52 protein-coding genes, 1 tRNA gene and 1 pseudogene are annotated in these 57671 nt (G+C 40.7%); 21 read left to right on the top strand and 33 right to left on the bottom strand.

All coding sequences use genetic code 11. The annotated features are described in order from the left end of the window. Window positions 1-126 precede the first annotated feature (126 nt). Both Q0Y52_RS09555 and fabB read right to left on the bottom strand, forming a co-directional pair. Window positions 127-203 (bottom strand) — tRNA-Met (locus tag Q0Y52_RS09555). Between the two features lie 208 nt (window positions 204-411). Beyond that, window positions 412-1626, bottom strand: a complete 1215-nt coding sequence (fabB, locus tag Q0Y52_RS09550) for a beta-ketoacyl-ACP synthase I (RefSeq protein ID WP_297820958.1) — start codon at window positions 1624-1626, stop codon at window positions 412-414. Between the two features lie 201 nt (window positions 1627-1827). Here fabB and mnmC point away from each other — a divergent pair, with 201 nt between their 5' ends. Further along, on the top strand, window positions 1828-3834 hold the full coding sequence (gene mnmC, locus Q0Y52_RS09545) for a bifunctional tRNA (5-methylaminomethyl-2-thiouridine)(34)-methyltransferase MnmD/FAD-dependent 5-carboxymethylaminomethyl-2-thiouridine(34) oxidoreductase MnmC (protein ID WP_297820956.1): 2007 nt from the start codon (window positions 1828-1830) through the stop codon (window positions 3832-3834). A gap of 46 nt (window positions 3835-3880) precedes the next feature. Here the strand turns inward: mnmC and Q0Y52_RS09540 are convergent, their stop codons facing one another. From Q0Y52_RS09540 to Q0Y52_RS09530, 3 genes are read right to left on the bottom strand one after another with little or no spacing between them, the layout of a single operon-like run. Next, window positions 3881-4174: a YfcL family protein gene (locus Q0Y52_RS09540; protein ID WP_297820954.1), complete on the bottom strand. Its 294-nt coding sequence runs from the start codon at window positions 4172-4174 to the stop codon at window positions 3881-3883. Next, on the bottom strand, window positions 4171-5346 hold the full coding sequence (locus Q0Y52_RS09535; protein WP_297820952.1) for an ATP-NAD kinase family protein: 1176 nt from the start codon (window positions 5344-5346) through the stop codon (window positions 4171-4173). Before Q0Y52_RS09535 ends, Q0Y52_RS09540 begins: the two co-directional genes overlap by 4 nt. Continuing rightward, a complete protein-coding gene (locus tag Q0Y52_RS09530; protein ID WP_297820950.1) occupies window positions 5330-5923 on the bottom strand; it encodes an elongation factor P hydroxylase in 594 nt (197 codons plus the stop codon). The genes Q0Y52_RS09535 and Q0Y52_RS09530 overlap by 17 nt, the downstream gene beginning before the upstream one ends. A 161-nt stretch (window positions 5924-6084) precedes the next feature. Here Q0Y52_RS09530 and Q0Y52_RS09525 point away from each other — a divergent pair, with 161 nt between their 5' ends. The 4 genes from Q0Y52_RS09525 to Q0Y52_RS09510 are packed head-to-tail and all read left to right on the top strand — an operon-like array spanning window position 6085 to window position 9172. After that, the gene (locus Q0Y52_RS09525; RefSeq protein WP_297820948.1) at window positions 6085-6804 is read left to right on the top strand and encodes a CBM9 family sugar-binding protein; all 720 of its coding nucleotides are present in this window, start codon (window positions 6085-6087) and stop codon (window positions 6802-6804) included. 40 nt (window positions 6805-6844) lie between these two features. After that, window positions 6845-7540, top strand: a complete 696-nt coding sequence (locus Q0Y52_RS09520) for a hypothetical protein (protein WP_297820946.1) — start codon at window positions 6845-6847, stop codon at window positions 7538-7540. A gap of 7 nt (window positions 7541-7547) precedes the next feature. Next, complete coding sequence (locus Q0Y52_RS09515; protein WP_297820943.1) at window positions 7548-8003, top strand: thioesterase family protein; 456 nt, start codon at window positions 7548-7550, stop codon at window positions 8001-8003. Beyond that, on the top strand, window positions 8000-9172 hold the full coding sequence (locus Q0Y52_RS09510) for a TIGR02281 family clan AA aspartic protease (protein ID WP_297820942.1): 1173 nt from the start codon (window positions 8000-8002) through the stop codon (window positions 9170-9172). The genes Q0Y52_RS09515 and Q0Y52_RS09510 overlap by 4 nt, the downstream gene beginning before the upstream one ends. A 379-nt stretch (window positions 9173-9551) precedes the next feature. Here the strand turns inward: Q0Y52_RS09510 and Q0Y52_RS09505 are convergent, their stop codons facing one another. Further along, window positions 9552-10409: a PA4780 family RIO1-like protein kinase gene (locus tag Q0Y52_RS09505; protein ID WP_297820940.1), complete on the bottom strand. Its 858-nt coding sequence runs from the start codon at window positions 10407-10409 to the stop codon at window positions 9552-9554. A gap of 476 nt (window positions 10410-10885) precedes the next feature. Further along, window positions 10886-12370, bottom strand: a complete 1485-nt coding sequence (locus Q0Y52_RS09500; protein ID WP_297820938.1) for a VCBS repeat-containing protein — start codon at window positions 12368-12370, stop codon at window positions 10886-10888. 263 nt (window positions 12371-12633) lie between these two features. Between Q0Y52_RS09500 and Q0Y52_RS09495 the strand changes: the two genes are divergently transcribed. Continuing rightward, window positions 12634-13476, top strand: coding sequence for a hypothetical protein (locus tag Q0Y52_RS09495; RefSeq protein WP_297820936.1), 843 nt, complete (start codon window positions 12634-12636; stop codon window positions 13474-13476). A gap of 113 nt (window positions 13477-13589) precedes the next feature. Next, window positions 13590-14486: a tetrahydrodipicolinate N-succinyltransferase N-terminal domain-containing protein gene (locus Q0Y52_RS09490; RefSeq protein WP_297820934.1), complete on the top strand. Its 897-nt coding sequence runs from the start codon at window positions 13590-13592 to the stop codon at window positions 14484-14486. A gap of 791 nt (window positions 14487-15277) precedes the next feature. Here the strand turns inward: Q0Y52_RS09490 and Q0Y52_RS09485 are convergent. The 13 genes from Q0Y52_RS09485 to Q0Y52_RS09425 all read right to left on the bottom strand — a co-directional run bounded on the left by Q0Y52_RS09485 (window position 15278) and on the right by Q0Y52_RS09425 (window position 25519). After that, window positions 15278-16531, bottom strand: coding sequence for a cation:dicarboxylase symporter family transporter (locus Q0Y52_RS09485; protein ID WP_297820932.1), 1254 nt, complete (start codon window positions 16529-16531; stop codon window positions 15278-15280). 2 nt (window positions 16532-16533) lie between these two features. Next, on the bottom strand, window positions 16534-17412 hold the full coding sequence (locus Q0Y52_RS09480; RefSeq protein WP_297820930.1) for an ABC transporter substrate-binding protein: 879 nt from the start codon (window positions 17410-17412) through the stop codon (window positions 16534-16536). 198 nt (window positions 17413-17610) lie between these two features. Beyond that, window positions 17611-18767 (bottom strand): IS3 family transposase gene (locus Q0Y52_RS09475; RefSeq protein WP_297817445.1). Its coding sequence is split into 2 segments (ribosomal slippage): window positions 17611-18521 and window positions 18521-18767, totalling 1158 coding nucleotides; the frame shifts between segments, so codons are not numbered across the junction. Between the two features lie 116 nt (window positions 18768-18883). After that, entirely contained in the window at window positions 18884-19075 is a 192-nt protein-coding gene (locus tag Q0Y52_RS09470) for a hypothetical protein (protein ID WP_297820928.1), read from the bottom strand. 248 nt (window positions 19076-19323) lie between these two features. Next, window positions 19324-19764: a hypothetical protein gene (locus tag Q0Y52_RS09465; protein ID WP_297820926.1), complete on the bottom strand. Its 441-nt coding sequence runs from the start codon at window positions 19762-19764 to the stop codon at window positions 19324-19326. A gap of 308 nt (window positions 19765-20072) precedes the next feature. Next, window positions 20073-20720, bottom strand: coding sequence for a Fe2+-dependent dioxygenase (locus tag Q0Y52_RS09460; RefSeq protein WP_297820924.1), 648 nt, complete (start codon window positions 20718-20720; stop codon window positions 20073-20075). Between the two features lie 72 nt (window positions 20721-20792). Continuing rightward, window positions 20793-21005 carry a hypothetical protein gene (locus Q0Y52_RS09455; protein WP_297820922.1) on the bottom strand — a complete coding sequence of 71 codons (213 nt, stop codon included), beginning with the start codon at window positions 21003-21005 and terminating at the stop codon, window positions 20793-20795. Between the two features lie 286 nt (window positions 21006-21291). Continuing rightward, window positions 21292-21516 carry a hypothetical protein gene (locus Q0Y52_RS09450; protein WP_297820920.1) on the bottom strand — a complete coding sequence of 75 codons (225 nt, stop codon included), beginning with the start codon at window positions 21514-21516 and terminating at the stop codon, window positions 21292-21294. Next, window positions 21494-21685 carry a hypothetical protein gene (locus Q0Y52_RS09445; RefSeq protein WP_297820918.1) on the bottom strand — a complete coding sequence of 64 codons (192 nt, stop codon included), beginning with the start codon at window positions 21683-21685 and terminating at the stop codon, window positions 21494-21496. Before Q0Y52_RS09445 ends, Q0Y52_RS09450 begins: the two co-directional genes overlap by 23 nt. 54 nt (window positions 21686-21739) lie before the next feature. Further along, a protein-coding gene (locus tag Q0Y52_RS09440; RefSeq protein ID WP_297817896.1) for an IS3 family transposase occupies window positions 21740-22929 on the bottom strand; the annotation gives its coding sequence in 2 pieces (ribosomal slippage) (window positions 21740-22671 and window positions 22671-22929; 1191 coding nt in all). A 597-nt stretch (window positions 22930-23526) separates the two neighbouring features. Continuing rightward, window positions 23527-23742, bottom strand: a complete 216-nt coding sequence (locus Q0Y52_RS09435) for a hypothetical protein (protein WP_297821503.1) — start codon at window positions 23740-23742, stop codon at window positions 23527-23529. A 266-nt stretch (window positions 23743-24008) separates the two neighbouring features. Then, entirely contained in the window at window positions 24009-24539 is a 531-nt protein-coding gene (locus tag Q0Y52_RS09430; protein WP_297820916.1) for a hypothetical protein, read from the bottom strand. A 62-nt stretch (window positions 24540-24601) separates the two neighbouring features. Beyond that, window positions 24602-25519, bottom strand: a complete 918-nt coding sequence (locus tag Q0Y52_RS09425; protein ID WP_297820914.1) for a M14 family metallocarboxypeptidase — start codon at window positions 25517-25519, stop codon at window positions 24602-24604. 285 nt (window positions 25520-25804) lie between these two features. On the opposite strand from Q0Y52_RS09425, the gene Q0Y52_RS09420 reads away from it, so the two are divergent. Then, complete coding sequence (locus tag Q0Y52_RS09420) at window positions 25805-27541, top strand: gamma-glutamyltransferase family protein (RefSeq protein ID WP_297820912.1); 1737 nt, start codon at window positions 25805-25807, stop codon at window positions 27539-27541. Between the two features lie 35 nt (window positions 27542-27576). Here Q0Y52_RS09420 and Q0Y52_RS09415 read toward each other — a convergent pair whose 3' ends face one another. Further along, entirely contained in the window at window positions 27577-27987 is a 411-nt protein-coding gene (locus Q0Y52_RS09415) for an ACT domain-containing protein (RefSeq protein WP_297820910.1), read from the bottom strand. A gap of 77 nt (window positions 27988-28064) precedes the next feature. Between Q0Y52_RS09415 and Q0Y52_RS09410 the strand changes: the two genes are divergently transcribed. Both Q0Y52_RS09410 and Q0Y52_RS09405 read left to right on the top strand, forming a co-directional pair. After that, window positions 28065-28355, top strand: a complete 291-nt coding sequence (locus Q0Y52_RS09410; protein ID WP_297820908.1) for a hypothetical protein — start codon at window positions 28065-28067, stop codon at window positions 28353-28355. Window positions 28356-28486: 131 nt separating this feature from the next. Next, a complete protein-coding gene (locus Q0Y52_RS09405; RefSeq protein WP_297820906.1) occupies window positions 28487-28735 on the top strand; it encodes a DUF6482 family protein in 249 nt (82 codons plus the stop codon). A 71-nt stretch (window positions 28736-28806) separates the two neighbouring features. On the opposite strand, the gene katG is transcribed toward Q0Y52_RS09405, so the two are convergent. After that, window positions 28807-31074: a catalase/peroxidase HPI gene (gene katG / locus Q0Y52_RS09400; RefSeq protein ID WP_297820904.1), complete on the bottom strand. Its 2268-nt coding sequence runs from the start codon at window positions 31072-31074 to the stop codon at window positions 28807-28809. A 731-nt stretch (window positions 31075-31805) separates the two neighbouring features. Here katG and Q0Y52_RS09395 point away from each other — a divergent pair. Next, window positions 31806-32609, top strand: coding sequence for an alpha/beta hydrolase (locus tag Q0Y52_RS09395; RefSeq protein ID WP_297820902.1), 804 nt, complete (start codon window positions 31806-31808; stop codon window positions 32607-32609). 323 nt (window positions 32610-32932) lie between these two features. Here Q0Y52_RS09395 and Q0Y52_RS09390 read toward each other — a convergent pair whose 3' ends face one another. The 3 genes from Q0Y52_RS09390 to Q0Y52_RS09380 all read right to left on the bottom strand — a co-directional run bounded on the left by Q0Y52_RS09390 (window position 32933) and on the right by Q0Y52_RS09380 (window position 36439). Next, entirely contained in the window at window positions 32933-33838 is a 906-nt protein-coding gene (locus tag Q0Y52_RS09390; protein WP_297820900.1) for an oxidoreductase, read from the bottom strand. Between the two features lie 67 nt (window positions 33839-33905). Next, the gene (locus Q0Y52_RS09385; protein WP_297820898.1) at window positions 33906-34841 is read right to left on the bottom strand and encodes a glutathione S-transferase family protein; all 936 of its coding nucleotides are present in this window, start codon (window positions 34839-34841) and stop codon (window positions 33906-33908) included. Between the two features lie 218 nt (window positions 34842-35059). Continuing rightward, window positions 35060-36439, bottom strand: a complete 1380-nt coding sequence (locus Q0Y52_RS09380; RefSeq protein ID WP_297820896.1) for an MATE family efflux transporter — start codon at window positions 36437-36439, stop codon at window positions 35060-35062. A gap of 113 nt (window positions 36440-36552) precedes the next feature. Here Q0Y52_RS09380 and Q0Y52_RS09375 point away from each other — a divergent pair, with 113 nt between their 5' ends. Then, window positions 36553-37425 carry an AraC family transcriptional regulator gene (locus Q0Y52_RS09375; protein WP_297820894.1) on the top strand — a complete coding sequence of 291 codons (873 nt, stop codon included), beginning with the start codon at window positions 36553-36555 and terminating at the stop codon, window positions 37423-37425. Window positions 37426-37479: 54 nt separating this feature from the next. On the opposite strand, the gene Q0Y52_RS09370 is transcribed toward Q0Y52_RS09375, so the two are convergent. The 5 genes from Q0Y52_RS09370 to Q0Y52_RS09350 form a co-directional block, all read right to left on the bottom strand. Beyond that, entirely contained in the window at window positions 37480-37839 is a 360-nt protein-coding gene (locus Q0Y52_RS09370; RefSeq protein WP_297820892.1) for a DUF2750 domain-containing protein, read from the bottom strand. 362 nt (window positions 37840-38201) lie between these two features. Further along, window positions 38202-39365 (bottom strand): histidinol-phosphate transaminase, encoded by a 1164-nt coding sequence (locus tag Q0Y52_RS09365; protein ID WP_297820890.1) that lies wholly within the window; start codon window positions 39363-39365, stop codon window positions 38202-38204. Window positions 39366-39854: 489 nt separating this feature from the next. After that, window positions 39855-41369 carry an Hsp70 family protein gene (locus Q0Y52_RS09360; protein ID WP_297821501.1) on the bottom strand — a complete coding sequence of 505 codons (1515 nt, stop codon included), beginning with the start codon at window positions 41367-41369 and terminating at the stop codon, window positions 39855-39857. Between the two features lie 376 nt (window positions 41370-41745). Continuing rightward, window positions 41746-42864 (bottom strand): aminotransferase class V-fold PLP-dependent enzyme, encoded by a 1119-nt coding sequence (locus tag Q0Y52_RS09355; RefSeq protein ID WP_297820888.1) that lies wholly within the window; start codon window positions 42862-42864, stop codon window positions 41746-41748. Window positions 42865-42866: 2 nt separating this feature from the next. After that, entirely contained in the window at window positions 42867-44057 is a 1191-nt protein-coding gene (locus tag Q0Y52_RS09350; protein WP_297820887.1) for a monodechloroaminopyrrolnitrin synthase PrnB family protein, read from the bottom strand. 173 nt (window positions 44058-44230) lie between these two features. Between Q0Y52_RS09350 and Q0Y52_RS09345 the strand changes: the two genes are divergently transcribed. Next, window positions 44231-44695: an Lrp/AsnC family transcriptional regulator gene (locus Q0Y52_RS09345; protein WP_297821499.1), complete on the top strand. Its 465-nt coding sequence runs from the start codon at window positions 44231-44233 to the stop codon at window positions 44693-44695. A gap of 373 nt (window positions 44696-45068) precedes the next feature. Here Q0Y52_RS09345 and Q0Y52_RS09340 read toward each other — a convergent pair whose 3' ends face one another. Next, window positions 45069-45380 (bottom strand): DUF2956 domain-containing protein, encoded by a 312-nt coding sequence (locus tag Q0Y52_RS09340; protein WP_297820885.1) that lies wholly within the window; start codon window positions 45378-45380, stop codon window positions 45069-45071. 158 nt (window positions 45381-45538) lie between these two features. Then, window positions 45539-46897, bottom strand: a complete 1359-nt coding sequence (locus tag Q0Y52_RS09335; protein ID WP_297820883.1) for a hypothetical protein — start codon at window positions 46895-46897, stop codon at window positions 45539-45541. A gap of 188 nt (window positions 46898-47085) precedes the next feature. Here Q0Y52_RS09335 and Q0Y52_RS09330 point away from each other — a divergent pair, with 188 nt between their 5' ends. Further along, window positions 47086-47538 carry a cytochrome C gene (locus Q0Y52_RS09330; RefSeq protein WP_297820881.1) on the top strand — a complete coding sequence of 151 codons (453 nt, stop codon included), beginning with the start codon at window positions 47086-47088 and terminating at the stop codon, window positions 47536-47538. A 12-nt stretch (window positions 47539-47550) separates the two neighbouring features. On the opposite strand, the gene Q0Y52_RS09325 is transcribed toward Q0Y52_RS09330, so the two are convergent. Continuing rightward, window positions 47551-48597 (bottom strand): metal-dependent hydrolase, encoded by a 1047-nt coding sequence (locus Q0Y52_RS09325; RefSeq protein ID WP_297820879.1) that lies wholly within the window; start codon window positions 48595-48597, stop codon window positions 47551-47553. Between the two features lie 1081 nt (window positions 48598-49678). On the opposite strand from Q0Y52_RS09325, the gene Q0Y52_RS09320 reads away from it, so the two are divergent. The 7 genes and pseudogenes from Q0Y52_RS09320 (at window position 49679) to Q0Y52_RS09290 (ending at window position 57669) form a co-directional block, all read left to right on the top strand. Further along, window positions 49679-50149 (top strand): FKBP-type peptidyl-prolyl cis-trans isomerase, encoded by a 471-nt coding sequence (locus tag Q0Y52_RS09320; protein ID WP_297820877.1) that lies wholly within the window; start codon window positions 49679-49681, stop codon window positions 50147-50149. 464 nt (window positions 50150-50613) lie between these two features. Continuing rightward, window positions 50614-51618: a YhdH/YhfP family quinone oxidoreductase gene (locus Q0Y52_RS09315; protein ID WP_297820875.1), complete on the top strand. Its 1005-nt coding sequence runs from the start codon at window positions 50614-50616 to the stop codon at window positions 51616-51618. Between the two features lie 201 nt (window positions 51619-51819). Further along, window positions 51820-52977: pseudogene (locus tag Q0Y52_RS09310) on the top strand (IS3 family transposase). Between the two features lie 81 nt (window positions 52978-53058). Continuing rightward, window positions 53059-54345 (top strand): hypothetical protein, encoded by a 1287-nt coding sequence (locus tag Q0Y52_RS09305; protein ID WP_297820873.1) that lies wholly within the window; start codon window positions 53059-53061, stop codon window positions 54343-54345. After that, window positions 54345-55508, top strand: a complete 1164-nt coding sequence (locus Q0Y52_RS09300) for a glycosyltransferase (RefSeq protein ID WP_297820871.1) — start codon at window positions 54345-54347, stop codon at window positions 55506-55508. The genes Q0Y52_RS09305 and Q0Y52_RS09300 overlap by 1 nt, the downstream gene beginning before the upstream one ends. 98 nt (window positions 55509-55606) lie before the next feature. Then, window positions 55607-56689, top strand: a complete 1083-nt coding sequence (locus Q0Y52_RS09295) for a hypothetical protein (protein WP_297820869.1) — start codon at window positions 55607-55609, stop codon at window positions 56687-56689. 140 nt (window positions 56690-56829) lie between these two features. Next, complete coding sequence (locus Q0Y52_RS09290; RefSeq protein WP_297820867.1) at window positions 56830-57669, top strand: methyltransferase domain-containing protein; 840 nt, start codon at window positions 56830-56832, stop codon at window positions 57667-57669. Window positions 57670-57671 lie beyond the last annotated feature (2 nt).

The following is a 57671-nucleotide window of genomic DNA, read 5'->3' as shown; positions in this document are numbered from 1 at the left end:
GCGGGAGCAGGATGTGAACCTTCGACCTTTCGTGGATACAAAAGAGCGAGCTTGTGGGCGATTGTGTTTTGAGTAGTCTTTGAAATATTAGAATACTATTGAAGAGAATACTCTTGAATAATCGGTTGGTTGCGGGAGCAGGATTTGAACCTACGACCTTCGGGTTATGAGCCCGACGAGCTACCAGACTGCTCCATCCCGCGTCCGATTCGAGCGGCAAGATAACCGCTATGGCTCGACTACGCAAGTTAAGTTTATTAAATAAATTTTGACTGATGATAAAAGCAGCACAGCTGCTAATGTATTGTACTTTTTAACTGAGCGAAGAAAATAAAAAGTCGCTCATTTTGCGAGCGGCTTTTCAATTATTTAAACTGGGTAAACCCAGCGTTTAAGGTTTCAGGCTGTAAATCACCCCTGATACTTCTGCATCACTAAAGTGGCGTTAGTGCCGCCAAAACCAAAACTGTTAGACATCACTGTGGTCAATGCGCCTTCACGAGTTTCAGTGACGACGTCCATGCCTTTTGCTAACACGTCTAGGTTTTCAATATTAATTGATGGGGCGATGAAATCGTTTTCCATCATCAAAATACTGTAAATCGCTTCATTTACTCCAGCAGCACCAAGTGCATGACCCGTCATAGCTTTAGTGGCGCTCAGTGGAGGCGTGGTATCCCCAAAGACTTCACGAATAGCCCAAAGCTCTTTTACGTCACCCACAGGAGTAGAGGTGCCATGGGTATTGATGTAATCAATGGGTTTATCTAGACCTTGCATGGCTTGTTGCATACAACGAACGGCCCCTTCACCTGACGGAGCTACCATATCTGCGCCGTCTGATGTGGCACCATAACCTACAATCTCAGCATAAATTTTGGCACCGCGAGCCAGTGCGTGTTCAAGCTCTTCCACCACCACCATTCCACCACCACCTGCGCCAACAAAACCATCGCGGTCTGCATCATAGGTACGAGAGGCCTTGGTTGGGTCGTCGTTGTACTTAGTTGACATGGCGCCCATAGCATCGAACTCTGCTGAAAGGGTATAATGTAATTCTTCACCACCGCCTGCAAAAATAATATCTTGTTTGCCTAATTGGATTTGTTCTAACGCGTTACCAATACAGTGGGCACTGGTTGAACAGGCTGAACTAATAGAATAGTTCACACCTTTAATCTTAAAGGGTGTCGCCAAACAGGCTGATACGGTACTACCCATGCAGCGAGTCACCATATATGGCCCAATGCGCTTGACACCTTTTTCGCGCAAAATATCGATAGCCTCAACTTGGTTTTTAGACGATGCGCCACCGGAACCGGCAATGATACCTGTTCTTACGTTTGAAACCATGTCATCGCTCAAGCCTGAATCTTTAATCGCTTGTTGCATCGCAATATAAGCATAACCAGCCGCTTCGCCCATAAAACGTAATATTTTACGATCAATGTGCTCTTTAATATCAATATTCACTTTACCCCAAACTTGGCTGCGCATACCCGCTTGTTCAAATTCTTCGGAAAAAGTAATACCCGAACGACCTTCTCTAAGAGAGGTTGTGACTTCATCTTTATTGTTACCAATACTGGATACTATGCCCAGTCCAGTTATTACCGCTCTTCTCATGATTAACCCTTCAGAAAAAATTTTGCCCATATTCTAATGAATTTACTCAGCCAACTGGTCTGCTTTGAGCGTACACGTGTTAGCTTAATTTGAAAATCAAAGCCATGCAAATGATTACTGTGATTGTTATGACATAACGCATACCTTAATCTGTATAATATTCACCGATCTTTATACATAACTATCCAGAGCTGACTTAATTTGACTATTGCCAACGCCAACATTCGATTCAATGAAAATGGCACCCCTTATGCCACACAGTTTGAAGATCTGTACTTTTCTGATGCACAAGGCATCGATGAAACAACCCATGTATTTATTAAGCATAGTAACCTGCTAGCCCGTTGGAAAAAATGGCAAGAACAGCTGTTTGTTATAGCTGAAACGGGCTTTGGTACTGGCCTTAATCTATTAGTGACTATGCTGCACTTCGAAAAATTTAGACAACAAAGCAACAGCCCACTGTTTAGATTACATTTCATTTCAATAGAAAAATTTCCTATAAGCCATAATGATTTAGCCAAAGCTTTGTCCCTTTACCCAGAGTTAAAGGCATACTCTCACGCTTTGCTCGAGCAATACCCAATACCTGTAGCTGGATGTCACCGCCTGACGTTTCTTGGGGGTAAGGTTATTTTAGACTTGTGGTTAGGGGATGTGCATGACGTTTTACCTAAGATTGAAAACACACCTCAAGGTTTAATCGATACTTGGTTTCTTGATGGCTTTGCGCCCAGTAAAAATCCAGACATGTGGACCCAAGGGTTATTTGAGCACATGGCATTACTGGCTAAAGATCAATGCCATCTTGCCACATTCACCGCAGCAGGTCATGTCAAACGTGGCTTAAGAGAAGCCGGGTTTAAGGTACAGAAACAACCCGCCCATGGTCGCAAAAAAGATATGTTGGTGGGAATAATTGATAAACCAGCCAATAATCCAAGTCGATTACCCTACTTTGCGCGCATACCCGCAAGCATTCAGCAAAAGCCAATTAACAAAACACCCAAGATTGCCATCATTGGGGGGGGGCTAGCAGCAGCCAATTGTGCTTATGCACTGAGTCAAAGGGGATTACAAGCCACACTTTATTGCCAAGACAATGCGTTAGCCGCAGGCGCTTCAGGTAATGCCCAAGGTGGATTTTACCCACAACTTAATGCTCAAGCAGGGCACGCCAGTCAAATCCATGCCTTGTCATTCAATTATGCGAGCAAGCTATATCGAGAGTTACTCAATCAAGGTATTCAATACAGTCATCAGTGGTGCGGGACTTTTCAGGTCGCTTTTAATGACAAGGTGGCTGCTCGTTATCGCAAATTAGTAGAAAACAAGACATGGCCAGAGGCTTTAATACATTGGATTGACGCACAACAAGCGACAAACATTGCCAAGGTGGATCTACCCTATCCGGGTTTATATATTCCACAAGGAGGATGGATTAATCTGCCTGAGTTAGTCGCAGGGCTTGTCAAAGCAGCCGACTCAAGCGTCATCGTTAATCAACAACTAACTTCCTTGGCACATATCAATGACGCATGGCAGCTAAATTGGCAAGATGGTAGTGAATCTGATGCAGATATTGTGATCATGGCAACTGGCAGCGATAGCGCCGATTGTCAGCAGATGTCTCAACTGCCATTTCGCTTGGTCAGAGGCCAGGTAGAAGCAATAAGCAGTCAAAACGAGCTAGCTAATCTAGCCACAGTGTTATGCCATAAAGGATATTTAACCCCCCAATGGCAAGGCTCTCACGCCATGGGGTCAACCTATGTCAAAGAGGATAGAAACTGTGATTATCGACTATCTGAACAGCACACTAACCTAACGATACATCAACAAGCACTAACAAAATGTGACTGGATTAATGGCATACGCCCCACAAAAAATGGCCGCGCAGCCATAAGATGCAGTACCCCAGACCATCTACCCATGGTGGGTGCGGTGCCGGATACCACTATACAATTAGAACAATATCATGACTTATATAAGGCTTTGCCTGCCAAACATTACCCCGCACCTAGTAATCACACTAACTTATTTATGTTATGTGGTTTAGGCTCAAGAGGATTAACCACTGCGCCTCTATGTGCACAAATATTAGTCAGTCAAATAGTAAACGAGCCGTTGCCGTTGTCGAGCAACTTGTTGGATGCTTTAAACCCCAATCGCTTTTTAGTCAGGGGGCTTATCCGCAGACAGGGCTGAAAAGCCTACGCAACTTGATGATAGGTATTCCCTTAGCGAGACTGACCTAACCCGATTGCAATGTCTGCCATAAACTTAACACTTGTTGCTGATCATCAGTAGTGAGTTCTTGGTGACTAAAAGCAGCGGTTAAACTGATCTCCATCAGCGCAGCTAATTGTTTAACCTGTGTCATTTGTTGCACTTGGCTTTGCCCCGCCTCAACAGCAAAGTGCCCCTGCAAATAACTGGCAATAAACAACTCTTGATCGTTGCCATGCTGCACTACTTGGTCTAAGTAACATTCAGTTTTATGAATAAAGGCAGTAAGCTCATTTTGTTGCTGCTTGGATGATGTCAAACTGTGTCCTTAATGGATAAATGTAAATTGGCTATGGGGTATAACACTTGGTCGTGATAACCGGTGATGATACTGATTAATCCTGACAGCTGTATATCTAACTTTGTATCGCCTGAATCAACAATCAATGGGCGTCCAGACAAATTAGACAGCTTGCTCTTGGTCGCTACCAACAAGATGTTATCTTTTTCTATAGACGTTAAAAAATCCGCACTCAATTGCTGGTTTCCGCGGCCTATTATATGTCCTTGACCACCAATCAAGGTCAGCACCAATTTGCAGTTTTGATGAGTCGTTAGCGCTATTAATTCACTGGCAGTCACATCACTGGCCAGCAATTTTTTATGTTTAATCACATCAACACCTAACAAGGTGTTTTTAATGCCCAGCTCTTGCATTACAAACTCAACGGTTGAGCCTGACCCCATGACAAATAGATGCTCAGGGTTATCCTCGATGATCTCAATGATATGCGCAGCGATATCCGCCAAGACCAGTTCATCAGACTCTTTACCACCCATCTTAACGGCTTGAATATATCTCAGTTCAGTCGGAACCTGCATTTCACCAAATTGACGGGCATTAACCTTACCGTTTCTAAACAACGCTTCATCAATATCCATGACCTCGGCATCACTGACACTGACTATTTCACCCTTTATCACTTGCTTTAATACTCTACCGGCGGCCGCTGGAGTAATAGCATAAACAGCTGAGTGAATTTTACAGCCTGCAGGTACACCTAAAACAGGGACTGAACTACCCACTACATGACAGACATTACGAGCCGTGCCATCACCACCAGCAAATAAAATCAAATCGACCTGATGAGCAAGCAACGCTTTTGCTGTGGCTTCAGTATCTTGGCCTTCTGTTTGTAAGTTTTCAGGCTGATAGACCAGGGTATAATGAAAGCCCATATCCTTAGCCAGGGTTTCACCCATATCGCCTGATGCAACATAGAGCTGCACTTGGTCTTGAATAGTTACAATATGCGCAAGGGCTAAGCGGGTTTTATCTAGGGCTTTTTTTTCTGCTCCCATGGATAAGGCTTTTTCGCGGATTTCAACACCATCGCTACCTTTTAATGCTAAGGCCCCACCAATGCCAGCATAAGGATTGACTAACAAACCTAACTTAAATAGTCTGTGAAGTTTAGGCTGATTCAACATCGAACATCTCCCATTGCAGGTCGTCTGTCTGATAAAACTTTTGCAACACCCCCATAAACTCTGCGGCACGAGTTGGAAAACCATACTCTAGGTACAACATGATTTGTCGTTTTACCGCATTTTGGAAACCTTGAATATCAGCAGCTGCCCCCTTTAAATTATCAGTACTGACTGTAAAGGGTTTGCCTGCCACACAAGAGAAGGCCCACTCGATTGCCTGGGGTTTCACTTCTACCTTTTCAAATTCAACTTGCTGTTGCATATCTCTACCATCAGGGCTATACCAATAACCATAATCTTCTAACAAACGTCTTTGTTTACCTGCAATACACCAGTGAGCTATTTCATGCAATGCACTGGCAAAGTAGCCGTGGGCAAACACTATCTGATGGTGTTGTGAACGTTGCGCGGGGATATAGATAGGCTCGTGATCTCCTTTTACCAAAACCGTATTTTCAGTCTCTGTAAAAGTGGCATTAAATAACACAATAAGATCCTGAAAGTTGTGCAATATTGCCCCGTCTGAAGACTGCGAGCAGAGAGTTTGTTTAAGAGATAAAGCAGTGTTTATATTCATATGGGTGGCATTCTATACATAAAAAGCATACATAAAAAGGGTGTAGGTGTAGCCCTAGTCCAACATTAGTCGAATATTTAGCCTCGGTGTTTGATTTCACCTATTGTTTTCGCTAAAAAATTACGCCAAGCTATAAACGAATTTTACCCAAGGAGAGTACTTTGTTACGAAGGTTTCTATTTAGCAGTGTGTGCGTTTGCGCACAAATTAGCGCCACCGAAATAAAACATACTGCCACTCCTATTATAATAGACGGTGCCGCTGAGCAGACATGGGATAATACCCAATGGCAACCCATGGCTTACTTGATGGCCGGATCGCAACCAAAAGAAACAGACTTTTCTGGACGTTATAAGTTGTTATGGGATAACCAGTATTTGTACCTACAAGCACAGATTACTGATGATATATTGTTTGACAAAACCGCAGATCCTACCGTCAAGTATTGGGACGATGACTGTCTAGAAGTATTCGTTGATAGCGATGCATCTGGTGGTAACCATCAATATAATCACAGCGCATTCGCTTACCATATCGCCTTAGACAACCAAACCGTAGATATTGGTGATGATACGAACGCGCATTTATATAATGGCCATGTGATCAGTCGTTGGCAGCGCGAGAATAAAACACCTAACGCAATCATCTGGGAAGCCGCCATCAAACTGTTTCCCAATACCTATAGCGACAAGCAACCTTTAGCCCCCATAATATTAAAACCCGAGCAAACTATCGGCTTTATGCTGGCCTATTGTGATAACGACGGCAGTGCCATTCGAGAGCATTTTATGGGTTCGCATAAAATCGAACCGCTGAACGGTGACACTAATCGTGGTTGGATAGACGCCAGCGTGTTTGGTCAGTTTAAATTAAAAAAATGAGCCCCATCTATTTAGCATGTTATATGGAGCATCTTTTATAATGAGTGACAGCACCAAGCAAATAATCCACCATTTACATGGTATTAGCACCATGCAAGAAATTGCAGACAAAGCGGGGTTAAATCCTGCCATTAGGGCGGTGCAAGTGTGGCAGTGCAAACGTTTGTTAGCCAGTCATCAGCAGATGTACCAACAAAAACGTTTTAAACCCGCGGTAGAATTTTTTATCAACGAACTCTATGGGCCCAATGATTTTAGCCAGCGCGATCAGGATATCGCCCGTATTGTGCCTAAAATGTCAAAATTTCTACCTGAGAAGGCACTCCATTCATTGGCCTCGGCGTTGCACTTAAACACCTTATCTTTTGAGCTAGACTTTAGTCTAGCCAAACAGTTAGTGGGCACCGAGATTAATCGTGATAGTTATGCCAAGGCTTATATCAGTTGCGACAACCTTGCCAAAAGACAACAACAAATTGACTATATCCGTACTTTGGGAAACGACTTAGCTGAGGTAGTCAAAATGAAAGGCATTTCAAGCTTATTATTTATCTCCCGAAAACCGGCAAAAATAGCAGGTGTTTTAGCTTTACATGAATTCCTAGCAAAAGGCTTTAAAGCCTTTAAAAACCTTGGCAAGGTGGAAGATTTCATTATACCTGTAGTAAATAAAGAACATCAGATTATGCAACAACTCATCAATTCAAATTCTCCAAATCCATTGCCAGATGTATAGTTAATTTATGACTTGGCTTTTCCCCACCCCCTTTTTATGCACTTGGCAGGTCACACCTGAGCAAATTGATCATTATCAACATGCCAATAACGTGGCCTACGTCAGTCAACTGGAAGTGACTTCATGGACACACTCCAAGCATTTGGGTTTGACTATTGAGCAATATCAAACTTTAGACAGTGGTATGGCGATTGTTCGACACGAAATCGATTATTTAGCCGCAGCCTATGTCAATGATTTGATTGATTGTGCCACCTGGATAGTACGCTGTGACAATAAGCTAAAGCTGGCGCGGCAATTTCAGTTTATTCGCCGCAGCGATCAGCTCACGCTATTAACGGCACGCACCGAGTTTGTGTGCATAGCTCTTTCAACGGGTAAACCTAAACGTATGCCAAAAGAGTTTACCGATATTTATGGGCCAGCCTCCCTCCCCTTTCAGTCAAAAGCAGCCAAAGAATGAACCAGTGGAATCGCCTATTACTGTTATTGCTTGGCGTCTCTGTAGTGTTTAATGTTTATTTATTATTTACCACACCCCAGCAAAATGAATTCGCCCTATCTGATGACAAGCATGCCAAGGTCAAACACATTTCAGCATCTGAACCATTATTAAACTTTAAGTTCAGTGAGCCACCGGCGGATACGCCAAGCCAAGCACCACCGACTATGCTCGTAAACAATCCAAGACCTAACACACCATTGAATCAGCTTTTGAGTAACAGAGTCGCGCTACTGGAACAGGCAAACTTGTGGTTACAACAGAATAGTTTCTTAAGGCTGGGCACATTTTTGCAAGGTTATTTGAAACAATACCCACAAGACATGGACTTTTTATTGTTAGAAGCAAAATTGAAGGTGGAAACCACTTTGTTAAGTGATGCCATCGCTCATTATTACGACTTATTAAGAAACCCTATGACAGCCGCACAGCAAAGTGAGATTGAACAACAAATCCAACAGCTAAGCCAAAACACCATTGAGCAGTTAAGGCGCAACTATTCGTGGGATATTTTAGCGATGTTTGTGGAGCCGCTGTTACAACTTGAGCCGAACAACAGACTTTACACCTTGTCCCTTGCTAGGGCTTATGCGGAACTTTTTCAAGAAGGCTTGATGGAAAATGTGCTGGCTTCCCTAGATTTTAACGACCCTGATGCACAAAACATTAGAAACATCATGGTAGCGCAACAAATATTACCCGCGAATGATAAAGTTGATAAATTAGATGTAGAGGAAACAAACACCAACCTAGGGCGCCCTGTCTCACTTAAACAATTTGGCAATCAATATGTAGTTGCGGCTACACTGAGCAGCAACCCAGTAGCACTATTAATTGATACTGGTGCGTCTGTCACCGCTATATCAAAACAATATTTTGATAATTTAAGTAACCGATACAAAACCAATTACCTGGGGCGTTTTAGTATTGGCACCGCAGCTGGCAATATTAAGGCGAGTATGTATCAATTTCAGGAGTTAACCATCAACCATGTCACAGTTCAAAACTTACCTGTGGTGATATTACCCATGCAAAGCATTAATAATGCCGACGGGCTATTAGGCATGAATTTTCTGCGAGAATTTGACTTTAAAATAGACCAACGACAGTCAGTGATGTTTATTCAATAATCTTTTAATACTGTGCAATGAAAGTTATGTCGAGCATCGACAAATCGACAGCAAGGCCGATATGCACGGGGATGTATCTAATTAACATCCATTGGTGATCCAAAAGATACTCAGTCACCTGAATACAAAGAATACGAAGGCGTCGAATTATTGCCTCAACAAACTAGGACGCTCTTAGATACCTGCTTTCAGCGCGTATTTGACACTTAACGGCTAGAAAAGCGCATCCTACCACCGTCTGTAAACGGCTGTGCGGGTCGATGAAATGTCACTTTTTGTTCTCAAACAGTCGATTACATCAGGACAAGTAAATGGCGCTTAATGTTTTATCAGATTTAAGAAGTGACAGGCTAAGCGCTTGTCATTTCCCCTAAGGCAATTAAAGCGGCTCGTTTGCTTCTTTGACCCTTTCGATACGCTCTTGCTCTTCGGCAAAGGCGGCTTTGATTTCTTCTAATACCGAGTCTACGTCTGCGTCATCATCAGGTAGTTCATAGTGCCCCGTTAATTCTGTCTCAGGCGTTAACTCACCCGCTTCAAATAATGCCCACATTTCTTCAGCATAAAAGGTGCGGGTTAATTCAGGGGCGAACTGTCCATAATATTCACTCATATTTCGCACATCACGCTGTAACATACTGAATGCATTGTTATTTGCAGCCGCATCCACCACTTGAGGTAAATCAATGATCACCGGACCATAGTCGTCCACCAGCACATTAAACTCTGATAAGTCACCGTGTATCAAACCCACACATAACATACGCATCGCATAGATCATCACTAAAGCGTGATCTTCAATGGCTTGCTCTGCTGACATAGAGACATCGTTGAGTCTGGGTGCGACCTCGCCGTTGTCATCTGTCACCAATTCCATCAGCAACACGCCTTCATAACAACCGTAAGGTTCAGGTACTCGAACCCCAGCCTTGGCCAATGTAAATAAAGCGTCTACTTCTGTATTTTGCCACGCGTCTTCTTGTTGCTTACGGCCAAACTTAGACCCTTTCTCCATAGCACGAGCACGTCGCGTGTTCCTGACCTTACGCCCCTCCTGATATTGCGCAGCTTTTTTAAAGCTGCGTTTCATTGCCTCTTTATACACTTTGGCACAACGCACTTCAGACCCGCACTGCACCGCATAAACGGTGGCCTCTTTTCCACTCATAAGCTGATATAAGACTGTGTCTATCAGGCCATCATCGACAAGTGGTTGTAATCTTTTTGGTATTTTCATTAAAACCTAAGGCCAACAGTGTATTCTGTTGGTTCAATTATATCGACACTCAAATCATCTTGATTTGAAACATTAAAAAACCTAAGGGTATGATATCAAGTTTATTCGCCACAATGATATCTAAGTAAGTAACAAATTTTGTCTATGGACTCCAATGACTGAAAAATGATAAACAATGTGCATAAGAAGGAGGAGATAAAAAGTTTTTAAACGCATGTTACCTGCACTAATTACTGCGTCACAATGGGCTATGAGTGTTGTTCCAAAAGAGATTGTAGATTAACTAAAGTGACTGAGGCGTATCGCAGCCCAGTTCATCAGGAAAAACTTACGCCTAAACCGCCCACCAACATCTTTCAACTGACCTCAAAGGTAACTATTCACCTGGAGTAGTTGACTCGGGGAAGTTGTGTGAGTAACCCTTGGGTGAGCATCTCATAACTTGTCTTCAATGACTCGCCTCACCTGTGGGTTCGTTAATTCGCCATCAACACCATGACGCGCTTCAATAAATCCGGGCTGTCTGCAGGACCATGATGTAACACTACGTCCATCTTTCCATCACGATTAAGGTCATCTGCTGTGGCGTTTGAGGGGTTTTTGGGCATCGGCAGTTTCTGACGAAGTGAACGCTTTGCGTATGGCTTTTTCTGATCAGGTGTGGCGAGCAAAGTTCGGATCAAATCATCACCGTCTGAATACACTATGTCTTTCACCGCATCGCCATTGATATCGATCATTTTAATCAAAGGTTGACCTCGTGTGCCCGAAGATAAGCTAAAAGTAATTTGTACTTCTTGACTGACAAGGGGCTTTTTACCGAATTGATTATTTTCATTCATAGAGAAAATCAACACATCTTGGTCGATGCTGCCAGATAACAAAGCCCCTACTATTTGAGAGATACCAATATCAAAAGACGACACCGACACTTCTTGTTTACCGTCCATATCTCGGTCTAAAAACATGAGGTTAGATAAGGTATCTTCAGAGGTGATATTTGTACTGGCTTGTTCAGCATAACTTAATTTCCCTTCTTTTAACGCTCCATAAAAAAACTCAAAATCGATGGTTTTATCTAACACACCAGAGCTTTTCGTAAACTGCAAAGCAATGTCTGGGATCCCATCTCCATTGAGGTCATCAATGGCTTTTACAACACGATGTTGAATATCACTTTGATCCATTTCCTGCCCATCTGGACCTTTCATGTCCCACCAATCGACAGCATAAATAGATTTATCTATTTGAATCTTTGTGGGAATGAGTGAAAATTGCATGTTGTCATTTTGTGCAAAAACATTCAACTGACCTTGCTCTACCGTCACCAAGTCTGTTTTCCCGTCTAAGTCCATATCTTGAAAATACAGTTCTTGGTCGTCATAACTGACGCTACTTTGATTCATTTCAATCCGTGCAGCAATAGGTAAGCGTTGCGGGTGCCTTAGGCCACAGCAATCTGACAACCATAAATTGAGCTGTTCAAAATGCGGTAGCATAATGTCATCAAGACTATCGTTATTAATGTCTCGGACAAAGTCCATCTCCCTAAACGATTCAGCATTATCACTGAGGTACATCGATGAGACCGTCTCGCTTTGCATCCATACTGCTTTGTGTGATAAATGGCCAGGCACGTAATGATACACCATAGATTTGTCTAAAAGGTACAAACGCTGCAGACCATCTTGCTGAGGCTCACCCACATCGTAGGCAAACACATTATCTGCAATATTGATCTTGTCTTGTTGGATGTAAGTGTTGCTTTGGGTATCAAAAAAATAAATGGCTAACATACGTTGTTGCTTGTCATCCACACCAACCACCACAAGCTCTGCACCGGCTTGGGGTAACAAGTCAGCAATCAATACGGGTTGATTAACATTAAAACTTAGATCGATTTGGTGCCGTGTAAAAATATCGGTGTATTTAGCATGTACCGGCAATGACAAAAGGACCAAACTCGTCAAACCTAAACGTATAACAACCCGACTTTTTAAAAAAAATATGTGACGAAAAAAGTGAGACATCAAGAAATTCAACTTCAAATGGACTTATAATATGTGTCATAGATTAGCAAAATAAATCATGCTAAAAACATTAAAAAATGTAAACGGTTGCGTCGTTATGCTTGATTAGCTTGAATAGCGTAGACTTCAACGATACGAAACACATAGCGGTATCATAAAATCCGCGATATTTTATCAATCAGGAGTGAACAAAAGTGGGTAAACGTTTCGCGTTAATAAGTGGTTTGGTGACTACCTTGGCAACGTCCTTGGCTTGGGCGCAATCGCAGTCTCATCCTTTTGAAACATTGCGTGGTCTGGAGCGCTTTAACAAATCAAACGTTTTACCTTTGGATGACACAAGTCAAACAGTTGCCACTGTGCTGTCAATAAAAGAGGTGAAAATTGGTGACAACGTATTACAACAAGCGATAAACCTTGATGAACAAGGTGGTCAATTGGGTAACATTCGTGGAGGAGGTGTTAGTAATAAAATCAAGTTTAGCTTTTATCAGCCATATGAAAATACTCGTCTTGAGCAAAAAGTAGAGCTGTACTTTGATAAACACAACGGTTTTATCCAACAAATTACAGCCACTTATTATCTGCAAGATGCCTATATGAGCATAGCGCCCATACATGCACAAACACTCAATGCAGCCGTTAAAAAATTTGGGTCCCCCTTAACGATGCAACAAGCTTATGACTTAAGTGGACAAAAAAAGGGTGACATTCCCTTAGATAAATTTATTGATGAGCTGCAAGCTAAAGGTGAATTACTCCCTTTGGGGCTAGAATATTTTCAAAAGCGTAATATTTCAAGAAGTTCAAAATGGGTGAAAGGCCAGCAAGATTATGCCCTCATGCATAGCGGATTTGATCGCTGTTATGTGTGGCAGACCCATTCATTTAGTCAAATACTCACATTTTGTTTCTTTGATAAAACAGGGGGAAATCCAGATAGTAGAGGCATCGAATTCGATTTACACAACTTCCCAGTTAGCCAACAGATCACAGAATTAGGCAATCCAGACGCTAAACTAGAAATATCCTTATAGCAAAAGTAACGTTGGCCTAATTTGGCATAACCTATAAACAAATACAGGCTGCGATTTAGCGTAATTCGCGCGATAATAACCATATAATCAAAATCCCTATTAAGGATGTAACAATGACAATCACCCGTAATGGACATCGATATATCGATGTGGAAAGTGGCAAAACCTTAGATGTTTGGTTTCCTCGCAGCAATAAACACATTGAGCGTCACTGCTTAGCCAGTAAAGTGGGCTTGATAAAAGGTGAGTTTGTCGAAATTAGCCTCGATATAGACGCCACACCACAGTCTGCTGAAGACGCCTATTTGCGCCTGCATTTGTTATCAGAATGTGCAGTACAACCCAACAGTATTAACCTTGAAGGTGTATTTGGGCTATTGACGAATGTTGCATGGACCTCAGCAGGTCCAGTACTACCCAGCAAAGTAGAAGCATTAAGAGAGTTGATTGCCACTGAAGCTCATCACTTAGCTGTTACTTCCATTGACAAATTCCCAAGAATGGTTGATTACGTTATCCCAGAGGGTGTGCGTATTGGTGATGCAGACCGAGTCCGTATGGGCGCACATTTAGCGTCTGGCACCACGGTGATGCACGAAGGTTTTGTTAACTTCAACGCTGGCACTTTAGGCAGCTCTATGATTGAAGGCCGTATTTCACAAGGAGTTGTGGTAGGTGATGGCTCTGATATTGGTGGCGGGGCTTCTACAATGGGTACCTTATCCGGTGGGGGTAAATCTATCAATGCTATTGGTAAGAACAGCATGGTTGGCGCCAACGCAGGTATTGGTATCTCTTTAGGCGATGACTGTATCGTTGAAGCAGGCTTGTATGTAACGGCTGGCACTAAAGTCACCACACCAGATGGTGAAGTAGTAGCTGCTCGTCAATTATCAGGTATGCATAGCCTATTATATCGCCGTAACAGCCAAACAGGTGTAGTTGAAGCAGTAGTAGCTGGTCCATCTAAATGGGGCGGCCTAAACGCTAGCTTGCACAGCAACGATTAGACCTTATCATAAGCAGCCCAAACCATGGGTTGCTTAATGCTCTGCAAATTACCTTCACTTTTTTTGCTTGAAAAAAATGACTATGTTTATGGCAACATTTTGATATGTTGACATGTCTACAGAATCTAACATCTGCAGCCAATTAAGCGATTGTATTGAAAAATATTGCATCAAACTGAATAAACGAAATAAGAAGAGGCCTAAAAATGAAAGACAACCACAGGGACACCGAAAGCGCAGAGTAAAAGCAGTGTGAATATATTAGGCTTGGTAGCAAAAAATGTAGATTTGCCTGATTATCCGATGCGTTTCTTGGTCTAGCATGTCGCCAATGTATTGAGAAACAATCCAGTGAATGATCCGCGATGCGCCGAAAATGTGCCATCAGCTCCCTAGCACAATAGGCACCAATGGCCAGCGTGCAACTGCTGTTTAGTAAATGCGCACCCTTTTAAGATTGATTTGTGAGGTTTAATAAATGTTGCGGCTGCCTTTGTGTAACCAGTTGAATTCACATCAAACATTTTTTTGGGCTTCCTTTAGGGTTTTGGAGCTTATTGCTTTGCAGCGCTTTACCAGGAAAATATTGGAACGTATTTTTTTCGATCTTTCTAATTTGGCAGACCGCTCGTCTAAATCCGAACGAAGTTTTTATCGGCGTGATCATTACCTTGGAGGGTGTGAACGTAACACTTCTGTTGGCTGAAAAATTTAAATATAAGTACCTTCTTATTACTTATATTGAGCCTCAGAAAATCACTAAATATATTAGGCTAAAATCTTATCTCATCTTACTCGATATCTTTTGTTGGCGGATCTGCGACGAGTGTCGCGACAGTACAAGCGACGTGGGTATCAACTGCTGCGTTGATGGGATCGAGTATGGGGTCGATGGCAATAAGTAGCACTATGGCAACTTCAACCGGTAACCCCAGTGGTTCCAGTACAATGGCAATCACTGCAACCCCCGCCGCAGAGGGAAGAGATGCTGCTGCTAAACCAGCTAATATGGAACCAAAAAACAATGTGATGTATTCGATAAGGGTTAATTCGATTGCCGATATTTGCGCGATAAAAAGTGCTGCAACAGAAAAATAAATGATGGTGGCGAGAGGGAGAAGGTTTAGAGACAATGGTGTCATCAGGTCCGTCGTTCTTCTATCCAGCTTTAAAGTGTGTTGCATACCTCTTAAGGCTGAAGGCAGTGCAGCAAAAGAGTTTGCTGAACTTGCAGACACAAGTATTGCTTCTCTGAAGGCACTTAGCGCTGTGCTATAGCTAACGCCGGTTCGCTGTACGATGAGAATATTACAAGTGATAAACAATAATAGGCAACCGCCTGCGTATACTGCAGCGAGGTTTAACATGGCTAGTAAGCTTGTTAGATTGATATTTTCTGCTTGAGCGGCCAGCAGTGCAAATAAACCGAAGGGGAGAAAGTAAATTAGCCAATTGATTATCTTTAGTAGCGCTTCGAACACGGCCTCAATGATAGCGAGAGCCGTTTCATTGCTCTTCTTTTTTTCAAGCCCTAAGGCAATGCCAATAAGAATCGAAAAGAACAGTACTTGAAGAGGGCGACCATCAACCAGTGAGACAAAAATATTTTCTGTTACGATCTGCTGAGCGAAGGACCAAAAGCTACTGTCTGTTACTTCTGTTGAGTCACTCGAATAAGAATCATTTATCATCATTTCTCCGAAAGTACTCTCGGCATCAGGCGGTAGATCCACACCCGGTTCAAATATAACACCGCTGAAAAGGCCAATGGCGGCGGCAAAAAGGGGCGCGAAGATAAGGATCATCGTAAATCGACGCATGGTTTCTCTGGCCAGCCCTGAGTAAAGTAGGGAGCCTAAACCGGATATAACCGCGCAAAGAATAATAGGCAATGACACCATTTGCAGCATCGACAGAAAGATGATGCCAAAGGGGCTGACCAGCGCCGTGAACTCGGGGAAATTCGCACCACAATATAGGCCTAACCCCGCTGATCCTAGAACAGTGAATGGGTTTTTTAGAACACTACGGAGAATGTTAATCACGTTCATTTTTGATTAGTCTGTTTTAGTGAAACACCGTGTTGATTTTTGATTGAGTCCATTGTCCCGACAATCTCATTGATGTGGAGAAAGGTATTCATCCAATTCAGCAGATGATGACTTGTTGGGTGAACGACTGCAGCCATTAGGTCAGGTTCATCGTGAAAGACAACAGTTCTAAGTTTGAAATTAAGTTTTGTATCCTTTTTGAAAAGAGGTTCAAGCGACAGCTTAGCGCTTATTGCTGCATCGATCTGTCCTTCTGCAACAGCGTTAGCAATGTCACTAAAATTAGCAATCTGAACCAGTGTTGCTTTCGGGTATTTTCGACGAGCAAAAGATTCATAACTTGAGTCCATTTGGACACCAAGCTTTATTTCAGCTCGATTGAAAAAATCCTCGCCTTTATTGGATTTTTTTCCCCGAGATTCTGCAACACGATTAACCACTAGTGCAAAGTTATTTAATGCGTATGGCCTTGTAAAGGAAATGCGTTTGGCGCGATTTATGGTGACGCTCAGCATACTCAACGCTAAGTCTGCTTCGCCACGAGCGACGAGTTCAACCACACCATCAAAAGTGGTTGCCGTTCTGATAAGCTCTACCTTTATATTGAGCTCTTTTTCTATTAACTCGAGTAGGTCGATATCTATACCCACAAGTTTTTGGTCAGCATTATGGTAGAAGAAGGGGAGCTCGTCTGTCTTAAGCATGGCAACGCGAATAACACCGTCATCAATTATATCGAGAAGGTCGCGGCTCTCGTGGGACTTAGGGGATAGCTCTGCACTAGCAGGGCTTATAATTAGCGAAGCACAAATAAAAATAGCAGCGAAAAAAGTGACTCTGCAATGTTTAAATGTAGGTAGAAGAAACCGTTTCATTCAGGCTGTAACAAATTTTGTAAGTATAAGTAAAATAAAACGTTATTTTACTTATAATAAAATTTCATTGTGCCTTATATTTTCCATATTTTCCATATTTACCTCTCTTTTATATTCTTGAGAGAGTGAAAGTAGGTTATTTTTCGTTTATTAATCAACTGTTTCTACTTAATTGAGAATTCAAGACAAGTGTTCTGGTCAAGTCCAACCGGACACTTTTCTAAAGGAGTTTTCAAATTCAATTGGCGATTGATCCAAATTAGCTGAATGTAGTCGCTCAACATTATAATATTTCATGTACCTAGCGACATCTTCTCGCATATGTGTTCGAGTGGTCTGCGGTACTTTAAACAACCAATCATGCTTTAAACTTCCAAAGAAGCGCTCCACAACAGCATTATCCCAGCAAGCTCCAACATCCCCCATACTAGCTCGACACTCTAATCGCGACAGTAGATTTCTAAAGCCTTTACTCGTGTACTGAGAGCCTCTGTCACTGTGAAACACCAAACCTTTGCCTGGCTTGCGTAAATTATGAGCCTTTGTCAGCGCTTGCTCGACCAAATCACGCGTCATGCGTTTTGATATATGCCAGCCCACAATACGGCGTGAGTACAAATCCATGACAATTGCTAGATATAACCAGCCCTCACCAGTCTTTAAATAGGACACATCACCCGCCCAAATTTGATTGGGTCCAACAGGATTGAAATTCATATTTAGCAAGTTGTCAGCCACAGCATCACTGTGTTTGCGCTTGGTTGTCACTTTATAAGCTATTCGCTGAGTCACAACTAATTTAAGCCGTTCCATTAACTTAATGGCGCGATACCGCGTTATTTCAAAGCCTTCTTTGCGTAGTGCTTTAGCAAGCTCTCTGCTGCCTAAACTGTTTCGACTTGCCTTGAATAATGCTTTGGCTCGTCGATACAGTCTTAGCGTTTGAGCGCTAATGAGTTCACCAGGTTTTTTTAGCCATGCGTAGTATGCTGACGAACTCACTTCCATCACTTTACAAGCAACTGACACCGGATACTTCGCATCAAGCTCACTTATAAAAGAATATCTTACTTCATTTCTTTCGCGAAGAAGGCACTGGCCTTTTTTAGGATTTCACGCTCCATTTGTAGACGTTTACTATCTTTCCTGAGCTGAATTAACTCTGCCCGTTCATCACCAGATAATGCATCACCTAGTGCCTGTTTCTTATGCTTAGCTACCCAGTTGTAAAGTAGTTTGTCTGTCACACCTAAAGATGCAGCAGCTTGTACGATTGGATAGTCTTGCTCTATTACCAGAGCGACCGCTTCTTGTTTAAATTCTGCGGGATAATGTTTATTTGTTCGTTTAGTCATATTCACCTCAATTAACAGGATTATAATCCTTTATTGAAGTGTCCGGTTAATTCAACCACAACAAAGCGCCTCCCGCTGTTGTGCAAACCAGTTTTGCTTATGATGATGAACTACTTTTATTCAAACAGACTTATCTCAGGCGGCGCTCTGCTTTGTGGGGGCAATAATTCGACGACTTCGTCATTTTTTGTATTCAGGTGACTGAGTATATTTTGGATCACTAATGGATGTGCATTAGGCACATCCCTGTGCCTAACCTTTGCGGGCAGCATGCGCTGTGCAAATTGGCTTTCCTGCCGATTTGTCAATGCTCGCTATAACCTCCCACCACCGCATTGCTCACAGGTTTCAATGTCGATGTTAAAAACCCGTTTAAGTCTTTGCGCATAAGTCAGCGACTGGTGTTTGTGTGCCCGTGTTTTTTCCTGCCCTGTCGATAATGCTTGTATAGTCTTATTTCGTTTTACCTACTGTATTAAGTGCATGCTTGCGAGCTTCACTCCCAAAAAGATCAAGTAACGCAACATAAAATGTATGAAATAAATCATTGCTTTCACTAAAAAATAAACCCTTTGCATAGGGGAAGTTGCGCTATTAAAGTGTACTTTGAGTGCACTCCAATAGGTTCAGAATATTTTGAATATCCCTCATTTATAAATAGTCTAATCCGCTCAGCATCACGACGAAGTCCGTTAGAAACTTTTCTCGCTCCATTTCCTAACAACCGAAAATCGAGTTTACTAATCGAAGCTACTAGATTGTTTTTAGAATAGCTCGCGGACAGCGCTTTTTTGAGGCTCACAATTTTCATATTATCTAACTTCGATGAAATCAAAGAAAGGCGCAGTCCAGGTAAGTAAACATTTTTAAAACCGGGCGTTTCAACTGCTGTAGCCATATTAATCAAATGCGAGACTTCAATGAACGCTGTCTTTCTAATGAAGGCTTCATCTAGTATTGTTTGACTTTTAAAGCTGAGGGAGTTTCCCAAGAACATATTTGTCGCGCTAAAGAAATCACTTTTCCATGATGGAAAATCTTAATTTGTAACACTACTAATTTCATTGAGTGTCTTTACGGCTAGATTACGCAGGCCTAATCCTACTAACTGTATAACAGCAAGAAGGGGACGTAATGCTAAAGGATCCGATTTGATCGCGGTTTGTTCTGCTGCCACCTGAGAAAAGCGCTCACCCACGGAGCGTTAACCCAGTAAGTTGAAAAAAACCTCCCCCGAAAAATCAATTTCAGCTGCCTGTAAAACTGATTTAATATCACCAGCTAAGATGTCAGTTGCGATGCACATTAGTCGGCATAATCTCTTACAAATTGATGGTAAAGCGTATTTAGTGGATCTGCAGCTTCGACGCCAAATTTACTTCTGATGTCCGAAACCTCCAAATTCAAGCCGTACAGACGTTCCCGATGTTCATGCAACTTAATATTAGAGCGAATCCAACCAACAACGACCCGACGCTCGCCACTACTCACTGGGGATACTTGATGCTCTACACCGGATGCGTAAAAAATTGCTTCACCAGGTTTTCCTTTCATTTTGGCTTTAGCTCCGTTGAGTTTTAATTCTAGCTCTCCCCCCTCATACTCGTCGGCAGAATTAAGGAATATAGTAAAGCTGAGATCTGCTCGGTGGAGATCCATTATAGACGTATCTACATGCCAATCATAATGCCCACCCTCACGGTACACAGCCACCCTTGGTGACAACAGCTTTTGCATAAACGTGTAAGCCTTTATTTGAGGGTTCATTAAAGCTTTGGAAACAAAGGGGCTTATTTTTGCATAATCTGGATTACCAGAAGTGATTTGGAGGTTGTTTTTCTTCTGTACTGCGGCGCCTTTTGCTGTCGCCGCACCATCCACTAGTTTACTAGTATCAATTAGTTTATTTAATGCTGCTAATTCTTGGTCATTAAAAACTTTGAAAACCTTCATCATCAATCCTCTAAAAAGTGAAGCCATCCAATTCTGGCTGGCTTCTGTTTATCGTAATAATATTATCTCTTATTAAGCAATATTAGAGATGTTTCCACTATCTAGTGTCCAACCGCCAGTCAAATTAACACCTTTAAGTTCGACCAAAAGGTCGATGACCGCAACACCATCTATACCATCAGATTTAAATATGTAGCTTGATGAGTCGTGCTCGAAGAGTGCCGCAGCTTCAACAGAAGTGACTGCTTTTGCCAAAGTTGACGTATCTGTAACATTAGTTGGCAACACAATACCAGTTGAGGTAACTTATCTGGTTATTATGGCTGTGCCGCGACTTATGCGCCTTTACCCGCAATAGTAACTGCACCGCTACCATTAACAATTACGCCAATGATTTTACCAACTTCTGCATTTTCAGCAACTGGTAATAGCTGCATGGTTGATCGCTGTAACTAACAAGTTGAAGAACTGCCTCAGTATAGCCTTATTCAGAGGCTACATTGATAGACGTACCTTCGATACCTAAGGCAACTGAACCATTCACAACAGCGTTAGTAACACCAACGTTCATTTATATAATACCATCAGTTCTAGCTGCTCCCAACACTAACTCAAACTTAAACATATCGGTTCCAACACCACCAGTGACTGTACTCTCTTCACAGGTAGGGCTTTCTGGGTCGAACTGATTATATTTAGGATAAACACAAGTTGAAGGGGCATAGAATATTTTAGGGATTTTATGTAACCGGCAACACTCAAGTGCATGAAGATTAATGAGCGCAGAATGATGCATTAATGTCTGCATCATTATCTCCAGGAAATAAATACCCCGCACTGCTTGGCTTAAAGTCAGGATATTTTAGGTCCACGCCTTTCACCCAGAATACTTCTTCTTTTAATGAATCAACAATATGAGAACCAATGAAACCTCCCGCTCCAAGTAACAGGTCTTTTTTAATCATGGAAGGTTCTCTATAATCTTTGCCAAGAAAGAAAAGACCTTAATACTGAAGTGGTCAAGTCATTTTGGCCACGGGTTTGTAGTATTTTCGATACCGATATTCCGATTCATTTGGTGTCAATCCACCATTATATGAATGCGGCCTAAACTCACTGTAATAGCCAATAATATAATCATTGATACCGTGCTTAGCTTCACTAAAACTACAATAGCCAGTTGTTGGTATCCATTCTGTTTTTAAGCTTCTAAAAAAGCGTTCCATTGGACTATTATCCCAGCAGTTTCCTCGTCGGCTCATACTTTGCGTTAATCGATATCGCCATACTAGCTGCCTAAATTGGCGACTTGTGTAGTGACTTCCTTGATCGCTATGGTACATCACCTCTTTAGGTCTTCCACGACTTTCAAATGCCATGGTCAACGCCTGACAGGTTAAATTACTATCAGGCGAATGACTCATCGCCCAACCAACGGGTTTTCTTGCAAATAAATCCATGACGACCGCTAAGTAAGCCCATCGGTTGCCTGTCCAAATATACGTCACATCGCCGCACCACAATTGATTAGGCTCAATGACGGCAAATTGCCTATCCAATATGTTCGGGATAGCCACATGCTCTTTAGTCGCCTTCTTGTAGGCATGTTGCGGTAGTTGGCAACTGACTAAATTCAACTTCTTCATGATATTACTGGCACGATAACGAGATAAAGGGAAACCATTGTCGGTTGCCATAATCGCTATCGTTCTTGCGCCCGCTGAGCCGTTGCTTTGCCGATGCACTTCTTTCACCTGGCCGTACAATTTAGCGACCTCTGGTGATAAGCGTCTATCTCGCCCAAGCCAATATTTGTAGGTGCTGCGGTGGACTCCAAATACCTCACATAGCACTTTTATCGAATAACGGCGTTCATCACTCTGACTCAGTTTCTCTACTAGAGAGAGTTGTTCATGGAGTCCGACATCAACAGAGCGGTAGCCTTTTTTAATATTTCCTTCTCAAGCTCAGCTCGCGCAAGCTTCTTCTTTAAATCCTTTATTTCTAGCTGGTCAGGCGTCATTGGGGTTTGCTCAACTCTCACGCCTTTACGTTCTTGTTGAAGTTGTTTTACCCACTTTCCTATCGTTGAAAAACCAACCCCCATTGCCTTAGCGGCTTCGTCGTGAGTGTAACTTTGATCAACAACCAGTTGTGCTGTTTCCAATCTAAATTCAGGACTAAAAGTCCGTCTTGTTCTTTTGCTCATCTTTGGCACCTAATCTTGCTATGCAAATAGCATAACATCTCTAGTTAGGTGGCCAAATTAACTATGCCACTTCATTATTAGCAGTTCATCTGATAGGCCAATGTTTTAACCACTGATACGCTGTACAAGAGCGGGACTTGATAATGGAAAGTATAGGTAAAATAAAACGACATTTTTCATTAAATGAAAATATATCTTGCCTCATGTTTTCTCTATCTTATATCCTTAAAGAAGTGAATGTCGGCTATTTTTCGTCTATTAATTAACTGTTTTTACATAATTTAGAACAATAGCTTCCCGCTGTTGTGAAAACTAGCTCTACATATTGCTTATAATGATGAACGGCTTTTTCTGAGGCGGTGTTAGACTTTGTGGGAATAATAGCTCGAGGATTCGTCATTTAAGTGACTGGGTCTATTTGCTATCACTACTTGATATTCTTCGCTTAGATTATCTGGAGCTGGCTGTCCGTAGAGCGCTTATTGACGACAGTCAGAATTAGTCCAGTGTTGTTCTTGGGAAATAAACATTTGAGTGCTACCCACACTATTTTAACTGGCTTGAATTCACATGACATTTGCATGAAACTGCATGAAACTACAGCTCCTTACCCCCGTACTTATTAGCCAGATCATCTAATTCTGAACACGTATAATCAAAACCCTTTGTGTCAAACTCATAGGTGATCTTGACGGAGTCTGAGCCGTTAAATAATTTGGCTTTCACGTCTGCTACTGTCCAGTGTTTGAGTTCGTTTAAAAATCGATTGGCTAATTGTGCTCTTTCAAACCGATAGCTAATTTCTGTTTGCATCATGGGGACCTGTTTGTCGTTAATAAGCGGTATTTTCGAGGTTGAGCAGTGTGGACATTTTTATAGGTTAGTCAAGATACAAATTTTCATCTACAGGGCGATCACTTTGCTTTACTTTCACAACCAGCGAAGCTCCGCAAATAGTGATAGGGAGCATTATTGACTACCTCTCTAGACTTTAGCTTGCACATAGCCTGTAGAGGTGACCTTGTAACTTGGTTAAAATATAAAAACGTCTTATTCACTATCCATCATCACTAGCGAAACTACTGAGTTAATAGACTACGGACCTCGTTCAACGCTGCAACAGAAAACCCTCGGTCATAGAAATAAACAATATTCCCTTGTTTGTCGAGCAACATAACGCGGGCATTGTTAGGGTTTAGATTGCCAGTAAAACGCTGCACTTTATCGCCGTCTTCATATACTGTGACCACTCCTTTCCATAAATTTTTAGGAATACCTTTACGCATACCACCATCGATAAAACCGCTAAACATACGTGGTAACATACCTTGGATCGTCGGTATTTCATAAGCCGCGACGTTAGTTTTTGTCATATCTAAACCAATTAACCAGCGGTCAATATCAAATTGTGAATTTTGTTTATAACCAAATAGCAGTAAAGTTTCTTGTCCGGCAAAATCTCGCGGAATAACCACTGAATTGCCTTCCAAACTCTGACCTGTCACTTCAATCATCTTATCGCCGGTGGTCACTTGGCTAGGGTACTCGTAATTAGCACAACTACTAAAAAACAAAAAAAACACCCACATCGTACAAATTTGTTTAATCATATCAATCCCTTATATTAGTTAACACCATAATTAGGTTAAAACACCAGACAGCATTCATTCGTCTAAGACTCATTTTCATCAACAAAATTCAACGCACCTATTATGGCAGAAACTTGGGCTTGTATGCAGTTTTCAGCATCTACTTTTGGACTATCTGGATACACTTCTGTGGTACTCACAAATCTGGCATTGGTTAAACCTGCACATAAACCTAACGCTTTAGTTGCATAATTAATCACGCCCTTTTGCTGCAAAGTCTCACCAATAAGCCTTCCACTTTCATCAGCTGGAGCAATATGGGTAACTTTTTCAACAGTCTCAATGATGGCTTTCTGAAATTCAGGGCAAGGTTTTAAGGTATCACCCACTGCATAAAAACCATCTGGGATGGCCCATTCTTTGTGCTCTACCGCATCTCGTGCACCCAAGGCCGGCCTAAATTCAGAGTTATCGGTATCTGTGGTTTCATGTAAATCTATGTGCATAATAAATGCTAAACCTGAAACCAATTCCATCAAAGCAGCAGACTCTGGTGCAGGGCTATTTTTACAGAATGACCGATTAGGATCGACAGCGTTTGGATTCCAACGGTTAATCGTTTCGTAACCCCAGGGACTGACGCAAGGCACAATCAAAAGGTTAAATCTTTGGTGATATTCATGGGCTGCAGATCCAGCAAAACGTAATGCACCATGCACACCACTGGTTTCATAACCATGCACACCACCGGTTATTAACACATTGGGTTTTGACTTATCCCAAGTCAAGCTACTCAATGAAAATACCGGAAGCGCACCTGATGCATAATCCAAACGTGCGTATTCTTTAATATCAAACTGACTTCCCAGTGCGTCTAATTGACTCAGTACATCATCAGAATAAGAACGTTTAACATGTTGTAGAGCCAACCACTGGGTTCGTTCTACTGGGCCCCATTTGACGCCGTCTTTACCTATTGCATAGGTGTCGTTATGTTTCATAAAAATACTTCCTCAATAATTTATTTAATCAGTTTGTACAAACGTTTAATAATTTTATGCATAAGTTGAAGCACTCAAAGATCAACCAGTGATAATGAATAGTTTATCATTCTTTAATGTTTGTTGATCCAAACAGGTGTGATGGTGGTGATGGATTAATTTGTAAATAAGGTATATCTCGGTAAAATCCAATGCAATACTTTCTAGGGTCCCAACGTAAACACTGTTGTGCTCCCTAGCGACAATAGCAGTAATCATTCTTTCATTTATAAAAGGTCACACCTTATGCATCCATACCGTTTTTTGTGTCTGTTTATCTTCGCCAGCCTTACGGCATCTGCTAGTGAAAAAACACCCACTGCAGTAAAACCATCACCTGTGATGGTGGTTACCGCCAATCCCCACGCCACTGAGGCGGGATTAGAAATATTAAGAGCTGGCGGCTCTGCTGTTGATGCAGCTATCGCTATCGAAGCGGTACTGAGTTTAGTTGAGCCACAAAGTTCTGGATTAGCCGGTGGTGGATTTATGGTGCACTTTGATGCCTCAGAAAATGCAATCTCTGTATTTGATGGCCGAGAAACGGCTCCTGCCGCGGCTACTGCAGATATGTTTTTGGATGCAGACAATAAACCTATGGGTTTTCTTGATGCTAAAAACAGCGGTTTATCGACAGGTGTCCCCGGTGTGTTGGCCATGTTATCACTTGCCCATGAGGACCAAGGTTTATTAGAATGGAGTTCACTGTTTAAGCGTGCCTCCCAGTTGGCAACAGACGGCTTTAATATTTCGCCTCGTTTATATGGCATGTTACAGCGCTATGGAAAATATATTCCAGCTACCCTAGAAGAGGGTCCCACCGAGGCCCATGAATATTTTTTTGCTGACAATGGCCAACCGCATCCAGTGGGCCATATATTAAAAAATCCAGACTATGCCAACACCTTAAAATCGATTGCCGCAGATGTGTCAGCATTTTATAAGGGCCCTATTGCGGCGCAAATTGCTGAGATGGTGCAGCGTCCTCCTCGTGCTGGCAGACTGACAGTAGAAGATATAGCCGGTTACCAAGCGGTCAAACATTACGCTTTATGTCAGCCCTATAAAGATGTGCAGGTTTGTGGCGCTCCCCCGCCGTCTTCATGGGTAGCAGTGGGTATGATTTTAGGTATATTAGAAAACAGCCATGGATTCTCAGAAAAAGGCACTGAAGACCCACTTAATTGGGCGCTATTTGCTCAAGCTCAACAACTGGCCTATGCCGACAGAGATCAGTATGTCGCTGATACGAGACAAATTGATGTGCCTCTCAATGGGCTATTACACCCTGTCTATCTTGCAAAGCGGGCAGCACTGATTTCGAAAGACTCGGCCATGGCGTCTATTTTTGCCGGTGATCCTTGGGAATACAACACCACCAGTTCCACCCAAGTCAATGGAATAGATGCCACTCAAGACGTGCACGGTACCACTCACTTTGTCATTGTTGATGCCCAAGGTGACGTAGTGTCAATGACGGCAACAGTTGAGAGTATATTTGGCACCACTCGTATGGTGGGAGGCATGTTTTTGAATAACGAATTAACTGACTTTTCCTTTCAACACACCGATGATAAAGGCTTACCTATTGTCAATGCAGTAGCGCCAAACAAAAAGCCTCGTTCGTCCATGTCACCCACCATAGTGTTAGACAATAAAGGGCAATTTTTGATGGCAACTGGCTCCCCTGGTGGAAACAATATTATCGCCTATACCGCCAAAACATTAGTGGGTGTATTTGACTGGGGGTTGAGCCCACAAGAAGCAGTAGATCTTCCCAACTTGGTGGCTCGGGGCGAAAAAGTGCGACTAGAAAAAGATGCTGCCCCCGACACTTTAATCAAAGCCTTACAAGACTTTGGTCTAAATGTAGATGCATCTCGAGGTGAAAACTCAGGTTTAAGTGTCATTTTACGTAAACCAGATGGCACCCTAGAAGGTGCAGCTGACAAACGCCGAGAAGGGGTGATAGGGACATTATAAATCAGCAGCCTGCTCAATCTAGCGGTTTTGTGCAATTAAAACACCATATCTCTCGCCAAGTCATTAAGGCAAGACAACGCTTGAGCCGCCTTTTCTGTTGGCACAAATATATGGTCGTGATAATAAGCAGCCACCACATTGGCGCTGATACCGTGAAGGGCTAATGCAGTCGACACCGCTGCCGTTAGTCCAACAGCATCAAGGCTTGAATGGACGTTTAAGGTAATACATTGAAATACGCCTTGATAAGCAAGACCTGATACATCGGCATGAGTTTTTGACACTATTACGGTTAGCCCTTCTTCCTCATGAAAAGTACCAAGAGGCGCTAACGCCGTCAAAGAAACGGAGCTATGTTTATCTAATGTAGCGAACACATATTCAGGCTCACCCAAAACAGGCTGCATTGTACCAATCAATTTACCTAAATCCGTCTCACCCGACATATCTATTCCTCATCTGAAAACTTGTAGCTCGCAGCTTGCAGCCCACTGATTATTATATCCCTAATTGTTAAAATATAATGAGAAAGTTTTTATCAAGTTTTGGCTGCCATAGCTGCTTTTTAGTCGCGACCAACATTTCAAGTAATGGTTTAATAAGCAATATTACTTCATCACAATTGACATGTGATGCAGATATGGGCATCGACACATCAACACTCACCTTTGATTTTGGTGGGGCTATCATCAGTTTATTTACTTGGCCCGTCACCAGTATCCATTTTCCACTACATGGCTTTTTCTTGATGCAAGTGTTTATCAACCAACGCTACTATTTAAGGCTCAGCCACACTTTGTGCATCACCGCTTGAACACAACACACAATCAGGAAGAGCAGTATGCAAATTTTAATTTTGTATCTCAAATTTTTAATAGTTGTTTGGATTGATGATCTTAATCGTCGCGCTGTTCGTTTAAAAAATAACCAACTGAGGATTATTGAATGAAATTATACATTGAATCAATTGAAGGCGGGACTTATCTAGCGGCAGTAGGGGAGCAAGACCAACACCATCTTGTTCGAGATCCTAGCAGTAGCCCCATGACATTTCATTGTCTTAACGAGATAAAACAACATTTAAAGAATAAACATTTTGAACAAGTATGGTTAAAACAAAACACGCCTTACGATGAAATGTGTGGGTTAGACGACAAGCAAGAAAAATTAGAAATATTGATTGATTGGCATTAATAATCTGATTATGAATTGCATTAAGCTGCGGTTAATCCCTTAACAGCAACTTAATGTTATGCAAACCTATATTATCTGTCTAGATTCATTACCTTAGTCCATGCTTTAACAAAATCTTCTACAAATTTTTGTTTAGAGGTGTCAAAAGCGTATACCTCTGCCACAGCTCGAAGCTCTGAGTTAGAGCCAAAGATTAAATCCACAGAGGTGGCAGTCCATTTAGGTTGCCCCGTTTTACGGTCTACACCTTGATATACACCGTCAGTTTCAGATTTTTTCCATACGGTTGACATATCAAGTAAGTTCACAAAAAAATCATTGCTTAATGTGCCGGGTTTACTGGTCAGCACACCATGCACGGCTTGACTATGATTAGCGTTCATGGCTCGTAAACCACCGACTAAAACTGTCATTTCTGGTACCGTCAAGTCTAACTGGTCAGCTTTATCAACCAACATTTCTGTGGGCGACTTGTAACTAGCCGAAGGCTTAAAGTAGTTGCGGAAACCATCTGAATTTAGCTCAAGCAAGCTAAATGAGTTCACATCAGTTTGCGCTTGGGTTGCATCACCTCTACCTGGAGTAAAGGGCACCATCACATCAAACCCAGCGTCTTTTGCTGCTTTCTCGATAGCGCCAGCTCCACCCAGCACAATCAGATCAGCCAGTGACACTTTGTCACGATTAAAAAGGCCACTAGAGGCATCGTCTTGAATATTCTTTAAAACATTCAACACTTTTATAACTTCAGCAGGATTATTGACTTCCCAATCCTTTTGCGGGGCAACAGCGATACGTGCTCCGTTAGCTCCACCTCGCATATCTGCGTCACGATAACTTGCAGCAGATGCCCATGCCACGCGAACTAATTCTGCAGCAGACAGTCCTGAATCAAGGATCTTAGCTTTAAGCCTATTCACAGTCTCAGCATCAATATTTGATTGCGTGTCTGGTGATATCGGATCTTGCCAAATCTGTATATCTTTGGGCACATCGTTTCCGAGGAAATTACGCGGTGGTCCCATATCTCTGTGAGTGAGCTTGTACCAAGCTTTTGCAAAAGCTAAGCGATACTCTTCTGGATCGGCCAAAAAGCGCTCAGCAATTTTTTTGTAGTCTGGGTCAAACTTCAACGCCAAATCTGCAGTGGTCATAACAGGTGCATTAAACTTACCTTTAATGTGCGCATCAGGTACCACGTTTTGCATCGATTCATCAGTAGGTATCCACTGAATGGCACCTGCAGGGCTGCGAGTTTGCTTCCATTCAAAGTTCAATAAGTTACTCAAATACAACGATGTCCACCGTGTGGGAGCTTGACTCCATGCACCTTCTAGCCCACTGGTAGTGGTATCTTCAGAGTGACCCTTGCCACATTTATTTATCCAACCTAGGCCTTGAACTTCAATAGCTGCTGCGGCAGGCTCTGGCCCTAAACAGTCGGCAGGCTTGCGTGCACCGTGCATTTTTCCAAAGGTATGACCACCCGCAATAAGCGCCAAAGTTTCTTCATCATTCATCGCCATACGTGCAAATGCCAAACGGATATTTTTGGCGGAGCCTATGGGATCAGGTTTGCCTTTTGGGCCTTCTGGGTTTACATAAATCAGTCCCATGTGTGTGGCACCCAGTGGCCGTTGTAATTTACCGTCTGTGTCTTCACGATCACTGGCCAACATTTCTATCTCTGGGCCCCAATAGACCAAATCAGGCTCCCAGTCATCGGCTCGGCCACCAGCAAAACCATAGGTTTTAAACCCCATATTATCTAAGGCGACATTTCCGGCCAGTACTATTAAATCTGACCATGAAAGCGCCTCACCGTATTTTTGCTTGACTGGCCATAAAAGACGTCTTGCTTTGTCTAGGTTACCGTTATCAGGCCAGCTATTCAGTGGTTCAAATCTTTGCTGGCCTCCTCCTGCCCCCCCACGACCATCTATGGTGCGATACGTACCTGCACTATGCCAGGTCATACGAATAAAAAATGGCCCATAGTTACCAAAATCAGAAGGCCACCAGTCTTGTGACGTGGTGAGTAATGCATCGATATCTTTTTTTGCCGCATCTAAATCCAGTTTGCTAAATGCCTTAGCATAATCAAACTCAGCACCATAAGGATTAGATTTAGCATCGTGATCTCTAAGAGCAGATAAATCTAGTTGATCTGGCCACCAAAATTGATTGGTTTTTGGTTGACTTACTTGCGTATTACTCGTTCCCATAGCTCCTTTGGGTTTGCTCATTTCAGCAGTGTCAGCAACGGCACTGCCTGTCATCAAGACAATACTGACAAGACCAGCTATGGTTGATTTTACAAAGACGTATTGTTTTTTCATTTTTTTATTACTCCATACTAGACCGAAATGACTCGTCTGTTGATAGACGACTCAGTAAATCCCTCTAACGGCTAAAAATACTCACTAATATAGACGATCGGGATCCTTCATAACTTACCCTCCCCCAACAATACTCATTGGGCATTAAGCCAGAGAATTAAAGTTCTTTCATAGTTTAGTTAACAAAGTGTAAAAAGATATGTAAACAAACGATTCACTTAATCGAACAAACAAAATAGAAGACCTAAGTGAAGCTTTACATTTTAAGATGAACGCTGATTTACACATATCATGATCAAAATGAAAGACAGATGGACGCAGTGAGTTCAATCACTCAACTGCCACGACTAACCTTATCTTTAACGGCAAGCTTATCGTAATAATCGACGGTCAGATTGTTATATGTTTGTCGATGTTTGTCGATGTTTGTCATTTAGCGTGAGTCAATAGGCATATAATAAATTCGTAGTGTCTCAGTTTGAAATAGCCACAATAAAGCTGGGAACTTGCCAAAAATGCTAGGGGAAACTTATTTTTTTAGGAAATGTAAACTTATTAACAGTTTCTTAAGAGCAAATGAGAATGATGTCATAAAAGATAGGATAAAAGTTAGTATAGATCAGTGTAATCATGGCAAACGAACAGGCACGAAGTGCATTGACTATACCGAACATACATACATTCACATCAACGATGCTGAGTATTGTTATCTTGAAGCTGGCGAAGGGCCAATGGATATATTAATTCATGGCTGCCCAGACAATGCTTATTCGTGGGAGCATCAAATTCGTTTTCTCTTACATGCTGGCTGTAGAGTGGTCGCCCCTTTTACAAGGGGATACACCCCGATTAAGGCAAAATCAAATAGCTATTTTGATGGTGCGACGCTAGCGACAGACATTATCGGTTTGGTTAACGGACTCAATCAAGGTAAACCGGTATTTTTAGTTGGGCAAGATGGGGGCGCAGCCAACAGTTATGGGGTATTAGCTGCATTTCCAGATAAAGTGTCACGTGCAATGATTATGGCAGTGCCACATCCAGTGGAAATCAATAGAACGCTGAAACGTTCTTCTCGTCATTGTATTCGCTCTTTTCATTGGTTTCTATTTCAACTCCCGTGGTTACCAGAACGTCTTATTCGTTGGTCAAAATGGCGATTTTTATCTTGCCTATGGCGACTTTGGTCACCGAATTTCAACGATGAGGAGCATGTGGAACAGGTTATTGGTCCAATGCTACAAAACCAAGGTATTGAGGATACGCTTTCATATTATAGAGCAGCGATCCAACCAAAATATCGTGACCCTCGCTATGTACACATCTTTGCGCGCCTTAACGACAAAATCAAAGTACCGACACGCGTGCTATGTGGTCAACAAGATATGAGAAAAGAAATGTTGCCAAGAGCAGCTGATTTGTTTGAAGCTAGTGCAGATTATCAATGGAATTGCATTGATAATGCGGGCCACTTCCTGCACCGAGAACAGCCAGATGTCGTTAATGATGAAATCCTAAAGTGGATTAATGGCTAAATGAATATCACTGGGTTGTATTGTCTGCATATGCTTTACGGGTTCTGAGTCAGTCAACTCAGGTGCAAATTCAAGTACGATGACTTAAGACTTTTTAAAAGCTTCATATGTTGGGCTTTAACAGCAAATTACAGAATAATTTTGTTGTGGTTTTGAAATAAACCTTTCACATCAATACGCTCAGCTGTGCTCGCGGCAAAATGGCACATTTCTAGTGGATGCGCCTAATACCATTGCGTATTCACCTGAATGATAGTGAGTGAAATAGATCCCAGTGAGTCGAAGTGTTCAACTCACTGGATATTTTCAAACCTATATACATCTTATAATTTTGGATCAACGCCAGTCATTTCAATAGACACATCCCATAATTTTTTTGCGACAACTAGGTCGTGACCGCGCCGATTCGACTTGACTTTAATCGCCGGGCCCGCAATCTCTCCTCGCTGAGACGGTCCATAGTATTCGCCACCTTTTACACCCTCCATAGTGGCGGCACATAGGGTTGGCCAAGCACCTTGTTCGGCCGAATTAAAAAACAGTTTTAAAACAGGCATCATTAACATAAAAGGTTTCGGGATGTACCGAGGCAATTCTGTATCGGCAATACCCGGGTGCGCCACAACGGAAAGAGTGTCACCACCTATGGCGTTTAAACGGCGTTGAAGTTCGTAGCCAAAATACACATTTGCCATTTTACTTTGAGCATAACGCGCCCAAGCACTATAAGACTTGTTGGCATTAATATCGTCAAAGTTAATTTTCCCTCTTCTATGGGCAATACTAGCAGTACTCACAATTCTGGCATTGGCTGTGGCACGGATTTTATCGAGTAATAATGACGTTAACGCAAATGGCCCTAAATGATTAATACCAAATTGTGATTCAAAACCATCTTGTGTGTATGCAAGTGGTGGCACCATAATGCCTGCGTTGTTGATCAATACATCCAAGCGGGGTTCTTGATTAATTTGCTGTGCCGCTTTTTGAATGGATACCAAACTCCCTAAATCCAATTCGACAATAACCACGTCTGCTTCAGGGTACGAAGCAAGTATCCTATCTTTGGCCACTTGCGCCTTCAACTGAGAACGACACCCGAGTAATACTCTTGCACCTTTGCCCGCTAAGGCTTTTGCTGTTTCAAACCCTAAACCTGTATTTGCACCCGTCACAACCATTGTTTTTCCTGTTTGATCCGGCACGTGCGCTGCTGTAAAACCTTTCATATTTTTCTCTTTAAACAGTGTTAAGTGGATGAGAGGCATATCACTGTTGGTGAATTTATCACTCTGATTATGCTGTGACTATTTTATAGCCCACGCGAGGAAAGTGTACATACGCCTCCCCCGCCTTTTCATCAATGCGTTTGATCGCAATTTCATCCCTCTTAGACACGATTAATTCGCCGTTTACAGGTGTAATACCATAGTCAATGGGAATGATTTCGACGCGCTGACCAAAGGTAAAGCCATTTACCACTAAAAAATCATCATTAGAAAACAGTATCTTCTGTGCCGAGCCCGCAATCTCAATAGCGGTTGTTGCATCGATACTGGTTTGTGTGCCGTGCCCAATAGCTTTTATAATTTCAAACCACTGATGCAGTTTTGGATAACCTTTCAATAACGGACTCACGCCAGCGTTATTATTAATAAACCACAGGCAGTGATAAATTGAAAAATCTGCAATGCTGATCTGATCGCCACAGATATAAGGGCCCCCAATGCTAAGTTGTTGCTCCATCTGTTGCAGGTAAATGGGTATAAGCTGCAACGCGGTATGTGCATCCATAGATAAACCATTGCCACCATCGCGCATTTTCGCTCGATCGTTCATAAAGGCTTCGATAAATTTTTCAGGCACCTGCTGACGAAACGCTTCAAAACCTGCAGGAGAAAAAGTCAGCGCCACAGCAACACTAAACAAATGTTGGTCAGCCCATTGAGCTAAAGTATTGACGGTGAGTGATAACCCTAGGGGGAAAATACTCTGTGCAGAGAATTGTTCATCAATCACCCTAGCTATTAAACGTGTGTCACAATAGATGTGATTGTCACGCTGCAATACAGGGGTTTTACGATAACCACCGGTCAGTGCCACAAGCTCTGGTTTAGGCATAATTACTGGAATGTTAACTACTTTATAGTGTGCGTTTTTATGCCCTAACAAGGTGCGGATTTTTTCCGAAAAGGGAGAGGCGTCATAGTGGTGCAAAATAAAATCATTCATCGACAGTATCCTTTGTGAGTGTTCTGAGCCATGACACTAAGCTAAATCTGTAAGTGACTATAGCTTGAGTATGCAGTGAAAACTCATTCAAACATTGAATATTCGATTATTGATACTGGCAATAGTGAGGATGAACAAAACATTTATGAGCGTGTCTTTTACACATCGTAAGATTTAACTCTCTAACTAGCCATGAATAAAGCAGACATACCACTAATTTAAGGAGCAGAAGTGGCCGATGGCATATCCACAGTGAGATTGCGCAGCCAGTATTTTGCTTTCAAGCGATACACAAACAAGACTGATTTAACCACCTCTTCTGAATAGGTAATCAACACCACCCAATAAATAGGTAAGGCAAAATAAAATGCTGCGGCAAAGGTTAACGGAATGCCTATTACCCACATGCCAGAAAAATCGATAAGCAAACAGTGTTTGTTGTCTCCCCCAGCTCTCAAAATGCCCATTGAAGCTGTCATGTTAAACACTTTGATACAGGTGCCAAACGTAATAAGCATAAAGATATCATGAGCGACAGCTAGGGTATCCTGATCCAGATTGTCATAGGGCATGAAAACTAAAAATTCTAGGCTCCACATCACCAGACCTAAGAAAAAGGTAACAATAGGTGCGCTGATGGCAAAACCTCTGGCGACAGACCAAGCAGAACTAAATGCGTTTTGTCCTAGTCGTTGGCCCACCATAATCGAACAGGCGGAAGCAAAACCAAAAAAGAAGGCAACAAGCAAACCTTCCAAGGGTGCCATAAGACTCATTACAGCCAGTTCTTGTGTACCGATACGACCGTAGATAAGCTGATAGAAAAAGGTACCCAATGACCAAACACCAAAGCTCAACATCATCGGCCACACTAGTTTAATTAAATGGATCCACTGTGCTTTATCATAAAACTCGTTGCCGATAGGGCGCGTAGGAAAAACAACATGTTTTCTTTTATACAGCCAAAATACAATCAGTGATGCATGAATAGCTCTGGCAAAAAAGGTTGCCCAAGCAGCACCTGCCACACCCAGCGCATCAATACCTAACCCACCATTAATTAGCCAGAAGTTCAAAGCAATATTGATAACAATCGCAATCATTCCAAGCATCATAGAAAACTTTACTTGGCCGAGTCCACGCAAGGCATTCTCAAAAACCATGACCACTAAAACAAACGCTAAACTGGGCATAGTGACCCACAGATAGGCTTTGCCCGTGTTGATGATGACTTGATCAGTGGTTCCCAGCCCAACAATAAGATCACCAAAAGCAAAGGTCAGCAATACCACAGGCAATAAAACCCCAGCGCCAATAGCAAGAGTTTTTATCATGACAGGACTAATACAACCTTTTTTATCTGCCCCAAAATACTGCGCAGACAACACACCCACGCCTGTGGCTAAACCAGACAAAATAATCAGCACCACAAACTGGATCCGGTTACCTAATCCAACAGAAGCAATCGCTGTGTCACCAAGATGCCCCACCATCATAATGTCACTCATTCCCAGCATGGTCACCAAGACACTTTGCAACGAAATGGGCCAGGCAAGTTTAAGGCTTTGCCGCAGTGTTGATGAAGGGGTATTTAACATATTGATAGAAATATAGTCTAAGGCAGATGAGCGATATTTTATAAGAGTGCGAGCAAATAAACATCATTACGAATATCATGTATCATGTCTAAAACTATCATCTGAATAAAAATATGTGGCGTGAAATCCTTAATATAGACCCTAGTTGCAAAGAATATTTCCTTAACTTTAAATCACTTCCTGGTAACGGCAAAGCCTTTATTGCCTATGCAGGTTTATCATATTTAAGAAAGGCCTATCAGATAGGCAAAAGCGGTAAAGGTGAGTATTTCCATGGTAAGAAAAATGACTCAGTTCATGTCCATTACTTAATATCAACCCAGTCAGGTGCAGGCAAACTTACTCTAGAAACAGGCTGCCAATCCATTGCCGCAAACACTATAATGCTGATCCCAGCAGGGACCCCTTTTCTATATGAGCTCGACGCTGATCATTGGGACATGTGCTGGTTATTGTTACATGACTGCCCAGAGTATCAGTTTATTCACCAACTCAAGGCAGGCGTGTGGCAAAGTGATGACACATCCTTGCTGTATCAAACCATGTCACTGATTAGGGATTTTGAGCACAGCGATGGTCGTTTCCAGTCTGACATTCAACTAAGACTCATCGAAGTGTTGCTTTATCAGATTGAACAGACGCTAAAAAAAACACCGACACAAAATGCGCAGCAGCAGCGTTTTCATACTCTGATACGTAATGTGAACAAACAGTTGCAATTGCCATGGACCGTCAGCGCGCTGGCTAATGAACTCCACATATCAGAGCCACAATTTTATCGGTTATGTAAAAAAGAAACAGGCAAGACCCCAATGAAATTATTGACCCAGGCGCGAATGGATTATGCATGCTACCTGCTGCGTTATACGCATTACAGCCTAGAACAAATAGCTGATACTGTAGGGTATGCCGACAGTGCCAGCTTTGCCCACCGCTTTAAACAACTCTTCCAACTTAGTCCTGGAAGATGGCGCAATCATGAATAGGTGATTTGAAATCGATTGCTGGAGGTTTATGAACTTGCCCCCTCACATTCATATTTACAAGGTTTCTAACTTAGCTACCATTTGGCTAAATTCCACAAGTTCCAACTCTATGTATTCACCGCCATCACGCCATTCCACGCCTATAAGCACATTATCTTCGGCTAAGTCTTCTACCCAAAACTCCAACCAGTCAGCTAACGTAATAGCCATAGGTACATAATCTTGCCATTCGTCAACACAGTGACTTTTTGCTAATTCCATACTTGACCATACTGGCATCACATCTGCATTTTCAAAATTAATTGAATCCAGGACCACCCACCCCTCGCTGGCTTGATCTTGTAGCGCCCATAATGTTTGAGTGACTTGTACTTGAGCCATAAAATCGGCAGGAGGTGGGTTGGTATCTGTCATGGTCAGTTTTATCTTGTCTATGTGTGTGGTCAATCATACGGATTTAGTCCAGCACGAACAACGCTAAACTTAGGTTTGTGCTTAAACAAGGTTAGCATTTGATTGGGATCGAGGAAGTGAACGTTATTGAAAATAAATCTATGTATTAACCCCTGTTTTACCTTTATTTAATAACATGGCAAATAACGTCTCATTTATACAGAAATCATTTACGCATGATGCCTTATCTCATAACAGCATTGTTGGGTTTGAATACTCTTCGAATCACCTTCTAATGCACTTGTTTTTTTAGAATTGACTGGTTCAGCTGATGCAGACTTTAGAACAAGAAACCCTATCCTTTTTTCCTAATAAAAGCGACGCTACACCCAACCATTTTGCCTGAATGCCATTAACGTTTGAGTGAATATATTCATCTCATCAGGCGTACCCAAGGATATACGATTCCAGCGATCATCCAGAGTCATTTTTCTGCCTACACGCACACCATTACGCTGCATATGGTCGGTATAATCAGCCAATGGGGCGCCTATTCTGTGCAATACAAAATTAGTATCACTTGGAATATAATCCAGCTCCAATTCATTTAATGTATTGACTAATATCGTTTTAGATAATTGATTGTATTCAATACTCTTTTTATAAAACGCTTTGTCATCCAGTGCTGCTGAAGCGGCAGCGATACCCGCTGCACTTAAGTTAAATCCTGCAGCAAAGGGTGTTATTTTATTCGCTGTTTTTATGGTAGTGATACCGTAACCCATTCGCATGCCAGCCATACCATGCACTTTAGAAAACGTTCGGCTGACTATCACATTATCTTTACCTTGGTTAATTAAATCTAATCCACTTTTATAATTGGGATTTGCTTGAGCGTAGTCAAAATAGGCTTCGTCGAGCAAAAATAAATGTGTATCAGGCGCATTATTTATCCAGTCGAACATGCTCGTGAAATCAACAATGTTTCCGGAGGGATTGTTAGGGTTACAGATATTGATCAACACTGGGCCAGTTTGTGCCATGGCCTGTTTTTTCATGGCAGTGATATTCATCTCGAAATCTTGACCAACAGGGACCTGAATAACATTCATATTTTCTGCTTCGCAATATCCTCTGAGCGCACCAAATGTAGGCGAAGGCTCAATCATAGTGGCGTGCTGCCTGGCCGCATAGGTAGCAATGGCCTGTAATACTTCAGTTGAGCCGTTGCCAAAAATCAATTGTTCTGACCTAACTTGATGATGGTCTGCCAGTTTACTTTTCAATTCATCAACAGAGGCACCTGGGTAACGATTACCATAACGATCAATGGCAATCTTTGCCGCAGACAAGGCATTGGGCGACATCCCAAGAGAGTTCTCATTATAATGCAACAAAAGGGGTTGAGCGTTTTGGCGAAAGGGTAAAACAGAAGTGTTGTGAGCAAATGCAAATGACGTATTGGCCGCCAGTCCTAACCAAGCAGCGCCTAAACCCAATTGTTGTATAAATTGCCTACGAGAAGATTGCATACCCAAAGTCTTCATTGTTTGTACCCCTTTATTTTATTGCAGTAACCTTAAAGGTGTTTGCGCAAAAAAGAAACGACACAAATGATCAAACCTGCGTTTATTGATCCACTGATGATGAGATATGGTGACTAACAAGGGATGCGTCAGCCAAAGTGCTGGATGTCTGTAGATAACAAATGTTTTTCTAGTAACATAAAGCGCCTGCATCAGCACTTGGGGGGAAGAGGCCCGCTTCATTGAAATTCAACACCCCATCGCATATTAACGGCCTTAGCTAGAGTTATTTGTTCAGACTAAAATAACATTCCCATAGATATACATCTGCATTATGCCCATTCAAAAAACAGCTATCCTCTGATCATTCCCTTAGGAATGAAGGTGATATTAAAGATGACTTTTCTAAGGGATGCTGGCTTATTTGGAGAGGTGATAAAGATTGACTATGCTGTTGGGGCGATGATAATTAGCCCCCCACTTATGACACAGCCAGCTATGGGCGGAGCGTTAGGAAATATTGGCACTAGATAATTTGGCTGCTTGAATGCCCAAACCTTCACATACAGAATTAAATGCATCACCTTCCATAAGGGGCAAGCCGGGTAACATGTCTAACAGCTCTTTTTTGACGATAGGCGACAAACTCATACCGCCAGTAACAAATAACATCTCTGGTGGCTCTGAGCTATTTTCTAAACATTCGGTCACTAAACTCTTCACCCTCGCTAACCAAGATTGCATGGAGCGCTTAAGTTCCACGACGTTCAGCTTTACGTCGTAGCCTTCCTCGATATAATGTAATGGTAAGATAATTTCTTCTTTTGAAGACAGTAATTCTTTGGCTAAGCGTGATGAGTTCACTAACCTAGCTGAGAGCTTTTCTTCTTGTACTTCTAATAACCGCTCTAACAATTTAGGCTCTTTAACCAAGGATTTTGTGTTAGCAATATCCAACCAGTACTCTTCTGAGAAAAATCGATTGAGTTTTGGAATATCGTCTACCGCACACATATCAGAAAAATAAGCAGGTGGCACCGGCAAACCGTTATACATCAATAAACCTTGTCCCATCGTTGGGGCAATGGATTTTATGATCAGATTTTTATCGCATTCCATGCCACCCAAGCGCGTTCCGGTTACCGACATAACATCTTGTTGCCGATCGACATTTGCTAATTTTTCTGGTGACAACTTAATGCAGCAAATATCCGTAGTTCCACCACCAATATCCACCACCAGCACGTTAGTGTGTTTATCAAGAGTACGTTCAATCTTGTATGCTGCGGCTATGGGCTCTTCAAGGAAGTCGACTTGTGTAAAACCTGCCATATTTGCCGCTTGGGTCATAATATCGATAGCTTGGTTGTTACCATCTAGCCCTCGCGTACCATGAAAGCGCACAGGGCGACCAATAACAGCAGTATCGACAGACTGCCCTAATTGTTGCTCAGCACTTAAACGGAAAAATTCTAATTGTCTGGCTATCAAACCGACAAATGCCTGATATTGTCCTGCCACTAAGCTGGCACCTAAAAAGTTTTTAGGCGAATAGATTAGCCGACCCTTTTCAGGCGTTTTCAAATAACGTTTAAATCCTTCTTCACCAAAGGCAAACTCACCTGTTTCAACTAACTGTTGCAGGGGCAAGTCTTGCACCGTCATGTTTTCCAACAAAAGTTCGATAGCACGCTCTTGTAAAGCAGGCACATCATGTAATTCAGCGCGCAGCTCATCTATTCTTTCGCTGTGAATACGTTGCTCTCTTGGTTCTGAAGCCTCGTAATATCCGTCTTTGGCTTTATCAATTTTATCAGAAATAGCACGCTTTATTTGCGCGATTTTCGCTTCAATCATGGGGATAGGAGGTGTAGGCAACTCGTCTTTATAATAGATAAAAACCGAAGACCGAATTTTGTTTGCTGCTTCTAGACTAGGATCGAGTTTAACAAAATGATGCTGCTGACCATCAAAATACACCACTTCGGAATTCGAAGTCCCATAATCTATACCTATTGCTGCCATATCCGCCATTCGTCACCTAAAAATTAGGCCGAGGATTGTAAAGTAAAAGGTCATCCAGTTCATTATTTGTTTTGATTGAAATACACACGCACAATGACTGATTGAATCAAATGCGTCTCTGCCTCTGATTTATCATGTTTATAGACTCTGAAAATCGCACAATTTTGGATAAATAAGCAGTCATGGGGTGCTTTTCAAAATACAAAGTTGCTTTCAACCTAGGGTGTTACCCATACCACCAAGATGCAGCTCCGCGTAGCAGTTGATAATTCTATGCTTAGCTCATTAATATTTACTTGTGTATCTTCCGCAGAGGTGACATGGATATAACAATAAGAATGATTATGAAACGATAACAGGTGTACTGAATAATCAATTAGTAGTTTTGTTTAACAACATCAATAAATTGTTGGATATCATCAGTGTCATTATAAATATGTGCAGAAACTCGCATGCCTAAATGGCGAGCATCAACGCTTATATTGGTATGACTTAGTGCTTGCATAATAACCGTTTGTTTATTTTTAAAATCTAAAATCACGGTACCACTGCGTGTTTCAGCATGTAACGGTGACATTATTTCAGTCTCAAATTCATCTACAAGTAAATCGATCATCCCTTGGTTGTGTTTTCTAACTTGGTGAATACCTAACATGACAAAGTAGTGAATTGAATGACAGGCTAGGGCGAAGGGTGCAATAGATGGTGTCCCCCCCCAAAATTTCATGGCAGATTGATTATAGTTAAAGTGGTGAATATCAAATTCAAATGGGTTTTCATGAGAAAACCATCCCACATCTTTTGGTTGGCAATGCTCGATTATATCTGGGTTGACCCATAAATAAGCAGCGCCTGGTCCACCGCATAACCATTTTACACTTGAGCCAATCATGAAATCAGGCCTAACATCTTGCAAATTTATTGGGATCACACCAGCAGATTGTGCAATGTCTAACACTGAAATGATGCCTTGCTCCTTAGCCCATGATGTTATCTCGCGAACGGGAGCCAATTGGCCAGTATTGGAGTAAGCACTCGATACAAATACTAGATCAATATCTGTCGTTAAGTGTTGCTGCCAAATATTGGCATCAGTGATGTCTAAATGTTTGTTGATGAAACGGATTTCAGTACTTTTAGGTAAGGATTTTTGCAGCGCAAAACCCATGCTAGGAAAATCAGTTTCGCTCATTAAAATAACCACATTCTGTTTATTTAATGAAGCAAGGGACATGACTACTTTTGTAAGGCTGCTCGATAAATTAACCTGCGGACAAAACTCTTCAGCCGGTGCATTAAATAATGAACTCAATGCTAATTGAAAATCATTGATCACCTCTAACCAATGCGCCCAAGGTTCTTTTCCAGAGTTTTGCCATGGAGAGAAAAAACTATCTTTGAAGGCTTTCTCAGTGGTTTTTAATGGTCGCCCTACCGAATGATTTAATAGGTAGTTACTATCAGCTAACAAAAAATCTTTTTTGTACTGGCTCATGTTCATCCCTCAGCAAGACTACTTTTTAAAGCTTCTATATCAGCATAACGAGTTCGAATATCATCACGTTGGTGGGCAGCACGTCTATCTCGTAACTTTTGCAACGTGCCTAATAATTCATGCAACGGTGGACCACTGGCGGTAAGTTTCTGCATATGCTGTTGTGCAATACCAGCTGATGGTTTTGTGATGTATCGCTCAACCAATTGATTATGGTGCTGTATTGCCGTAGTGCCATGAAGTTTACATACGTCTAAAAACAACCCCAAGTTTTGTTGATACCACTGTTGTGGGTGACCATGATGAACACCCAAAGAGTGCGCCTCTAAAAAGTCCTCCATTAAGCTGGTGCTGCGCATACATTCACGAAGAATTAATTGATCTTCGGGCATCATGTACAAAAATTTGTCAACTAACATTTGTGAATACGAAGGTTCATTGGCAAAACACAATCCAAGCTGCAGATCGATAACATTAATACCGGCAAAATCCCCAGCATTCGCCCCACGATAGACTTCTTTGCCTACTCGATATGGCTTGTAATAAGGTCGTACACAATTAAAAAATCGACCGGTATCAAGTTTTTGAAATAATGATTTGTTGGACTCAATAACGTCCTTCAAGCCCTGCTTAGCCAGCTGTAACAAGTCAGCAGTCATTGGATGGGAAATACCCAGAGGTTGGATTTTAATCAATGCATCCGCGGCGCGCTTATAGGCCAGAATAGCTTTAGTGTTGTAATCGATGAATACCTTTTCATCATCTAAATGCGTAAACCGCTTGTAACGTCCGTTAAGGGCTTTGTTATGTGTGGTTAAATGGGCAGTGGCAAATCGTGGTGTCACACCAATTGACGCACCAATATGCATCGCTAGGGCGGACGCTTCTATCAAAGGAGACGATTGTTCTCTAGAAGGTTCAGTGATTTCATGGCGTCTACATGCCCCCATATACAGGCCAACATTTCCCAATAAATCAAAGGCATTATCAAACCCATTGTCCGTATTGCCTTCATTCAGCAATGGCAGTATTAAACGACGCCCCTCGCTTTCAAGTTGTTGTTTTAGCTTGTCACCTACATTAACCACGTTGGCCTTATCTTCTTGTTGCCAATAAAGCTGCTCTAACTCTGTGTTTAAATCACAAAAGTCGCTTCTAATCCATCGGTCAAATGCTTGGGAATGTGCGGTCACGTTTTTATCCTGAATTGAGAATAAACTTATTGATGTATCAAGGTTCTAGACTAGCAGGATCATAAAGCAGTAATTCGCTAAAACTCGATGATAAAAATCAGCTTAATAGTGAATTTCAATTAAAAATGCTAATATATTAAAAAATTTCACCCATTAAATGTAGATATATAGTGATTTTAGATAAAAAAGACAGGTTAATTGTTGAAATATTGCAACGCAATGGCCGCATATCTATGTCCGATTTGGCTCAAGAAGTGAACTTGTCTGATACACCCTGTTTGAGACGAGTAAAAAAATTGGAACAAGCGGGTGTGATAGAAGGTTATCAAGCAACGCTTAACCGACAAGCATTTAACTTGAACGTCTTGGTTTATGCCTTTGTAAGATTAAGTGCTAACTCAGATAAATTAGCAACACAATTTGAACAGACGGTTGCAAGCTTAGATCAGGTGTTAGAGTGCTCTGTGGTAACAGGCGCATATGATTATTTACTGAAAATTATTGCCGAAGACTTAGAAGACTATGAAGGTTTTGTTAAAAAATCTTTAGGGAGAATAGATGACATTGCTACTATTGAGTCTACTGTGGTGCTCAAACAAACATTTTCTAGGAATGTATTACCTATCAAAATGAATTAAATGTATCGATTTTTCGTGGGAAGTATTGGCAATATTTTCAAAGGGTGTGCCGGTAAGCTTGAAAAAGTTATCGACTTAAAATGTTGTTTCATTGGTTTCTTCAAATACAACAATGTAATACCCTTTTAACAGAGCACTATTAATATTTGTGTAAACTTTACATCGCATAACGCTATTATGCTTTGTTACAATATTAACGGTCATTTGTTGTTGATGACTCAGTAAGTAACTCCTAGTCTGCCAACAAATGTATGTATATAAAAACGATATAGGCAGATGTAAAACACATCAAATCCCGCTCAGAATTTGACCTGTTGTTGCACTGACAATTGCTTACAACGATCCTCTATACCTTGATCTGAAACGTTAAGTGTTACAAAATAATGTAAGCGAAAAAACCTAACCAGCTTAACGTCAGTAAAACCCATGGCAAAGGTTTTATAGAATTATTAGATGCCTCTTTCACCGTTTCGGTAGATGCATTATCTCGCTGTTTTATTTTTTGTTTACGCTGTTTATCTATTTCACGTAACTTTCTACCCTGCTGTTTTTTATATTCAGCAATGCCCTTCTCAATACCTTGGGCAATCAACTTAGTTTGTTCTTTAGTTTGCCCCATTTTTTGGGTGCTTTTGGCCATTTTTATCGCTTGCACTGCAACTTCAGGTGATACTTTATGTTTCATTTTTGAATTTAATATATTAAGACTTGTGACCAATATTAGCAGTTTATGAGTGTATTGAAGACAAGTACTTTTCACTGTTTATCATCTTAATAGCCTTAATTATTTGTTCAGGCAAAAAATCAGAGTAACTTAATTCTAATTTTTTGGTTCATGGGGTTTTATTCAGGCGCTGTCCCATAAACTACCAGCAGTATAAGCAGTAAACCCACCAGCGTAACCATTATTGTAGTGTCAAGAATGTCCATTGTGTGGTCATTTTCTAATAGTGACGCTAATGTATGTAAAGTAGGGAAAAGGAATATTAACAATAAAATATTGGGTAGCGAAAACAAAATAGGTAACTCAGGATGAGTTGGGTTAACAAATGCTTGGTAATAAGCGATGGCAAGAAAGGTAAAAGGTACAATCAGAAACATCAACTGTGCAATGCCACCAAAGGCATTTGCTAGGGCTATTCCGTATTCTTTTTTACGATGGGATGTCCATAATATTACATATTCACTCATGCCCGCAAAACCGGCAAGGATCATTGCCGCTACAATCCCGCTCAATCCCATATCTTGTATGGATAATGACGCAAAATCTGCAATACTTTCGCCTCCCAAAAATGCACTTAACACACCTATCGCTAGCAATAACATGATTTGGCCAAGACTGCTTCGCTCAACATTTTTGAAAGCCAGTTGCTGACGTTCAATCATTTCGTCTTCGGTTAACTTTAGTGTGGCCTGGACGTCATCTTCCTCTTTTCCAAGGTCTCTGAGCAACTTGTAGAGATACGCCACAAAAATAGCCAGCAGTAAAAATGTAATACCTCCCAAATCAATAGCGTCAAAAGCTTTTTTGGGGTGCCCGTTCGAAGATAAAATCAACATAACAATGCCTATAACCATCCCCAATGCCCCACCAGCAATCAACACTTGCGTACCAGCATCTGTAATGGGTTTAGGCATAAGGTATTTGCCCTTGTAGTCTTTTGGCAGGAAATAAGAATAAATACTAAATACCAAAGCATTGTTGTAGATAGTGATCATAGCAACAATGAAGGCCGTCAAAGGACTCACGGGTACCAGAAACCCAATAACCACCAGTTCAGGCAAAGTAGACAGGATCTCTGACACCGTCCCTGCGACATAGTGTGTCCATCCCATTCGTGCCGCAAAGCGTTCGGTGGCAGTCACTAAAACCTGGCAGGCCACCTGAATAATAATCAGTCCAGTCACAAGTGAAAATATGGCTTCAAGATAGTGAGGGAGACCAATCGGATAGACATCGAGAAGAAATAAGGCTATCCATAACAGATATCCCACAGCCATCCTCACGACCCAAGGTGGGATGTCATACTTGTGCAAATAAGCAGGTCGGCCTAGATGTAAGATGGATAACCTGTCGGGGTCTATGCCTGTTTTACGCAAATATTTGTGTAGTGCTGACGGAGCACCAGGTAAACCAGCGGTAACTTCAGGTCTTACCGATTTTCGACGTTCAGATTGGGAATGGGGGTTAGTGTGTTTCAAGATGACTCACCGTAAATCTAGCCTGAGGAAAGTAACTTAAAAAGGCAATGGTTGCTAACCTCAATAAGTCCTTATTCTATCGGGACTTGACGCGTATCAATAAGTCGCACATTAGACGCTTTATTAACGACAATATTCTCTTATCTTAAAAGGAATTATATTAGGCATGGTATAAACGCGACATAAATATGAATACGTTATTGTTATCTATTGTCTTAACCCTTGGTTTGCAAGCTTGTAAGCCTGGCCCCGAGTCTCCGATAGGCTTCAGTTTGCCCAAGGGAGATGCCGTTGCGGGTGAGAGGGTTTTTATGAAATATCAGTGCCTAGCCTGTCATAATCTTGAGGGATTTGCATACGATATGGTCAACAAAGAATTTGAACCCCCTGTACTATTGGGCGTTACCTCGATTCGGGTTACCACCTATGCTGATTTGGTAACCTCTGTCATTAACCCCTCACATAAGCTTGCCCGCAACTATCAACTTACACTAATCCAACAAGACGGGGTGTCAAAAATGCTGGTCTTTAATGATGTGATGACCGTCACTGAGTTGATCAATTTAGTCACATTTTTACAACCTAAATATAAGGTGCCTCATGACGAATATACCTATTATGGGCCTTATGAAATTGAGTAAATTAGTGAGCAATTAAGATTCACTGGTGACACACACTGCGTTTTTTTTATTGGAAGCCATTAAAACTGAAGCATCCCAAATTCTATCCCAAATACTGCCAAGCTGACTCAAATCAGGCCGATCACTCACCTTCTCGAAAGTGCCAGTAACAATCCCATTATTTGTTTGCTTGCCTACAAAAAAGTTAAAAACATAACTGCACTCTGCACCCATACGCAAATCAGATAACACAATATTCTGTTCATCCTGCTTAACCGAATAAAAACCTTTCGTGAACCATTGAAGTCTCTGCACGCCCCATTCATTTTGAATATTATCGAGTAGATAATCTGACGAATGATAAACATCTAAACTCACATCAGATACTGCATCAAAAATAGATACATAGCCCACATAATACTGTTCATCTGACATGATCAATATCCGCCAGAGCAAGGTGGATAAAGGTGCAGGCGTACTCAAATAATGATTAGCTTTAATCTGCCTATCGTTTAGGGCTATGGCGACTTTGTCGTCTATATAAACTTTTACTGCCAAAGACCAACATAGATAAAAGCTGCTAATTACTATCCCAAGCATATTCATTTTAAAGGCGCGTTTAGGTTTAATGTTAGGTAACAAGACAACAATAAAAGCGATCAATAAAGGCAAGGTATAAATAGGGTCAATAATAAACACATTAGATACAGCAAAGGGATACTCGGTGATAGGCCATAACAATTGTGTACCATAAACCGTGAAACTGTCTAAAATACCATGGGTAGATAAACACAGAAATATCATCCAAAACCAGTGTTTTTTATATTGTGTTGCCCCTTGATGACATATGGTTATGAACCATACAATCAATGGGCTGATCAACAAATGCACCAGTAAAGAATGGCTAAATCCTCGATGATAAGTGAAAGCTTCAACTTCACCTGCATAAGGCAAAAATACATCTAAGTCCGGCAAAGTACCCAGAATCGCGCCATAGATAGCCGCTTTGCGACCCACTTTGCGGCCTAGTACTGCATAACCAACCGCCCCTCCTAATACTGCTTGCGTTAATGAATCCATACTGCCCTTGTATACTTAACTATTCATGATTGGGTACGAGCTAACTCTCAAGTTTAGACCAGTTAAACCATACATTTCCTATATCATCATCCCAAATATATTCCGATGCTAATTTTGCATCATGATGACACTTCAGGTGCATTCTTGCCGAAATACACTCATTAGAATATCTCCTTTAAATATTTTATTTATCAAAATAATGAACTATATGTAATACCTAATGACTTAATATTACTGAAGATTGTATTGGCATGTTAAGTCTCAGCAATTAAGGAGTACAAGGTGAAAAATAAATATTTCATTAGATTTCGTGAATTTCTTAGGCTAACAGGCCATGCATTTAAAATAAATAAATCATCAATAGTGATCATAGATTGCCCCGATATTATTTTCATATTCGAGCAAGACTGTGTGGTAGTAAAACGCCCATTATTACCGCTTCGCAAGATCAGATATTCGCGCCTCAATTATGATCGTTTATTAAATCTGGGGATATCTCCCAATTAAATATACACGGTTACCTTAAATAGACCGGCAGTGAAGTTTTCCTCTATTAGATACATTATCCTGATGCTAATAATTGGGAAAATGAGTACTCTGCAGCAATCACTTATTTTTGTTCTAAAGTGTTAGCTATCGATTTATACATAAAACGCACTAACAAACAGCACCACAACACATCTCTCACACAATGATACAGGTATACATTGTGGGTGACCCATACTGGAACATTTTAGAAAAAAAGGTCTATAAACTAACGAACTAGCTTTAATCAAAATCCAGAAATAAAGTGGTTTACATACTCATTTCTTCGGCTATTTTTAAACATTCTGGGTGGGGTTATGATGTGTCGCCATTTCAGTTTTCACTCTAAATATGGCCCAATACGTTTACATTTTCGACTGGACTCTTTTTGAAATAATCAGTTGCGACTCTTAATATTACGAGGGTTTATTTCATGACAACCCTTAGTAATCATTTAAGAGCCAGCGTATTATTTGTTCTTAATTTGCTTACTATGCTCCCACTCAAAAAGAATCGAGTGTTAGAATACCCCTATAAGACATTAATAGGAAAACTCATGAAATTTATTATTTTAGTTGTTGCTATTGCATTGACGATTTTCTACTTCGCTAGAAACTCAATAAATAAAAAAGAAGCGGTTGAAAATATTGCGATAGGAAAGGATTTTTTAGCAAAAAATAAAACTATTGAAGGTGTGATTGAAACGGCTTCTGGTTTGCAATATCAAGTATTACAAAAGGGTGAAGGAAGTGAGCACCCAAGTGCGAGCACAAAGGTAAAGGTTCATTACCACGGTACGTTATTGGACGGCACTGTATTTGATAGCTCAGTAGAACGGGATGAACCTATCAATTTCCCTTTAAACCAAGTCATAAAGGGGTGGACCGAGGGGGTTCAATTAATGGTTGTTGGTGATAAATTTAAATTTTTTATTCCATCTGAATTAGGATATGGCAATAGAGCCACGGGGAAAATAACCTCAGGCTCTTTACTCATTTTTGAAGTAGCCCTTTTAGACATCCAATAATGAAGTAGATACCTGTCGATACGATGACTGATAGTCTGCTTAGTGCAAGTTAGATGAACAAATTGCGTTATGGCCACTTACAGATAATGATGTACATAACGAAAATACAGTTGCAGTGTCAGGTATCTCACTTGTGTTTCAAATGCATTTAGCCATCACGTATAACATAACTGACAGCTCGATTAATAAAACAGATCTGTTTTGCCTGCTGTTACGCACCCCAGAAAAAAGACTAAGATGGTGACCCAAATAACAAAGCTTAAACACCTTTCTAATCTTCTATCATGTTGTTGAATACCCAGTATTGCCATGGGTAATCAATCGAATAGCATTTTGAGCCCTTTCACTATGAGGTTTGCCGGCTTCAGCTGTTCAGTAAAAGTTCGCAGTCAACTATTCTAGCCGGAATGTTTCCTATTTGTTAAAGTGATATCCACACTAATCACCATGGATAACTTGCAACAATGTCTGAGCTAAATACTTTTAAAGCTTTGCTAGTAGAAGAAACGGATAATAAACAATTTACGTTGAATATAGTCAATCGCTCAGTGAGTGACTTACCAGAAAATGACTTACTCGTTAATGTTCACTATTCATCATTGAATTATAAGGATGCTTTATCTGCAAGCGGCAATAAACGGGTCAGCGCACACTTTCCACATACTCCTGGGATAGATGCTGCAGGCGTTGTTGTGCGCGATAAGTCAGGCACCTTTTCACCCGGAGATGAAGTCGTGATGTTTGGCTATGACTTGGGTATGAATACCCCCGGCGGATTAGGTCAGATGATTTCCATTCCCGCAAACTGGGCAGTTAAACGCCCAGATAATTTAACGTTAAAAGAAGCTATGAGTTACGGAACGGGGGGGTTAACGGCAGCTCTTTGTGTCCAAAAACTAGAAAAAATGGGTGCACGTCCTGAAGATGGACCCGTCGCGGTTACAGGATCGACTGGAGGGGTCGGCAGTATCAGTATCGCCCTGCTTAAGCAGTTAGGTTATAGCGTAGTAGCCTTTTCAGGTAAACCTGAACAAACTGCGCATTTAAAGTCTATTGGTGCCGATGAAGTATTACATCGTGATGTGCTCAATGAAGTAGCCAGTCTGCCAATGGGAAAAGAAAGATGGGCTCATGGAATAGACACCCTAGGCGGTGACTATCTAAGTAACTTATTAAAACAAATTAAATCAGGTGGCGGCGTATCAGCATGTGGACTGGCGTCTTCTGATTCATTTTCCTCTACTGTGTTTCCTTTTATCATAAGAGGTGTGTCGTTACTCGGTGTGGACTCGGTATACATCCCACTTAGTGATAAACAACGTATTTGGCAACGCGTCGCTAGCGATATGAAACTACCCAATTTACAAAATCTATGTGAAGAAATATCCTTAGAACAAACCCCAGAATATCTGAACCGCTTTATTCAAGCTAAGGTTGTGGGGCGTTATTTGGTTAATTTACACAGTTAAAATAGTAAAATATACGGTGCATTAACGAAGAGCATTCATTATTGGGGTCATCAACTATAGCGTTCTGACTCCAATAATCACCATTACCACTTTTGAGTTGTCACTGTGTCAAATTGTTACACTAACCGCTGTTGCTGTTGTAGTTTTAGTTGTAACCGGACACTTCAATAAAGGATTATAATCCTGTTAATTGAGGTGAATATGACTAAACGAACAAATAAACATTATCCCGAAGAATTTAAACAAGAAGCGGTCGCTCTGGTAATAGAGCAAGACTATCCAATCTTACAAGCTGCTGCATCTTTGGGTGTGACAGACAAACTACTTTACAACTGGGTAGCCAAGCATAAAAAAGAGGCACTAGGTGACGTGTTGTCTGGTGATGAACGGGCAGAGTTAATTCAGCTCAGGAAAGATAGTAAACGTCTACAAATGGAGCGTGAAATCCTAAAAAAGGCCAGTGCCTTCTTCGCGAAAGAAATGAAGTAAGATATTCTTTTATAAGTGAGCTTGATGCGAAGTATCCGGTGTCAGTTGCTTGTAAAGTGATGGAAGTGAGTTCGTCAGCATACTACGCATGGCTAAAAAAACCTGGTGAACTCATTAGCGCTCAAATGCTAAGACTGTATCGACGAGCCAAAGCATTATTCAAGGCAAGTCGAAACAGTTTAGGCAGCAGAGAGCTTGCTAAAGCACTACGCAAAGAAGGCTTTGAAATAACGCGGTATCGCGCCATTAAGTTAATGGAACGGCTTAAATTAGTTGTGACTCAGCGAATAGCTTATAAAGTGACAACCAAGCGCAAACACAGTGATGCTGTTGCTGACAACTTGCTAAATATGAATTTCAATCCTGTTGGACCCAATCAAATTTGGGCGGGTGATGTGTCCTATTTAAAGACTGGTGAGGGCTGGTTGTACTTAGCCATTGTCATGGATTTGTATTCACGCCGGATTGTAGGTTGGCATATATCAAAACGCATGACGCGTGATTTGGTCGAGCAAAGCACTGACAAAGGCTCATAATTTACGCAAGCCAGGCAAAGGTTTGGTGTTTCACAGTGACAGAGGCTCTCAGTACACGAGTAAAGGCTTTAGAAACCTACTGTCGCGATTAGGTTGTCGAGCTAGTATGGGTGACGTTGGAGCTTGCTGGGATAATGCTGTTGTAGAACGCTTCTTTGGAAGTTTAAAGTATGATTGGTTGTTTAAAGTACCGCAGCCCACTCGAACACATATGCGAGAAGATGTTGCTAGGTACATGAAATATTATAATGTTGAGCGACTGCATTCAGCCAATTTGGATCAATCGCCAATTGAATTTGAAAACTCCTTTAGGAAAGTGTCCGGTTGGAGTTGACCAGAACAGATAATTGATCTCTAAAGTCAGTCATATTATCATCATCATCATCATCATCATCATTAAAGAGAAGGGCGAGATTTGTATAAAATTGTATGGGAGGTTTTTGATTATGGAAAAAGATACGGAATAAAGAATCTTTTTTTTAAAATTTTAGAACAAATTTTTACTGAGCGAGTTCCCTCCGAACCATCTCCAGAACCCCCTATAAGCAATGTTATTTCTGATGTATTCAAGCAACGATTCCCGAACATAGAACCACTTCCTATATGTAGTTATTCGGATAGTTCAGCACAGATTAATTTGGTTACTGATAGTTTATTAGACGATAGCTTTTATGGAGGAGTTGCCACAGCTATTATTTTTGCAATATTACTTGCTAATAGCCAAGATAAAAAGCTTAGGATAATCACACGACACCAAAATGGCGGTAAAGATAACTTTAAAGCTTTATTAGATCGTGAAAATTTAAGATTAACTCAAAGTGTTGAATTTGTCTTTTGTGATTTAAATGACAACAACAAGTTCATTGATGCTTCTAATGAGGATCTTTTTATTACAACGTCTTGGTGGACAACTGCAAGTGTTAAAAAAAGCGTGCCGCATAATAAAATAATTTATATATTACAAGAAGATGAAAGAATGTTTTATCCTTTAGGTGATGAACATTTACTTTGTAGTGAAACGATTGCTTCACCTGAAATTAATTTATTAATAAACACTAAACTTCTTTATACACATTTAATTAATGACGGATTTGAAAATATCTTAACGAATGGATTATATTTTGAGCCATCTTTTAACAAAAGTTTATATATTAAAAGAGAAAATGACATTCAAAAAACAAAACAACGTTTATTTTTTTATGCCAGGCCGAATCATGCGAGAAATTTGTTCTTTAGAGGGATGGAAGTATTAGATAAAGCGTTACAGTTAGGAATTATTGATTTAGAGTTATGGGAAATATATTTTTTAGGAACGACTTCAGATGAAATACAATTTTCGAATGGTTATATCCCAAAAACACTACCTAATCTAGCTTGGAAAGATTATGTAGAATTCTTAAAAACAATCGATTTAGGATTATCATTAATGTATACCCCTCACCCTAGTTATCCTCCACTTGATTTATCGACCACAGGAAGCGTAGTCGTCACAAATAAATTTAAGAACAAAAATAGCTTAGAAAATTATAGTAAAAATATCTTAGTATCTGATTTAGATGTTCAATCATTAGTTAGCTCATTAGAAAAAGGTATAGCACTTTCATTAAATGAAGAACAAAGACAGCATAATTATATAAATAATAATATTAAGAGTGATTGGAATCATTCTTTTGAGTCTGCCATTAAAAAGTATCAAAGTTAATGTTCTATATTAATACTCTCCCAGCAGAATATATCGAGCCTTGGGCTGTCTCCTTAGAAAATAGATTAAATTCATTATATTCCTCAGACCGAAGAATCGCCTATTTTTATGAGAAACCTGATTGTAGCACCTTTAGATATCGTGTTTATAATATGATTCAAACAATACAAGACATGGATGGAATATCTGCCACCTATTTTTGTTTAGAAGAAATAAATTATTTACATAGTATTTTAGATTCTATTAACGTACTCGTTATTTGTAGAGCTAGGTATACTATTTCTTTAAATAGTTTAATTGCTCGAGCTAAAAACAAAGGGGTGAAAGTCCTTTTTGATCTAGATGACTTAGTGTTTAATACACAAAAAATAGATTTAATTCTACATACTTTAGACCAGGACTTTAATCAAGAAGGTGTCTGGGATCATTGGTTTGCGTATATAGGGAGAATAGGAGCCTTATTGAAATTGTGTGATGGTTGTATTACGACTAATACATATTTAGGTGACCAAGTTAAAGAATATCATGATATTAAAACCATGACGATTCCAAACTTTTTAAACCAAGAACAATTAGCTATTTCCAATAAAATTTTAAAAGAAAAATTAGAAAGTCATTTTCAAAGAACTGATACTATTTATATTGGTTACTTCAGTGGAACACCAACCCACAATAAAGACTTTGCTATAGTAGTAGAATCTTTAATCAAGTTATTAGAACAAGATAAACGTATAAGATTGTTGATAGTTGGGTATTTAGAATTACCAGATTCAATAAAAAAATTTGATGATAGGATAGAAGTTTATCCTTTACACGACTTTGTAAATTTACAGAGATTAATGAGCTTAGTGGAAATAAATATAGTCCCTTTGCAAAATAATAAGTTTACAAATTGTAAATCTGAACTGAAATTTTTTGAGGCATCAATTGTTGGAACTCTAACAATAGCTTCGCCCACATTTACATATAAGTCGGCAATAAATAATGCAAAAAATGGCTTTATATCTAATGATTATGAATGGAGTGAGGTATTAAGCAAAGCAATGGACACATTAGAAAATGGAGAGTATGAACAAATGATTAGAAAAGCTCACTCAGATACATTAAATAAATATGCTTGGTACAATCAAAAGAACTTATTGAAAGAATTAATGGATTTTTGAATTGAAATTTTCATTTTTCGCTTTAAATTACGGCTTACAAATATTTTATTTGGGCATTCAACAAAGAACATTTTTCTAAAAATATGTAAAATATAATAATGAACCCCAATCTTTTTTACTATCATAATCTTTTGCCTGATACGCCTTGGAAAACTGTAGAAGCGATGACAAACTTTGATGACCAAGCTTTAATTGAACGTATCATCAAAGCGTATCAAAGTAGTATTAATGATATCAGCGATCTTGGTGGTCCAATTTGGACGAGCATATCGGAAAAGTCAAAAGATATTCATGAATTACTTTTAGCTGGTGATGTTAATAAAGTGGCAGATGTTCTACGTTACCCTGCTAACTCTAATTTACTTTATGGATTTGAGAATGTTTTTCAAGAGTATGCTCAACAAGCTCGAGAGAATCCTAAGATAGGTGAGCTTCAGGCCCGTTGGGCTCATGATAATCTAGTCCGTGTTGCGGAAACAATTGGAGCAATTCGAACTTACCTACCAGAAGTTGATTTTCAAGAAAAAAATTGGGCACCAGATAATCTATTAGAAAGTATTGAGGAATGTATTGGTTTTAAGTTAAATTTTCCAAATATTATTCCAGAACAAAATGGCATTAAAAGTTGCAGAGGAGTGATCAATCATCGTGCTGTGCAAGCTTTCTATCAGGCATGGAGAATTCACCAGCTTCAATCTTTTGTCAATAAAGACAGGGTATTAGAAATTGGGGCAGGTTTAGGTCGTACAGCATGGTTTGCAAGTCTGTTTGGTATTACAGATTATACAATTATCGACTTACCAATGGCTAATGTTGCACAAGCATATTTTCTCGGTCGTACATTAGGTCCTGAAAAAATATTACTTCATGGTGAGTATGATGATGCAAGCTCTCGAATACGCATTGAAAATACTTCTTGGTTTCACACAGTAAATAATCACTATGACATTGCTCTGAATAATGATTCGATGGTGGAAATAGGCATTGAAGCTGTTGATGAGTATTGGAAACAACTAGTTAATAGAGTTGACATCTTTGTCTCTATGAATCATGAAGCTCAAGAGTTTCGTGTTGCCGACATACCAAGTCGAATTGGAGTCCCATGTAAAAAAATTAGATCTTTTCACCCTATCAGAAAAGGCTATATTGAAGAAATATTTTTCTTAGGAAAGCAGTTTTGATAGCTATTTTAGATATAGGTTTAATCAACACTGTGTATACCATTTTTAGACATGTTTTGTAATATTTTACGAATAAGAAAATAATATTATTATTCTTACAATGCTACAAAAAAGTCGTCATCGACGTGAGGTCAGTGAGTATGAGTAGAGAGAAATATTTAAAATCATTATTTGATACTGATGGTGTTGGCTTAGAAATTGGGCCCAGCCATAATCCATTGCTACCTAAAAAACAAGGTTATAATGTTGAAATTCTGGATCATTTATGTCAAAAGTCGTTAATAAATAAATACCAAAATGCCACTGGTGTTAATTTGTCAAATATTGAAATCGTTGATTATGTTCTGGAAGAAAAGTCATTATATGAAACTATCCAAAAAGATGGATATTATGATTTTATTGTCGCTTCACATGTCATAGAGCATACATACGATATGATTGGTTTTTTGAATGACTGCTCAAAACTAATGAAAAATTCTGGGAAGTTAGTATTGGCCGTACCAGATAAACGATTTTCTTTTGACGTGTTAAGGTCACTTTCTTCCACTGGTGATTTTATTCAAGCAAGTATTGAAAAGAGACAGTGCCATTCCATTGGTAATATTTTTGATGAACTCATGTATAACTCACTTAGAGACGAAGCAATAGGTTGGTTACCTTCAGATCAAGGGGAGTTAACTTTCTTTAATTCTATGGATAAAGCTAAAAATATATTTGATAATTTAATAGAAAATAATAAGTCCATAGATATACACGCTTGGCAATTTACACCATCAAGTTTTCGCTTAATTATAAATGATTTACATCAGAATAATTTTATCCAACTATCAGAACAAAAATTTCATGATGTTCAAGGTGAGTTTTATATGGTTTTGGAAAAAAAAGATTCTAAATTAACCATACCAAGAATCACTTTAGCTAAAAAAATAATAGAAGAGCAATATGAAATTCATGTCAATACTGAAGAGAGCTCTTTATAATA

Source organism: uncultured Paraglaciecola sp. (assembly GCF_943787955.1).
In the GTDB taxonomy this organism is placed as follows: Bacteria; Pseudomonadota; Gammaproteobacteria; order Enterobacterales; family Alteromonadaceae; genus Paraglaciecola.
The sequence above is the reverse complement of the archived record's forward strand: the minus strand, read 5'-3'. Positions and strand labels throughout refer to the sequence as shown.

Coding starts and splice junctions, on each gene's coding strand:
- Q0Y52_RS09450 (WP_297820920.1), bottom strand. CDS start 21,516: ATGCATCATTCTGCGCTCATTAATCTTCATGCACTTGAGTGTTGCCGG.
- fabB (WP_297820958.1), bottom strand. CDS start 1,626: ATGAGAAGAGCGGTAATAACTGGACTGGGCATAGTATCCAGTATTGGT.
- Q0Y52_RS09505 (WP_297820940.1), bottom strand. CDS start 10,409: ATGAAAATACCAAAAAGATTACAACCACTTGTCGATGATGGCCTGATA.
- Q0Y52_RS09425 (WP_297820914.1), bottom strand. CDS start 25,519: ATGAAACATAACGACACCTATGCAATAGGTAAAGACGGCGTCAAATGG.
- Q0Y52_RS09520 (WP_297820946.1), top strand. CDS start 6,845: ATGAGTGACAGCACCAAGCAAATAATCCACCATTTACATGGTATTAGC.
- Q0Y52_RS09325 (WP_297820879.1), bottom strand. CDS start 48,597: ATGGATTCATTAACGCAAGCAGTATTAGGAGGGGCGGTTGGTTATGCA.
- Q0Y52_RS09375 (WP_297820894.1), top strand. CDS start 36,553: ATGTGGCGTGAAATCCTTAATATAGACCCTAGTTGCAAAGAATATTTC.
- Q0Y52_RS09490 (WP_297820934.1), top strand. CDS start 13,590: ATGACAATCACCCGTAATGGACATCGATATATCGATGTGGAAAGTGGC.
- Q0Y52_RS09445 (WP_297820918.1), bottom strand. CDS start 21,685: ATGATTAAAAAAGACCTGTTACTTGGAGCGGGAGGTTTCATTGGTTCT.
- Q0Y52_RS09410 (WP_297820908.1), top strand. CDS start 28,065: ATGAGAAAGTTTTTATCAAGTTTTGGCTGCCATAGCTGCTTTTTAGTC.
- Q0Y52_RS09395 (WP_297820902.1), top strand. CDS start 31,806: ATGGATATATTAATTCATGGCTGCCCAGACAATGCTTATTCGTGGGAG.
- Q0Y52_RS09355 (WP_297820888.1), bottom strand. CDS start 42,864: ATGAGCCAGTACAAAAAAGATTTTTTGTTAGCTGATAGTAACTACCTA.
- Q0Y52_RS09510 (WP_297820942.1), top strand. CDS start 8,000: ATGAACCAGTGGAATCGCCTATTACTGTTATTGCTTGGCGTCTCTGTA.
- Q0Y52_RS09535 (WP_297820952.1), bottom strand. CDS start 5,346: ATGTTGAATCAGCCTAAACTTCACAGACTATTTAAGTTAGGTTTGTTA.
- Q0Y52_RS09300 (WP_297820871.1), top strand. CDS start 54,345: ATGTTCTATATTAATACTCTCCCAGCAGAATATATCGAGCCTTGGGCT.
- Q0Y52_RS09465 (WP_297820926.1), bottom strand. CDS start 19,764: ATGTTCTTGGGAAACTCCCTCAGCTTTAAAAGTCAAACAATACTAGAT.
- Q0Y52_RS09430 (WP_297820916.1), bottom strand. CDS start 24,539: ATGATTAAACAAATTTGTACGATGTGGGTGTTTTTTTTGTTTTTTAGT.
- Q0Y52_RS09390 (WP_297820900.1), bottom strand. CDS start 33,838: ATGAAAGGTTTTACAGCAGCGCACGTGCCGGATCAAACAGGAAAAACA.
- Q0Y52_RS09360 (WP_297821501.1), bottom strand. CDS start 41,369: ATGGCAGCAATAGGTATAGATTATGGGACTTCGAATTCCGAAGTGGTG.
- Q0Y52_RS09330 (WP_297820881.1), top strand. CDS start 47,086: ATGAATACGTTATTGTTATCTATTGTCTTAACCCTTGGTTTGCAAGCT.
- Q0Y52_RS09515 (WP_297820943.1), top strand. CDS start 7,548: ATGACTTGGCTTTTCCCCACCCCCTTTTTATGCACTTGGCAGGTCACA.
- Q0Y52_RS09530 (WP_297820950.1), bottom strand. CDS start 5,923: ATGAATATAAACACTGCTTTATCTCTTAAACAAACTCTCTGCTCGCAG.
- katG (WP_297820904.1), bottom strand. CDS start 31,074: ATGAAAAAACAATACGTCTTTGTAAAATCAACCATAGCTGGTCTTGTC.
- Q0Y52_RS09290 (WP_297820867.1), top strand. CDS start 56,830: ATGAGTAGAGAGAAATATTTAAAATCATTATTTGATACTGATGGTGTT.
- Q0Y52_RS09480 (WP_297820930.1), bottom strand. CDS start 17,412: ATGAAACGGTTTCTTCTACCTACATTTAAACATTGCAGAGTCACTTTT.
- Q0Y52_RS09340 (WP_297820885.1), bottom strand. CDS start 45,380: ATGAAACATAAAGTATCACCTGAAGTTGCAGTGCAAGCGATAAAAATG.
- Q0Y52_RS09370 (WP_297820892.1), bottom strand. CDS start 37,839: ATGACAGATACCAACCCACCTCCTGCCGATTTTATGGCTCAAGTACAA.
- Q0Y52_RS09295 (WP_297820869.1), top strand. CDS start 55,607: ATGAACCCCAATCTTTTTTACTATCATAATCTTTTGCCTGATACGCCT.
- Q0Y52_RS09315 (WP_297820875.1), top strand. CDS start 50,614: ATGTCTGAGCTAAATACTTTTAAAGCTTTGCTAGTAGAAGAAACGGAT.
- Q0Y52_RS09435 (WP_297821503.1), bottom strand. CDS start 23,742: ATGCAAACAGAAATTAGCTATCGGTTTGAAAGAGCACAATTAGCCAAT.
- Q0Y52_RS09415 (WP_297820910.1), bottom strand. CDS start 27,987: ATGTCGGGTGAGACGGATTTAGGTAAATTGATTGGTACAATGCAGCCT.
- Q0Y52_RS09385 (WP_297820898.1), bottom strand. CDS start 34,841: ATGAATGATTTTATTTTGCACCACTATGACGCCTCTCCCTTTTCGGAA.
- Q0Y52_RS09380 (WP_297820896.1), bottom strand. CDS start 36,439: ATGTTAAATACCCCTTCATCAACACTGCGGCAAAGCCTTAAACTTGCC.
- Q0Y52_RS09420 (WP_297820912.1), top strand. CDS start 25,805: ATGCATCCATACCGTTTTTTGTGTCTGTTTATCTTCGCCAGCCTTACG.
- Q0Y52_RS09460 (WP_297820924.1), bottom strand. CDS start 20,720: ATGAAGGTTTTCAAAGTTTTTAATGACCAAGAATTAGCAGCATTAAAT.
- Q0Y52_RS09365 (WP_297820890.1), bottom strand. CDS start 39,365: ATGAAGACTTTGGGTATGCAATCTTCTCGTAGGCAATTTATACAACAA.
- Q0Y52_RS09405 (WP_297820906.1), top strand. CDS start 28,487: ATGAAATTATACATTGAATCAATTGAAGGCGGGACTTATCTAGCGGCA.
- Q0Y52_RS09320 (WP_297820877.1), top strand. CDS start 49,679: ATGAAATTTATTATTTTAGTTGTTGCTATTGCATTGACGATTTTCTAC.